This is a genomic window from Rothia terrae (genome assembly GCF_012396615.1).
Taxonomy (GTDB): domain Bacteria; phylum Actinomycetota; class Actinomycetes; order Actinomycetales; family Micrococcaceae; genus Rothia; species Rothia terrae.
In genome coordinates, this window is sequence record NZ_JAAXPV010000010.1 from 1 (window position 1) to 57,671 (window position 57,671).

General features: G+C 52.7%; 57 protein-coding genes and 1 pseudogene (1 of these 58 running past the window's edge). 48 read left to right on the forward strand and 10 right to left on the reverse strand.

Translation table 11 applies throughout. The features are described 5' to 3' along the window. Positions 1–176: 176 nt before the first annotated feature. From HF984_RS06605 to HF984_RS11350, 30 genes and pseudogenes are all read left to right on the forward strand, one after another. The gene (locus HF984_RS06605; RefSeq protein ID WP_168614895.1) at positions 177–431 is read left to right on the forward strand and encodes a hypothetical protein; all 255 of its coding nucleotides are present in this window, start codon (positions 177–179) and stop codon (positions 429–431) included. A gap of 9 nt (positions 432–440) precedes the next feature. After that, the gene (locus HF984_RS06610) at positions 441–1,250 is read left to right on the forward strand and encodes an AMP-binding protein (RefSeq protein WP_343947429.1); all 810 of its coding nucleotides are present in this window, start codon (positions 441–443) and stop codon (positions 1,248–1,250) included. Continuing rightward, a complete protein-coding gene (locus HF984_RS06615; protein ID WP_247596505.1) occupies positions 1,247–1,930 on the forward strand; it encodes an alpha/beta fold hydrolase in 684 nt (227 codons plus the stop codon). The genes HF984_RS06610 and HF984_RS06615 overlap by 4 nt, the downstream gene beginning before the upstream one ends. Continuing rightward, the gene (locus HF984_RS06620) at positions 1,927–3,375 is read left to right on the forward strand and encodes an MFS transporter (RefSeq protein ID WP_168614897.1); all 1,449 of its coding nucleotides are present in this window, start codon (positions 1,927–1,929) and stop codon (positions 3,373–3,375) included. Before HF984_RS06615 ends, HF984_RS06620 begins: the two co-directional genes overlap by 4 nt. Positions 3,376–3,705: 330 nt before the next feature. Beyond that, the gene (gene rplN, locus HF984_RS06625; RefSeq protein ID WP_168614898.1) at positions 3,706–4,077 is read left to right on the forward strand and encodes a 50S ribosomal protein L14; all 372 of its coding nucleotides are present in this window, start codon (positions 3,706–3,708) and stop codon (positions 4,075–4,077) included. A gap of 3 nt (positions 4,078–4,080) precedes the next feature. Next, positions 4,081–4,416 (forward strand): 50S ribosomal protein L24, encoded by a 336-nt coding sequence (gene rplX, locus HF984_RS06630; RefSeq protein WP_168614899.1) that lies wholly within the window; start codon positions 4,081–4,083, stop codon positions 4,414–4,416. Continuing rightward, entirely contained in the window at positions 4,416–4,976 is a 561-nt protein-coding gene (gene rplE / locus HF984_RS06635) for a 50S ribosomal protein L5 (protein WP_168614900.1), read from the forward strand. The genes rplX and rplE overlap by 1 nt, the downstream gene beginning before the upstream one ends. 74 nt (positions 4,977–5,050) lie before the next feature. Further along, a complete protein-coding gene (gene rpsH / locus HF984_RS06640) occupies positions 5,051–5,449 on the forward strand; it encodes a 30S ribosomal protein S8 (protein ID WP_168614901.1) in 399 nt (132 codons plus the stop codon). A gap of 26 nt (positions 5,450–5,475) precedes the next feature. Further along, the gene (rplF, locus tag HF984_RS06645; RefSeq protein ID WP_168614902.1) at positions 5,476–6,012 is read left to right on the forward strand and encodes a 50S ribosomal protein L6; all 537 of its coding nucleotides are present in this window, start codon (positions 5,476–5,478) and stop codon (positions 6,010–6,012) included. Between the two features lie 2 nt (positions 6,013–6,014). Then, on the forward strand, positions 6,015–6,377 hold the full coding sequence (gene rplR / locus HF984_RS06650; protein ID WP_168614903.1) for a 50S ribosomal protein L18: 363 nt from the start codon (positions 6,015–6,017) through the stop codon (positions 6,375–6,377). A 35-nt stretch (positions 6,378–6,412) separates the two neighbouring features. After that, positions 6,413–7,072: a 30S ribosomal protein S5 gene (gene rpsE / locus HF984_RS06655; RefSeq protein WP_375546063.1), complete on the forward strand. Its 660-nt coding sequence runs from the start codon at positions 6,413–6,415 to the stop codon at positions 7,070–7,072. Beyond that, positions 7,072–7,281, forward strand: coding sequence for a 50S ribosomal protein L30 (rpmD, locus tag HF984_RS06660; RefSeq protein ID WP_168614905.1), 210 nt, complete (start codon positions 7,072–7,074; stop codon positions 7,279–7,281). Before rpsE ends, rpmD begins: the two co-directional genes overlap by 1 nt. A gap of 2 nt (positions 7,282–7,283) precedes the next feature. Then, on the forward strand, positions 7,284–7,739 hold the full coding sequence (gene rplO / locus HF984_RS06665; protein ID WP_168614906.1) for a 50S ribosomal protein L15: 456 nt from the start codon (positions 7,284–7,286) through the stop codon (positions 7,737–7,739). 244 nt (positions 7,740–7,983) lie between these two features. Continuing rightward, on the forward strand, positions 7,984–9,294 hold the full coding sequence (gene secY / locus HF984_RS06670) for a preprotein translocase subunit SecY (RefSeq protein WP_168614907.1): 1,311 nt from the start codon (positions 7,984–7,986) through the stop codon (positions 9,292–9,294). Further along, positions 9,291–9,854 (forward strand): adenylate kinase, encoded by a 564-nt coding sequence (locus HF984_RS06675; protein WP_168614908.1) that lies wholly within the window; start codon positions 9,291–9,293, stop codon positions 9,852–9,854. Before secY ends, HF984_RS06675 begins: the two co-directional genes overlap by 4 nt. A gap of 114 nt (positions 9,855–9,968) precedes the next feature. Further along, positions 9,969–10,802 (forward strand): type I methionyl aminopeptidase, encoded by an 834-nt coding sequence (gene map, locus HF984_RS06680; RefSeq protein ID WP_168614909.1) that lies wholly within the window; start codon positions 9,969–9,971, stop codon positions 10,800–10,802. A gap of 24 nt (positions 10,803–10,826) precedes the next feature. After that, complete coding sequence (gene rlmN / locus HF984_RS06685) at positions 10,827–12,011, forward strand: dual-specificity RNA methyltransferase RlmN (RefSeq protein ID WP_168614910.1); 1,185 nt, start codon at positions 10,827–10,829, stop codon at positions 12,009–12,011. Between the two features lie 263 nt (positions 12,012–12,274). Further along, positions 12,275–12,496 (forward strand): translation initiation factor IF-1, encoded by a 222-nt coding sequence (gene infA / locus HF984_RS06690; protein ID WP_005505018.1) that lies wholly within the window; start codon positions 12,275–12,277, stop codon positions 12,494–12,496. A 131-nt stretch (positions 12,497–12,627) separates the two neighbouring features. Continuing rightward, on the forward strand, positions 12,628–12,741 hold the full coding sequence (gene rpmJ, locus HF984_RS06695) for a 50S ribosomal protein L36 (protein ID WP_168614911.1): 114 nt from the start codon (positions 12,628–12,630) through the stop codon (positions 12,739–12,741). A 186-nt stretch (positions 12,742–12,927) separates the two neighbouring features. After that, the gene (gene rpsM, locus HF984_RS06700; protein ID WP_168614912.1) at positions 12,928–13,296 is read left to right on the forward strand and encodes a 30S ribosomal protein S13; all 369 of its coding nucleotides are present in this window, start codon (positions 12,928–12,930) and stop codon (positions 13,294–13,296) included. Between the two features lie 71 nt (positions 13,297–13,367). After that, positions 13,368–13,772, forward strand: coding sequence for a 30S ribosomal protein S11 (gene rpsK / locus HF984_RS06705; protein ID WP_168614913.1), 405 nt, complete (start codon positions 13,368–13,370; stop codon positions 13,770–13,772). A gap of 142 nt (positions 13,773–13,914) precedes the next feature. Then, entirely contained in the window at positions 13,915–14,910 is a 996-nt protein-coding gene (locus HF984_RS06710) for a DNA-directed RNA polymerase subunit alpha (RefSeq protein ID WP_168614914.1), read from the forward strand. Between the two features lie 112 nt (positions 14,911–15,022). Continuing rightward, positions 15,023–15,703 (forward strand): 50S ribosomal protein L17, sunset domain variant, encoded by a 681-nt coding sequence (gene rplQ / locus HF984_RS06715; RefSeq protein WP_168614915.1) that lies wholly within the window; start codon positions 15,023–15,025, stop codon positions 15,701–15,703. Positions 15,704–15,793: 90 nt separating this feature from the next. Then, positions 15,794–16,720 carry a tRNA pseudouridine(38-40) synthase TruA gene (gene truA, locus HF984_RS06720; RefSeq protein WP_311242174.1) on the forward strand — a complete coding sequence of 309 codons (927 nt, stop codon included), beginning with the start codon at positions 15,794–15,796 and terminating at the stop codon, positions 16,718–16,720. A 278-nt stretch (positions 16,721–16,998) separates the two neighbouring features. Next, positions 16,999–17,442, forward strand: coding sequence for a 50S ribosomal protein L13 (gene rplM / locus HF984_RS06725; protein ID WP_168614917.1), 444 nt, complete (start codon positions 16,999–17,001; stop codon positions 17,440–17,442). 34 nt (positions 17,443–17,476) lie between these two features. Continuing rightward, the gene (gene rpsI / locus HF984_RS06730; protein ID WP_168614918.1) at positions 17,477–17,974 is read left to right on the forward strand and encodes a 30S ribosomal protein S9; all 498 of its coding nucleotides are present in this window, start codon (positions 17,477–17,479) and stop codon (positions 17,972–17,974) included. 178 nt (positions 17,975–18,152) lie between these two features. Beyond that, a complete protein-coding gene (ppk2, locus tag HF984_RS06735; protein ID WP_168614919.1) occupies positions 18,153–19,232 on the forward strand; it encodes a polyphosphate kinase 2 in 1,080 nt (359 codons plus the stop codon). 22 nt (positions 19,233–19,254) lie between these two features. After that, positions 19,255–20,613 carry a phosphoglucosamine mutase gene (gene glmM, locus HF984_RS06740; RefSeq protein WP_168614920.1) on the forward strand — a complete coding sequence of 453 codons (1,359 nt, stop codon included), beginning with the start codon at positions 19,255–19,257 and terminating at the stop codon, positions 20,611–20,613. Positions 20,614–21,082: 469 nt separating this feature from the next. Continuing rightward, positions 21,083–22,822: pseudogene (locus HF984_RS11520) on the forward strand (PTS mannitol transporter subunit IICBA); the annotation flags it as partial. Then, a complete protein-coding gene (locus HF984_RS11350; RefSeq protein ID WP_247596513.1) occupies positions 22,817–23,959 on the forward strand; it encodes a mannitol-1-phosphate 5-dehydrogenase in 1,143 nt (380 codons plus the stop codon). The pseudogene HF984_RS11520 and the gene HF984_RS11350, both read left to right, overlap by 6 nt. 318 nt (positions 23,960–24,277) lie before the next feature. On the opposite strand, the gene mscL is transcribed toward HF984_RS11350, so the two are convergent. Next, positions 24,278–24,658, reverse strand: coding sequence for a large conductance mechanosensitive channel protein MscL (mscL, locus tag HF984_RS06750; protein ID WP_168614922.1), 381 nt, complete (start codon positions 24,656–24,658; stop codon positions 24,278–24,280). 218 nt (positions 24,659–24,876) lie between these two features. Then, a complete protein-coding gene (gene coaA / locus HF984_RS06755) occupies positions 24,877–25,818 on the reverse strand; it encodes a type I pantothenate kinase (protein ID WP_168614923.1) in 942 nt (313 codons plus the stop codon). A 295-nt stretch (positions 25,819–26,113) separates the two neighbouring features. Here coaA and glmS point away from each other — a divergent pair, with 295 nt between their 5' ends. The 3 genes from glmS to HF984_RS06770 all read left to right on the forward strand — a co-directional run bounded on the left by glmS (position 26,114) and on the right by HF984_RS06770 (position 30,144). After that, positions 26,114–27,997: a glutamine--fructose-6-phosphate transaminase (isomerizing) gene (gene glmS, locus HF984_RS06760; RefSeq protein WP_168614924.1), complete on the forward strand. Its 1,884-nt coding sequence runs from the start codon at positions 26,114–26,116 to the stop codon at positions 27,995–27,997. A 190-nt stretch (positions 27,998–28,187) separates the two neighbouring features. After that, a complete protein-coding gene (locus tag HF984_RS06765; protein ID WP_168614925.1) occupies positions 28,188–28,622 on the forward strand; it encodes a holo-ACP synthase in 435 nt (144 codons plus the stop codon). Continuing rightward, positions 28,615–30,144: an NAD(P)H-hydrate epimerase gene (locus tag HF984_RS06770; RefSeq protein ID WP_168614926.1), complete on the forward strand. Its 1,530-nt coding sequence runs from the start codon at positions 28,615–28,617 to the stop codon at positions 30,142–30,144. The genes HF984_RS06765 and HF984_RS06770 overlap by 8 nt, the downstream gene beginning before the upstream one ends. 304 nt (positions 30,145–30,448) lie before the next feature. Here HF984_RS06770 and HF984_RS06775 read toward each other — a convergent pair whose 3' ends face one another. The 3 genes from HF984_RS06775 to HF984_RS06785 form a co-directional block, all read right to left on the reverse strand. Then, a complete protein-coding gene (locus HF984_RS06775; RefSeq protein WP_311242787.1) occupies positions 30,449–31,927 on the reverse strand; it encodes a sugar transferase in 1,479 nt (492 codons plus the stop codon). Positions 31,928–32,125: 198 nt separating this feature from the next. Then, positions 32,126–32,929, reverse strand: a complete 804-nt coding sequence (locus tag HF984_RS06780) for a phosphatase (RefSeq protein WP_228008172.1) — start codon at positions 32,927–32,929, stop codon at positions 32,126–32,128. A gap of 6 nt (positions 32,930–32,935) precedes the next feature. Beyond that, entirely contained in the window at positions 32,936–34,129 is a 1,194-nt protein-coding gene (locus HF984_RS06785) for a glycosyltransferase (RefSeq protein WP_168614927.1), read from the reverse strand. A 156-nt stretch (positions 34,130–34,285) separates the two neighbouring features. Between HF984_RS06785 and alr the strand changes: the two genes are divergently transcribed. The 5 genes from alr to tsaD all read left to right on the forward strand — a co-directional run bounded on the left by alr (position 34,286) and on the right by tsaD (position 38,388). Next, positions 34,286–35,470 carry an alanine racemase gene (gene alr, locus HF984_RS06790; RefSeq protein ID WP_247596516.1) on the forward strand — a complete coding sequence of 395 codons (1,185 nt, stop codon included), beginning with the start codon at positions 34,286–34,288 and terminating at the stop codon, positions 35,468–35,470. A gap of 5 nt (positions 35,471–35,475) precedes the next feature. Further along, complete coding sequence (gene tsaE, locus HF984_RS06795) at positions 35,476–36,036, forward strand: tRNA (adenosine(37)-N6)-threonylcarbamoyltransferase complex ATPase subunit type 1 TsaE (protein ID WP_168614929.1); 561 nt, start codon at positions 35,476–35,478, stop codon at positions 36,034–36,036. Positions 36,037–36,100: 64 nt separating this feature from the next. Beyond that, entirely contained in the window at positions 36,101–36,799 is a 699-nt protein-coding gene (tsaB, locus tag HF984_RS06800; RefSeq protein WP_168614930.1) for a tRNA (adenosine(37)-N6)-threonylcarbamoyltransferase complex dimerization subunit type 1 TsaB, read from the forward strand. Then, complete coding sequence (gene rimI, locus HF984_RS06805; RefSeq protein ID WP_168614931.1) at positions 36,786–37,283, forward strand: ribosomal protein S18-alanine N-acetyltransferase; 498 nt, start codon at positions 36,786–36,788, stop codon at positions 37,281–37,283. The genes tsaB and rimI overlap by 14 nt, the downstream gene beginning before the upstream one ends. A 4-nt stretch (positions 37,284–37,287) precedes the next feature. Beyond that, complete coding sequence (gene tsaD, locus HF984_RS06810) at positions 37,288–38,388, forward strand: tRNA (adenosine(37)-N6)-threonylcarbamoyltransferase complex transferase subunit TsaD (protein WP_168614932.1); 1,101 nt, start codon at positions 37,288–37,290, stop codon at positions 38,386–38,388. 525 nt (positions 38,389–38,913) lie between these two features. Here the strand turns inward: tsaD and HF984_RS06815 are convergent. Together HF984_RS06815 and HF984_RS06820 are read right to left on the reverse strand one after the other, a co-directional pair. Then, positions 38,914–40,050: a glutamate--cysteine ligase gene (locus HF984_RS06815; RefSeq protein WP_168614933.1), complete on the reverse strand. Its 1,137-nt coding sequence runs from the start codon at positions 40,048–40,050 to the stop codon at positions 38,914–38,916. Between the two features lie 97 nt (positions 40,051–40,147). After that, positions 40,148–41,413: a THUMP-like domain-containing protein gene (locus HF984_RS06820; RefSeq protein ID WP_168614934.1), complete on the reverse strand. Its 1,266-nt coding sequence runs from the start codon at positions 41,411–41,413 to the stop codon at positions 40,148–40,150. A gap of 278 nt (positions 41,414–41,691) precedes the next feature. Between HF984_RS06820 and groES the strand changes: the two genes are divergently transcribed. The 9 genes from groES to HF984_RS06865 all read left to right on the forward strand — a co-directional run bounded on the left by groES (position 41,692) and on the right by HF984_RS06865 (position 52,552). Then, positions 41,692–41,988, forward strand: a complete 297-nt coding sequence (groES, locus tag HF984_RS06825; protein ID WP_343947430.1) for a co-chaperone GroES — start codon at positions 41,692–41,694, stop codon at positions 41,986–41,988. A 43-nt stretch (positions 41,989–42,031) separates the two neighbouring features. Then, a complete protein-coding gene (gene groL, locus HF984_RS06830; RefSeq protein WP_168614936.1) occupies positions 42,032–43,615 on the forward strand; it encodes a chaperonin GroEL in 1,584 nt (527 codons plus the stop codon). Between the two features lie 178 nt (positions 43,616–43,793). Continuing rightward, positions 43,794–45,836, forward strand: a complete 2,043-nt coding sequence (locus tag HF984_RS06835; RefSeq protein ID WP_168614937.1) for an acyltransferase family protein — start codon at positions 43,794–43,796, stop codon at positions 45,834–45,836. Positions 45,837–46,014: 178 nt separating this feature from the next. After that, a complete protein-coding gene (gene guaB, locus HF984_RS06840; protein ID WP_168614938.1) occupies positions 46,015–47,532 on the forward strand; it encodes an IMP dehydrogenase in 1,518 nt (505 codons plus the stop codon). A gap of 85 nt (positions 47,533–47,617) precedes the next feature. After that, positions 47,618–48,724 carry a GuaB3 family IMP dehydrogenase-related protein gene (locus tag HF984_RS06845; RefSeq protein ID WP_210729626.1) on the forward strand — a complete coding sequence of 369 codons (1,107 nt, stop codon included), beginning with the start codon at positions 47,618–47,620 and terminating at the stop codon, positions 48,722–48,724. Positions 48,725–48,821: 97 nt separating this feature from the next. Further along, positions 48,822–49,793 (forward strand): SURF1 family cytochrome oxidase biogenesis protein, encoded by a 972-nt coding sequence (locus HF984_RS06850; RefSeq protein WP_343947428.1) that lies wholly within the window; start codon positions 48,822–48,824, stop codon positions 49,791–49,793. A 19-nt stretch (positions 49,794–49,812) separates the two neighbouring features. Continuing rightward, positions 49,813–50,370 carry a DUF3817 domain-containing protein gene (locus tag HF984_RS06855; protein ID WP_168614940.1) on the forward strand — a complete coding sequence of 186 codons (558 nt, stop codon included), beginning with the start codon at positions 49,813–49,815 and terminating at the stop codon, positions 50,368–50,370. Positions 50,371–50,485: 115 nt separating this feature from the next. Next, the gene (gene guaA, locus HF984_RS06860) at positions 50,486–52,081 is read left to right on the forward strand and encodes a glutamine-hydrolyzing GMP synthase (RefSeq protein ID WP_168614941.1); all 1,596 of its coding nucleotides are present in this window, start codon (positions 50,486–50,488) and stop codon (positions 52,079–52,081) included. A 333-nt stretch (positions 52,082–52,414) separates the two neighbouring features. Further along, positions 52,415–52,552 (forward strand): hypothetical protein, encoded by a 138-nt coding sequence (locus HF984_RS06865; protein WP_168614942.1) that lies wholly within the window; start codon positions 52,415–52,417, stop codon positions 52,550–52,552. A gap of 413 nt (positions 52,553–52,965) precedes the next feature. On the opposite strand, the gene HF984_RS06870 is transcribed toward HF984_RS06865, so the two are convergent. Genes HF984_RS06870 through HF984_RS06880 form a run of 3 tightly spaced genes read right to left on the reverse strand, consistent with a single transcriptional unit; the run spans position 52,966 to position 57,336 of the window. Next, positions 52,966–54,684, reverse strand: coding sequence for a glycoside hydrolase family 13 protein (locus HF984_RS06870; protein WP_168614943.1), 1,719 nt, complete (start codon positions 54,682–54,684; stop codon positions 52,966–52,968). A gap of 40 nt (positions 54,685–54,724) precedes the next feature. Then, positions 54,725–56,437 (reverse strand): glycoside hydrolase family 13 protein, encoded by a 1,713-nt coding sequence (locus tag HF984_RS06875; protein WP_168614944.1) that lies wholly within the window; start codon positions 56,435–56,437, stop codon positions 54,725–54,727. 23 nt (positions 56,438–56,460) lie between these two features. After that, positions 56,461–57,336, reverse strand: coding sequence for an endonuclease/exonuclease/phosphatase family protein (locus HF984_RS06880; RefSeq protein WP_168614945.1), 876 nt, complete (start codon positions 57,334–57,336; stop codon positions 56,461–56,463). A 253-nt stretch (positions 57,337–57,589) separates the two neighbouring features. Between HF984_RS06880 and HF984_RS06885 the strand changes: the two genes are divergently transcribed. Then, a protein-coding gene (locus HF984_RS06885) for a PTS sugar transporter subunit IIBC (protein WP_168614946.1) crosses the window boundary here: on the forward strand, positions 57,590–57,671 show its start. The gene runs 1,856 nt beyond the window's last position; only the first 82 of its 1,938 coding nucleotides appear in the window; it begins with the start codon at positions 57,590–57,592; its stop codon lies beyond the right edge, outside the window.

Below are 57,671 nucleotides of genomic sequence, written 5' to 3' on the forward strand. Positions count from 1 at the left end.
GTTGCAACGGTTCTTCCGGTATGGCTTGAGGTTATTTGTAGAGATTTAACGCTCATATTTTTGCCGCTGGTGGGGCCGTTGTCTAGTTGGTGGGTGTGGGATTTGCTCTTACTTTTGAATAAGCCTCTTCATAGATTTTGCCCTCTTTGCACTTATCTAGCGAAAGAACCATTACTGTGTGTGAAACTCCGTCGCTTCTACCGGTTGCTCCTTACTCCGATGAATTTGCTGAACGCTATCGAAAAGCAGGGATGTGGGTTGATGAGACCATTCCCGAATTTCTTGAAAACTCTTGCACGGACTTTGCAGAAAATCTAGCTGTCGTTGCGGTCTCGCATCAAAAGATGTCACAAGGTGAGTCCGATCTGGTGGCGAGGCTGACGTATGCAGAGCTGCGGGAACAGGCGCTGCTGGCTGCGGCTCGTGTGTGAGACACCGGTGTGCGGCCGGGGGATCGCGTCCTGCTTCAATTACCTAATATCGCCGAATACCTCGTGTATTTATTAGGTATTTTTTGGGCTGGGGGAATTCCCGTCTTTTGTCTTCCTGCTCATCGGGCATCGGATCTAATTCACTTTGCTATAAAATCTGATGCTTCAGCGCATGTATTTTCTTCGCGCACTACCGGTGCAGATTTTCAGCAGCTACACCGGTCAGTCGCCTCGGCTGTGCAGGACCAGCAATGCCGTAGGTTAGCCGGTATCGACGCATCCTTGCCCTATGATACGGAGAAGTCTGAATCTTTCACCCCTGCACAGCCCGTCATCAATACTGATAGGACGCGAAAGAGCGAGCAGGTTGCCTTCTTGCAGCTTTCAGGTGGCACCACGGGGCTTTCCAAGCTCATCCCTAGAACTCACGCTGATTATTTGTATTCGGTGCGTCAGTCGGCGAAGATCTGTCAGCTGAATCAGGAAAGTACCCTGCTAGTTGTTTTGCCTGCATCTCACAAATTCGCCATGAGTTCCGCGGGCATTTTAGGGGCAATATACACCGGTAGCACCATTGTCTTTGCGGCCGATCCTAGCCCGAAAACTGCATTTACTTTAATCGAGCAAGAAAAAGTGAGGGTGGTGCAACTTGTGCCGCCTCTCGCTCAGGCGTGGTTGGCTTCCGCTCCTAAGCGTCAACCCAACCTAGAAACCTTAGAACTGATTCAATACCTCTTCAACGCTCGGATTCATACGAGCACGGCGCGCTGTACTGCATTCATCCGGCGGGTGGATTGTCGTGGTGCTACTCATCGATGACCAAATATCTACCGTGGGATTTCCCGGTGTGGGGTATACAGGCTAGGGGAGTGCTGTCGCCCGATCAACAGCCCGCGTCCTTAGAAGTGATGGCTCGCGATTACTTGGCAGAAATTCGAAAGGTACACCGAGGCGGTCCCCTTCATATTGTGGGTTGGTCTCTGGGCGGTATGGTGGCGCAAGTATTAGCTGCTATTGCCTATGAGGAAGACTTGCCGATCGGCACTGTAGCCTTACTCGATGCTTATCCCTCTGAAGCTGAAAGCAATATTGAGCATCCGCCGTATGAGGACGCGATTTCGTCGGTGCTGGCGATGGCCGGACTCGAAGACGATGTGCTCAACGGGCAATTTACTCCTGCTGCCTTAGCGGAGGCACTGACGGAGCACGCATCGCCGATGGCAGGTTTATCTTCTGACGCGATTGATGCTTTGCTAGTGACTTACCTGAACACTGCAAAGATTTTGAGGGAATATGCGCATCCGGTGCTTGAAACAGATGTGCTGTTCTTTAGCGCGCTGAAAGCTGGTGTGGGTAAAGACCATAATCCTAACGAATGGTTGCCGTACATCGGCGGAGAGCTGAAAGAAATCGGTATTGATTGCACTCACCGTGAGATGACGCAGGCTGGGCCTATGTCACTGATTGGTCCGGCTATTGCGCGGGAGGTTTTGCGATGAGCAAAGCAGTAACTTCTGCTACCGCACCAACGGAGCGCCGACAAATACCGGTAGCTGTTATTGTGATTTATCTGTGCGCGATGGCAATCAATGGTTTTGACGGAACCGTGGTGGTGCCCGTTCTACCAGCAATTGCTCACGATTTTTCGGTGTCCCCGGAGTCGCTTGGATCAATTGAGTGGTCTTTCTTGTTCACATCTGCGGTGGTGTTACCCGCAGCCGCGTGGCTAACGCATTGGCAGGGTACTTCCCGGATTTTTTACTGGTGCTTGGCGGGACTTAGCATCGGTCTTGTCTTATCAGCCTGCGCACCGAACCCAGCGCTACTAGTGGCTGCCCGATTGGTGCAGGGAGCAAGCTCAGGCATTTTGGTGCCGGTTGGTTTAGCGCTGATGTACAAGGACGCAACGGGCGAAGACCGTCTGCGAATTGCCCGGTGGACGCTGGTGCCGCTCACCATTGCACCGATGCTTGGTCCGGTGGTCGGTGGCGTAGTAGCTGAGCATTGGGGATGGCGCTGGATCTTTGGTGCCCTAGCGCTTCTTTCGATGTGTACATGGGCGGCGGCTTATACCCTGCTACCGCGAAAACGCACCATCGATAGTGGTGTGAGAGGTCACCTTGATATTGTGGGGTTGTTCCTGCTGGCTGCGGGCACCGGTGCCCTCACCCTTGTTGCGCCGCTCATGGGCGAATCTATTCAGACTCACGGCATTGTATTCTGGCGCTTTGCGGTGCTAATTGCTGTTGCCGGAGCGGGAGTTATAGCTTTGATCGCGTGTGTCAGGCGAAGTCTGACATCAGAATTCCCGGTATTAGCTCTTGAGGTCTTCCGTTCGCCCCTGTACAGGTTCAGCGTCTTATCTATCAGTACCGCATCACTTGCACTATCGGGCTTCTTGTTTTTCTTGCCGCTCATGCTCAGCGCGCAGGGTCACAGTCTTCAGTCCATTGGGGTAACGATGTTCCCCGAAACTCTGGGGCTTTTATTGGGCAGTCAGATGATGATGCATCTGAATAAGAAGTTCGGTTCTCGATGCACAATGCTCGGTGGCTTGATGGTTGCGCTCGGGGCTTTGATTCCGATACTTCTGATGCAATTGCCACTTGTGGCCGTAGGACTACTTCTTTTGGTCTTTGGTGTCGGTTTGAGCCAGCACGTTTTGCTGGGGCAAGCTGCTGCATTCAATGACATTGCACCGGAGCAAACTGAGGATGCCACTACTTTATTTATCGTGATTCGCACAGTACTGAGTGCGTGGGGAGTGGTGTTGGTGATGTCATTAATCCATGCTGAGCCGAATAGATGGGGGAGTGAACCGTCATATTCCGTTGCTTGTGCGCTGGGGCTTCTGATAGTTGGTGCAGGGGTGTGTCTTCTTGCGCTTCCGGCACATCGATGGCAAGAAGCAACCTCCACAGAGCCGCCTCAAGAACAAGAGTGAACCATGCAGTACACATCACTTTTAATCCTTGAAAACACCCCTGTTACCTGAAAATATGCTGTGCTAAGATTGTAAATCTGTGTGGATTACTCTATCTATACAAACCACGGATTTTTCCGTGCCAAAGCATAATGCCGCTACATCAGTGGGCACTCGCCCGCAACCGATGCGGGTCAAATGTTCCTGGCATGGCCAAATCCCAGGCGTAACCGCTAACCCACTTTTCATCACGAAAAAAGGGACCGGTGCGTCACAATCCCGTAAAAATGTTCCGCAAGGCTGGCCCACAAAATACCGTGCGGTCGGAACCGGTGAGACGACAGGAGAAATATGATTCAGCAGGAGTCACGACTGAAGGTCGCTGACAACACTGGTGCTAAGGAAATCCTTACCATCCGTGTTCTCGGTGGTTCTGCACGTCGTTACGCAGGCATTGGCGACATCATCGTCGCTACCGTCAAGGATGCAATCCCTGGCGGCACCGTAAAGAAGGGCGACGTCGTTAAGGCAGTTGTCGTTCGCACCAAGAAGGAAACCCGTCGCCCGGACGGTTCCTACATCAAGTTTGATGAGAACTCAGCAGTTATCATCAAGAACACTGATGGTGATCCCCGCGGTACCCGTATTTTCGGACCCGTCGGTCGCGAGTTGCGCGATAAGAAGTTCATGAAGATTATCTCGCTCGCTCCGGAGGTGCTCTAACCCATGGCTAAGATTAAGTCAGGCGACCTCGTTCAGGTTATCGCAGGTGCAGACCGCGGTAAGCAGGGCAAGGTACTCAAGGTATTCCCTAAGACCGAACGTGTACTCGTTGAAGGCGTAAAGGTCGTCACCAAGCACACCAAGGCTAACCCGATGACCGGTGCAGCCGGCGGCATTGAAAAGGTTGAGGCTCCGATTCACGTATCAAACGTCGCAATCGTTGATCCCGAGACCAAGAAGCCGACCCGCGTTGGCTACCGCCTCGAGACTGAAGAGCGCAATGGCAAGACCCGCACCAACCGCGTGCGCGTTGCCAAGAGCTCGGGTAAGGACATCTAATGACCGAAACCAAGATCACCCCTCGCCTCAAGACCAAGTTCAACGACGAGGTAACCAAGGCACTGCAGGAAGAATTCTCATACGAGAACGTTATGCAGGCTCCCAAGGTTGTCAAGGTAGTTGTAAACATGGGTGTTGGTGAAGCTGCTAAGGACGCGAAGCTCATGGATGGTGCTGTTCGCGACCTTGCCGCAATCACCGGTCAGAAGCCGATGGTTACCCGTGCAAAGAAGTCAATTGCACAGTTCAAGCTCCGTGAAGGTCAGCCCATCGGTGCGCACGTTACTCTTCGTGGCGATCGCATGTGGGAATTCCTGGATCGTTTGATCTCATTGGCTCTGCCCCGTATCCGCGACTTCCGTGGTCTCTCAGACCGCCAGTTCGACGGCAACGGTAACTACACCTTCGGTTTGACCGAACAGTCAATGTTCCACGAAATCGATCAGGATTCAATCGATCGCGTTCGCGGTATGGATATCACCATTGTGACCTCCGCAAAGACTGACGAAGAAGGCCGCGCACTTATCAAGGCGCTTGGCTTCCCGTTCAAGACCCAGTAACAACTACGTTGTAGGTCCCTCCCAATAATTTTCAAGGGTGAGGAAACCACAGCGAGGAAGGGCTAAAGCCCACTATGACTATGACAGATCCTGTCGCAGATATGCTGACTCGTTTGCGCAACGCAAACTCTGCATACCACGACTCAGTATCTATGCCCAACTCAAAGCTGAAGTCTCACATTGCTGAGATCCTGAAGGCTGAGGGCTACATCGCTGACTTCAAGGTAGAGGACGCTAAGGTTGGCAAGACCTTGACCCTCGAACTGAAGTTCGGCCCCTCACGTGAGCGCTCCATCGTAGGCGTTCGTCGTATCTCCAAGCCGGGTCTGCGTGTATACGCAAAGTCAACCAACCTGCCTCAGGTTCACGGTGGCCTCGGTATCGCAATCCTGTCAACCTCTTCAGGTCTGCTCACTAACAAGCAGGCTGCGAAGAAGGGTGTTGGCGGCGAAGTCGTCGCTTACATCTGGTAGTCGGTAAGAAGAGAAAGGAAGAGCAAATGTCACGTATTGGACGTCTCCCCATCTCGGTTCCTGCCGGCGTTGAGGTTAAGATTGATGGCAACGTAGTTGCTGTAAAGGGTCCCAAGGGCGAACTGTCCCGCGAGATCTCAGCACCTATCACCGTTGCTCAGAATGACGGCGAAATCGTAGTTTCCCGTCCGAACGACGAGCGTGAATCACGCTCACTGCACGGTCTTTCACGCACCCTGATCAACAACATGATCATCGGTGTCACCGAAGGCTACACTAAGAAGCTCGAAATCGTTGGTACCGGTTACCGCGTGATGGCAAAGGGTTCCGACCTGGAATTCGCACTGGGCTACTCACACCCCATCAGCATCAAGGCACCCGAGGGTATCACCTTTGCTGTAGAGGGCGCTAACAAGCTGTCAATCTCAGGTATTGATAAGCAGCTCGTTGGTCACGTAGCAGCTAACATCCGTGGTCTGCGTAAGCCTGATCCCTACAAGGGCAAGGGCGTTCGCTACGAAGGCGAGCAGATCCGCCGCAAGGTCGGAAAGGCTGGTAAGTAATAATGGCTATCAAGACAAAGTCAGCTGCACGCGCACGTCGTCACGCACGCGTTCGCAAGTACATTTCAGGTACTTCAGCACGTCCGCGTCTGAGCGTTACCCGCTCATCACGCCACATGTTCGTTCAGGTTATCGACGATACCAAGGGTCACACCTTGGCATACGCTTCAACCATGGAAGCAGACCTGCGCAACGCATCAGATCTCGATAAGACTGCTAAGGCTAAGCGCGTTGGCGAGCTCGTTGCAGAGCGCGCTAAGGCAGCTGGCGTTGAGTCAGTTGTATTCGACCGCGGTGGTAACAAGTACCACGGTCGTGTAGCAGCAGTAGCTGAAGGCGCACGCGAAGGAGGCCTGGCACTCTAATGAGCGAGCAGACTGTAAACGAAAAGGAAACTCAGGTGACTGAAGCAACTGCAGAAGCAGCTGAAACCACCGAGAACTCCAAGCGCGAAGATCGCCGCAACAACCGCGGCGAGCGTGGCGGCCGTGGCCGTGGCGAGCGCGGTGGCCGCAACAACCGCGGTCGCGAAGAGGAGAAAGACAAGTTCATTGAGCGCGTTGTAACCATTAACCGCGTTTCCAAGGTCGTCAAGGGTGGTCGTCGCTTTAGCTTCACCGCACTCGTCGTTGTTGGTGACGGTAACGGCATGGTTGGCGTTGGCTACGGCAAGGCTAAGGAAGTTCCCGCAGCTATTGCTAAGGGTGTTGAGGAAGCAAAGAAGAACTTCTTCCGCGTTCCCCGCATCGAAGGCCGCACCATTCCTCACCGCGTTCAGGGTGAGCGCGCAGCAGGCGTAGTTATGCTCCGTCCTGCTACCGCAGGTACCGGTGTTATCGCTGGTGGTCCTGTTCGCGCGGTACTTGAAGCAGCAGGTATTCACGACGTGCTCTCCAAGTCACTCGGTTCTTCAAACCAGATCAACATCGTTCACGCAACTATTGAAGCATTGCGTCAGCTCGAGGAACCCGTTGCTGTTGCAGCCCGCCGTGGCCTGCCCAACGACGAGGTTATCCCTGTGTACTTGCTCAACGCTCAGAACGAAAAGGCAGGTGCGTAATGACCGGTAAGCGTATTAAGCCCAGCGACGCAAAACTGGAAATCACCCAGGTCAAGTCCTACGTTGGTGAAAAGCAGAACATGCGCGACACCCTTCGTTCACTCGGTCTCAAGCGTCCGGGTAACACTGTTGTCCGTACTGCTGATGCTGTGACCGTTGGCATGATCAACACTGTCGCTCACCTCGTGAAGGTTGAGGAGGTCAAGTAAAGATGGCAGAACAGAACGACGCTATCAAGATTCACGATCTGCGCCCGGCTCCGGGTGCCCACAAAGCAAAGACCCGCGTTGGCCGTGGCGAAGGCTCAAAGGGTAAGACTGCAGGTCGCGGTACCAAGGGTCAGAAGGCACGTTACCAGGTAAAGGCTGGTTTCGAAGGTGGTCAGCTGCCGCTGCATATGCGCCTTCCGAAGCTCCGTGGCTTCAAGAACCCCTTCCGTACCGAGTACCAGGTTGTTAACTTGGATCGCATCTCAGAACTGTTCCCCGAGGGTGGCGACGTCACCGTTGAGGCACTGGTTGCAAAGGGTGCTGTTCGCAAGAACGAGCTGGTTAAGGTTCTCGGCAACGGCGACCTCACCGTCAAGGTGAACGTTACCGTTGACAAGGCTTCAGCAAGCGCAATCGAGAAGATCGAGGCTGCTGGCGGTTCAGTAACCGTTAAGTAAGTAGCTTTGTAAAAGTGGCTATGTCTTCCCCTTCAAGGGAAGTGCATAGCCACTTTTTGTTTTAAATTTGTTCAGTTTTTCTAAGTTACTTTTCAGCTGTGCGATGTAACCGGTGTTAGCTGGCTTATCTTTTGGTGCGCGAGACTGAAAGTTTGTAGCATTCGCGCTAGACTGTTCAGAAGTATGTATTCAGGTAGGGCAATACTCTGTGTCCTTCCTGAGCGAAAAAATTTCAGGAGGACATGTGCTGAGCGCTTTAGGTCGGGCTTTTAAAACCCCCGATCTGCGAAACAAGCTGTTGTTTACCCTGGGCATTATCGTGATTTACCGTATTGGCGTGTTTATTCCTGCGCCAGGTGTCTCTTTTGGAAACGTGCAGCAGTGTATGGCTACTGCTAGTGCTTCTGGTGGAGTCTTTGACATGGTGAATCTCTTCAGCGGTGGCGCTTTGTTGCAGCTGTCGATTTTTGCTCTGGGTGTGATGCCGTATATTACGGCGAGCATTATTGTGCAGCTTCTACGCGTGGTTATTCCACGATTCCAAGAACTTCATGAAGAGGGCGCGCAGGGTCAGACTAAGCTGACTCAGTACACCCGTTACCTGACTATCGGTCTGGCATTTTTGAACGCGACCACCATCGTGTCATTGGCACGCTCTGGTTCTTTGCTTCCTGGCTGTACTTTGCCTGTTATTCCTGACGATAGCTTGATTCACATTTTGTTGATTATCATTACGCTGGTTGCAGGTACTGGCGTCATTATGTGGCTCGGTGAGCAGATTACTGAAAAGGGCGTTGGCAACGGTATGTCACTGCTTATTTTCACTTCAATCGCATCAAGCTTCCCGACCGCACTGGGCGACATTCAGCGCACCCTGGGCTGGGGAATTTTTGCGGGCATCGTTGCGATTGGTCTGCTGACCATTATTGCTGTGGTCTTCGTTGAGCAGTCTCAGCGTCGCATCCCTGTTCAGTACGCTAAGCGCATGGTTGGACGCCGCACTATCGGTGGTACGACCACTTACATCCCGCTCAAGGTCAACATGGCTGGAGTTATCCCCGTCATTTTTGCATCGTCATTGCTGATGCTCCCGGGTATGCTTGCGCAGTTCAACACCCCGCAGGATGGCTCTGAACCCGCTCCTTGGGTGACTTGGATTAGCACCTACCTGGTGCGCGGCGACCACCCGCTGTATATGCTCTTGTACTTTTTGCTGATTATCGGTTTTGCATACTTCTATGTATCCATTACCTTCAATCCAGAAGAAGTCGCTGGCAACATGAAGAAGTATGGCGGTTTCATTCCGGGCTACCGTGCAGGGCGCCCCACTGAGCGTTACCTCAGCTACGTGTTGAACCGTATTACTTTGCCCGGTGCATTGTACTTGGGCATCGTTGCATTGATTCCGCTGGTTGCGTTGGTTCTGTTCAATGCAAACCAGAACTTCCCGTTCGGTGGTACATCTTTGCTTATTATTGTCGGTGTCGGTCTTGATACTGTGAAGCAGATCGACGCTCAACTCCAACAACGTCATTACGAAGGATTGCTACGATGAATCGTTTGCTCATTATTGGTCCTCCCGGTGCAGGCAAAGGCACCCAGGCTGTTCGCATCGCTGAAAAGCTGAATATCCCTGCCATCTCTACCGGCGATATCTTCCGTAAGAACATTAAGGAAGAAACCGAACTCGGTAAAGAAGCTAAGAGCTACATCGATTCAGGCAACCTGGTTCCTGACTCAGTGACCAACAATATGGTACGTGCTCGTTTGGCTGAAGAAGACGCTTCAAACGGCTTCTTGCTCGACGGTTACCCCCGTAACGTAGCTCAGGTTCAGGAGCTCGACAGCATCCTTGAAGACATGGGTGTTGAGATTGGTCGTGTGCTCTTGCTCGTAGCTGATAACGATGAGCTCGTTCAGCGTCTGCTGAACCGCGCAGCTGAGCAGGGTCGTTCAGATGATAATGAAGAAGTCATTCGTCACCGACTGAAGGTGTATGAGGAAGAAACCGCTCCTTTGGTTGCTCTTTACACCGAGCGCGGTATCGTCAAGGAAATTAACGGCCTTGGTGATATCGATGAGGTTACAGAACGCATCTTGGATGCTCTCAAGTAAATCTTGAGAACGTTGTGCCCCCGGTCATTGCGGGGGCACACTTTTTTAAGCAGTATTAGTTAGTTACGCGCGATGAACCTTACCCCGCGTCCTTGGAAGATAGAAAGAAAATAGATGCGACGTATTGAATATAAAAGTGATGCCCAACTTGCCATGATGGCCAAAGCAGGCGTCGTTACCTCGCGAGCCTTGGACGCGGCAGTTGCAGCTACCCGCCCCGGTGTTACTACCGGTGATCTTGACTTGGCGTTCCGTGAGGTCTTGGCTGAGAATAATGCAACCTCAAACTTCTTGGGGTATTACGATTACCCCGCAACTATTTGCGCGTCTGTAAACGATGAAGTGGTGCACGGTATTCCCGGTTCTAGGGTTCTTGAGGATGGCGATATGATTTCCATCGATGGCGGCGCAATTATCACTGAACCTAGCGGAAAGAAGTGGAACGGCGATTCTGCTCGCACTGTATTGGTCGGAAATATTTCTGATGAGCGTCGTGAGCTTTCAGAAATTACGAGGGCCGCATTGTGGCACGGTATTGCTGCTGCAGCATCAGCCCGCAAGGTCGGTGAAATTGGTGTAGCTATTGAGGACTTTGTGCGTTCAGAAACCGGCGATAAGTACGGCATTATTGAAGATTTTGTGGGCCACGGCATCGGTTCGCAGATGCACATGGCGCCCGATGTGTTGAACTATGCTGCTCGTGATCTCGGTCCGCGCCTCAAAAAAGGTATGGCTCTAGCGATTGAACCGATGCTGGTAACCGGTTCAATTGAGACGACGACTTTAGAGGACGAGTGGACTGTTGTCACCCACGACGGCGGGGACGCGTGTCAGTGGGAACATTCGGTAGCTTTCCATTCTGAAGGTATTTGGGTTCTTACTGCTGAGGACGGCGGTGCATCGGAGCTTTCCAAGCTTGGCGTTACCGTGAAACCGATTCCTGCCTAAGACAGATTTTTACTAAGGATTTTTATGACTGAAACAACCACTAAGACTCCGGTTGAGATCTCACCGATTCGTCCTGAAGCGGGCAAGATCGCGCTGAAGGCTCCTCGCCGTGAACAGCCTCCAAAGCATATTGCTGATTTCGATATGGCTGGTCGTCGTGAGTTCCTTCAGGAGCTGGGGTACAAGCCTTTTCGTGCGTCGCAGCTGTCTAAGCACTATTTTGAGCGCTTGGTGACTGATCCTGAGCAAATGACAGATTTGCCGGCTGCTGAGCGTGAGGAGATGGTTGCTAAGGCTATGCCTCAGCTGCTGACCACAGTGCGTACTCTAGAAGCTGATGGGGGAGACACCCTCAAGGTTGTTCACCGTCTTTTTGATGGGGCTCTCGTTGAGTCTGTGATTATGCGTTATGACAACCGCGTTACGATGTGTATTTCTTCTCAGGCCGGTTGCGGAATGAACTGCCCTTTCTGTGCGACGGGACAGCAGGGGCTTACCCGAAATCTTTCAACCGCTGAAATTGTTGAGCAGGTTGTTGCAGGTGCGCGTTACCTCAAGCAGATGAAGGGCTTAGAAGAAGCAGAAGGCGGTAGTGAAGATACCCGTCCCCTGCGCGTCTCAAACATTGTTTTTATGGGTATGGGCGAGGCTCTTGCTAACTATAAGCGTACTATGGGTGCGGTTCACCGACTCATTGATTCTTCGCCCGAAGGTCTCGGTATTTCTGCTCGCGGTATCACCATGTCGACTGTTGGTTTGGTTCCGGGTATCCGTAAATTTGAGATGGAAGAGTTGCCTGTTACTTTGGCGCTATCTCTTCACGCACCGGATGATGAGCTTCGTGATGAACTGATTCCCATCAACACTCACTGGAAAGTTGATGAAACCTTGGACACGGCATACAGCTATTACCGCACGACCGGTCGCCGTGTGTCTATCGAATACGCGCTTATTCGCGATATCAACGATCAAGGATGGCGCGCTGATCTGCTGGGTAAGAAACTTGCGCAGCGTGGACGCGGCTGGGTACATGTCAACCCGATTCCGCTGAATCCGACCCCCGGTTCTAAATGGACGGCATCACGCAAGGGCGTTGAGCAGAACTTCGTTGAGCGTCTGCGTTCACACGGAATTCCAGTAACTGTCCGCGATACTCGTGGTAGCGATATTGATGGTGCTTGCGGTCAGCTGGCAGCGCAAGACGACTAACCCCTACGAGAGCCCAGAGTAGCGAACCGATAACCAACTGATAAAAATGCATAGCGGGTTTGTTTGATATACAACTCACACAAATTAAGTGAATCAAAGCATTAACTTATTTGACTGAGTACCGTAAACTTATGAGTTGGTTGTCTGTGCCGTTCATAAAACAGGCATCTCTTGTCGCTTTCTGTAAGAAGGCACAGGAGAAACAGATATAACAATCAACTGCCCCTGCAGATGCAGTAGGGCACCGAACGTTAGCGGAGGATATGGCCAAGAAAGACGGCGTCATTGAGATTGAAGGCTCTGTGGTAGAAGCTCTGCCCAACGCAATGTTCCGCGTTGAGCTGGACAACGGTCACAAGGTTCTTGCACACATCTCAGGTAAGATGCGTCAGCACTACATTCGAATCCTACCTGAGGACCGAGTAGTAGTGGAGCTGAGCCCTTACGACCTTTCCCGTGGTCGTATCGTTTACCGCTACAAATAACCACGAACGCAAACGTCGCGCATAGGTGCGGCGTTTACGCCGTGTAAAAGGGGGTAATAGTTCAGTTCACGCTGAACCTCTTATCCCGCAAGTGTCAATGCAAATAATTGCAATCAACGCAAAGGAATGCGATGAAGGTCAAGCCGAGCGTTAAGCCGATCTGCGATAAGTGCAAAGTGATCCGCCGTAATAGCGTGGTCATGGTGATCTGCGAAAACCCGCGCCACAAGCAGCGTCAGGGCTAATTTTTATCCCTCACGCTCTTTAGAGTGAAAAACTGCTTCGATGATAAGAATCGAAGCAGTCACATGAAATAAGGCACCGCTTCTCGTTCAAACGAGAATACCTCCGGATTCAGAGGCCGGGGACCGAAAAGAACTTTCGGGCAGTGATGCCGAAGACCTCTGGTAATAACAAGGAGAACGCCCCATATGGCACGTCTCGCTGGAGTGGATATTCCTCGCGAAAAGCGCGTGGAAGTAGCTCTTACTTACATCTACGGCGTGGGCAAGACCCGTGCAAAGGAAGCTCTTGCTGCAACCGGTGTCTCACCCGACATCCGCGTCAAGGATCTTGACGATCAGCAGCTCGTAGCACTTCGTGACTTCATCGAAGGTAACTACAAGGTTGAAGGTGACCTTCGCCGCGAGGTTGCTGCAGATATCCGCCGCAAGGTAGAAATCGGTAGCTACCAGGGTCTGCGTCACCGTCGTGGTCTGCCGGTACACGGTCAGCGCACCAAGACCAACGCACGTACCCGTAAGGGCCCGAAGCGTACCGTTGCAGGTAAGAAGAAGTAATAAGCGTTGAATCAGTTGAACATTTCTTGCTCAACCAACGCTAATCAACCAACTTTGTAGGAGAATCAATAATGCCTCCCAAGACTCGCGCAGCGGCTGCTCGTAAGCCCCGCCGCAAGGTTAATAAGAATATTGTTGCAGGTCAGGCTCACATCAAGTCAACCTTCAACAACACCATCGTTTCAATCACTGACCCCTCAGGTGCAGTTATCTCCTGGTCATCAGCAGGTGAAATTGGCTTCAAGGGTTCACGTAAGTCAACTCCTTACGCAGCGCAGATGGCTGCTGAGACCGCTGCAAAGCGCGCTCAGGAACACGGCGTTCGCAAGGTAGACGTATTCGTGAAGGGCCCGGGTTCAGGTCGCGAAACCGCAATTCGCTCACTTCAGGCTACCGGCCTCGAAGTTGGCTCAATCCAGGACGTAACCCCCGTTGCTCACAACGGTTGCCGTCCTCCGAAGCGCCGCCGCGTCTAATGTCGGTTCGTCCCGAAGCACGTTAGTTTCGGGCAATCACGTATTCTCGTGATTACAGACGGATCGTTACGTCTGCTTCCTTATCCCTTGTTTTCCCAAACTTGTGAGCTCATATAGCGGATGCTCACTGAAAGGAAACACAGTGCTAATTGCACAGCGTCCTACTTTGAGTGAAGAAGTAGTAGCGGATAACCGCTCACGCTTCACCATTGAGCCCTTGGAACCCGGCTTCGGCTACACCTTGGGCAATTCGCTTCGTCGTACTCTGCTTTCTTCAATCCCCGGTGCTGCTGTAACCAGCGTTCGCATCGACGGTGTGCTGCACGAATTCAGCACGGTTGAGGGCGTTTCTGAAGACGTTACCGAGATTATCCTGAACATCAAGAAGCTCTCAGTATCTTCAGAAAACGACGAGCCTGTAACTGCTTACCTGCGCAAGCAGGGCCCCGGTGAACTCACCGCAGCAGACATTGAGGTACCTGCAGGTGTTGAAATCCATAACCCGGAACTTCACATCGCAACCCTCAACGCTAAGGCTAACTTTGACGCTGAACTGACCATCGAACGTGGCCGTGGCTACGTTTCGGCAGCTCAGAACAAGACCGGTGACTCAGAAATCGGCCGTATTCCGGTTGACTCCATCTACTCACCTGTTCTCAAGGTAACCTTCCGCGTGAGCGCAACCCGCGTTGAGCAGCGCACTGACTTTGATCGTCTTACTTTGGACGTTGAAACCAAGGAAGCTATTGCTCCTCGCGACGCAGTTGCATCAGCAGGTAGCACCCTGGTAGAGCTCTTCGGTCTTGCACGCGAACTCAACACCGCTGCAGAAGGTATCGAAGTTGGTCCGTCACCCGCTGACGAATCAATGGCAGCTGACCTGGCTCTTCCAATCGAAGATCTTGAAATGTCCGTACGTTCGTACAACTGCCTCAAGCGTGAAGGCATCCACACTGTGGGTGAACTTGTAACTCGCTCAGAGGCAGATCTCATGGACATCCGTAACTTCGGTGCAAAGTCAATTGACGAAGTCAAGGCTAAGCTCACTGAGCTCGGCTTGGCTCTCAAAGACTCACCTCCCGGTTTTGACCTAGCTTCACGTGCATACGATGAAGACGGTTACGGTAACGAGTTCTAAGACTAAAACGGTCCGCACCTCATTGCTAGGTGCCTCAACGTCATAAACTTGGTTTCTTGTCGCTTCCACAGGTGGAATCACACAGGAAACAAAAACCATGGAGAAATAAGATATGCCTACTCCCACTAAGGGTCCCCGCCTCGGCGGTAGCCCGACTCACGAGCGTCTGATGCTCAACAACCTGTCACAGCAGCTGTTCGAGCACAAGCGCATTACCACCACTGTTACCAAGGCAAAGCGTCTGCGCCCCGTTGCAGAGCGCCTCATCACCTTCGCTAAGAAGGGTGACTTGGCAGCACGTCGTCGCGTTCTGCGTTCACTGACCGACAAGTCAGTTGTTCACGAACTCTTCACCGTTATCGCTCCCGCAATGGCAGAGCGTCCTGGTGGGTACACCCGCATCACCAAGATCGGTAACCGCAAGGGCGACAACGCTCCCATGGCAGTTATCGAACTGGTTATGGAGCCCGTAGCATCAAAGGGCGCAGTAGCTGAGGCAACCAAGGTTGCTGAAACCGCTGCTCCTGCTGAAGAAGCTCCCGCGGTAGCAGCACCCGCTGCTGAAGCAACTTCAACCGAACTTCCTGCTGGTGCACACGCACCCATCGAGTCCGGCGAAGCGCCCGAGGGTTTCGAGATCAAGGGCAACTCAGGCTCAATGAAGTACCACGTACCCGGCTCACGCTGGTACGCAAACACTCAGGCTGAGATCTGGTTCGATACCAAGGAATCAGCTGAGGCAGCAGGCTACGCACCCGCAGGTGGCGCAGCCGCTCAGACCATCTCAGAGTAATCTGATTTAGGTTTTATACTTCATGAAAATCCGTTGCTCACTGGTACAGTGAGCAACGGATTTTTCTTTTAAACGGTGAACGGTGTGTACGTGGAATCTAATTTTCAGCGGGTTCGGATTGATCTTGCCTATGACGGCGGAGCTTTTGCAGGCTGGGCAAAACAACCCGGTTTGGTGACTGTTCAAGGATGCTTGGAACAGGCGCTTGCGCTCATAACCAGAGTTGACCTACAGGTAACGGTTGCGGGACGAACGGATGCCGGTGTTCACGCATCGGCGCAGACTGTTCATGTTGATATTCCTCGTGAAAATTGGGCTAGAATTCCTGGTAGAAGCAAGAGGGCACCAAAAATTGCGCTGGAAACTCGTTTGCGTGGGGCGATGACGCGGGTGCTTGCCGATGCTGAAGCTCAGCTGGGGTTGCCTAGCACTATGCGAGGTTTCATGCAGGGGGCTATCTCAATTCATCATGTCTCAGCGGTTTCAGCTGATTTTGATGCTCGGTTTTCGGCGTTATCGCGTAGATACGAGTACCTTATTGCCGATAACTCCCTACACCAAGCTCTTCCTGTTCAGCGTCTGAGCTGCTGGCAAGTTGAAAGTTCATTGGACATTGATTCTATGAACAACGCGGCTCGAGAGCTTCTTGGGCTCCATGACTTTTTATCGTTTTGTAAACCACGTGTTGGTGCGACGACTATCAGGGAGCTACGAGAGCTTGAATTTGAGCGTCGTGACGATGCAGTCATTGCCGCTCGCATTGTTGCGGATGCATTTTGCCATAATATGGTGCGATCACTGGTGGGCTCTTTGGTGATGCTGGGAGCAGGGGAGCGTTCGTATGAGTGGCTGCTAGACCGCATTGAAAATCCTCAACGGGACGCCACCGTAAAGTTAGCACCGGCTAATGGGCTTAGCCTGGCGGAGATTTCTTATCCCGAAGCGGCTCACTATAAAACCCAAGCTGAACGTACCCGTAATACTCGGAAATTACCGGTAGAAAAGCGTCCTAAATAACAACGATGGCATTTACTGCGGTTTAAGTGTCCTTAATCCCTTATTAAATATGGATTAAGGGCTGTATCTACTGTATAGTTTCATACGTTGTGCGTGTTCCACCCTGATTCACGCGTACCATCTGACGGTCCAGTTGCAGGATGACACGCAGATAGGTGCCCAGGGGATGTGAACGAGCAGTTAGCTTCTGGTCCTCACCCAGATCCTGCTATCGCACGTGGTAATAGGCGCGATACCCAACTAGCGCCGACATGAACAAACGAGACAAAGGCGAAATTTTGCGCACTTACACTCCGAAACCCGGCGAAGTAGAGCGCCAGTGGCACGTTATTGACGCTACTGACGTTGTTCTGGGTCGTCTTGCAAGCCAGACCGCTATTCTTCTTCGCGGTAAGCACAAGCCCACTTTTGCACCCCACGTTGACACCGGTGACTCAGTTATCATCATCAACGCTGAAAAGGTTGCACTGACCGGCGCTAAGCTCGAGCAGAAGCGTGCATACCGTCACTCAGGCTACCCCGGTGGTCTGCAGTCAGTTAACTACGCAGAACTGTTGGAAACCAACCCCGTTCGCGCAGTTGAGAAGGCTGTTAAGGGTATGCTCCCCAAGAATAAGCTTGCAGCTCAGCAGCTTAAGAACCTCAAGGTCTACGCAGGTGCAGAGCACCCGCACGCTGCACAGCAGCCCAAGACCTACGAATTCAACCAGGTCGCCCAGTAATTCGGGCCTACGAAGACAACTTTAAGGAGAAATCGTGGCTCAGAACGAAGAGCAGATTGTAAACGAGGAAGAGCTCACCAGCTACACCTCAGAATCCTCAGCTCCTGTAGCAGAGGCAGCTAAGGCAAACCGTCCTGCACTGACCGTTTCAGGTCAGGCAGTTGGTCGCCGTAAGGAAGCTATTGCACGCGTACGCGTTGTGCCTGGCTCAGGTCAGTGGACCGTTAACGGTCGAACCCTGGATAACTACTTCCCCAACAAGTTGCACCAGCAGGAAGTAAACGATCCGTTCAAGCTTCTTGAACTCGAAGGCGCATACGACGTTATCGCTCGTATCTCCGGCGGTGGCCCCTCAGGTCAGGCTGGTGCACTTCGCCTCGGTGTTTCACGCGCGCTGAACGAAATCGATACCGAGAACAACCGTCCTGCACTGAAGAAGGCAGGCTTCCTTACCCGTGACGCACGCGTTATCGAACGTAAGAAGGCTGGTCTTAAGAAGGCACGCAAGGCTTCACAGTTCTCAAAGCGTTAATCAACGTTTCGACTTCGTGTCGTATCTTGTACAAAGGGCTTCTTCCCTCAAGGGAAGGAGCCCTTTGGGTTTTAAAAAAACCAAGACAAAATAGCTGTATGACTTTAACGCAATACTTCGGGGAATACGTGAGGGAACATACAATTAAGGCATCTATGTGAGACAAAGGAGACCTAGAATGCCATCACAGCAGCCCTCACGTCGCCCTTCAGCAAAGGGCGCTTCGCGTACATCGGAAACTACGAAGTCTGAAACCCAGGCGGATAAGACTACACCTGCTACCTCGGAGAGCGATGAGCGTAAAGACGCCGTCAAAGCTGCCCTGAAGCGCGAGGCGAGGCGTCCTTCAGTGGTGAGTGACTACGCCGCTGAACTTGATGAAATTGCGTCATTAACTCACCGCCTCAACGGGAACAACGATAGCTCCGATGCCTGGAAAAAGGGCTACCCCTACGATGAAAAGATGAGCCGCAAAGAGTACGAAAAGACAAAGCGTGCCCTGCAGATTGAACTGCTGAAATTGCAGCTCTGGTTTAAAGAGACCGGTCAGAAGGCACTCATTATTTTTGAAGGACGCGACGCGGCAGGTAAAGGTGGGGCCATTAAGCGTTTTACCGAGCACCTGAATCCTCGAGGATCACGCGTCGTCGCACTTGAAAAGCCTACCGAAGTTGAGCAGACCCAGTGGTATTTTCAGCGTTATATCGCGCACCTGCCTTCAGGCGGTGAAATCGTGATGATGGACCGCTCGTGGTACAACCGTGCCGGTGTCGAGAGGGTGATGGGCTACTGCACCTCGCAACAGTACTATGAGTTCATGCGAGAGGTGCCAGAGCTTGAGCGTATGCTGGTGAATTCGGGAACTAAACTCATTAAATTCTGGTTCTCTGTAACGCGAGCGGAGCAGCTGGCTAGGTTCAACTCGCGGCGTACCGATCCTGTACGCCAGTGGAAGCTTTCGCCCACAGATTTGGCCTCACTTGATAAGTGGGATGACTATACGGCGGCTAAAGAGGCAATGTTCTTCTATACTGATACAGGAGACGCGCCTTGGACTGTTATTAAATCCAATGACAAAAAACGCGCGCGTCTAGAAGCAATGCGTCATGTACTCGCTCAATTCGAATACCCCAACAAGGACTATTCAGTGGTTGGTACCACCGATCCTTTGGTTGTCGGACCAGCGTCCGCGGTATTTGAGGAGGACGAACTTGAGAATCCTTCGGGTTTTCCAGTTCTAAAAGATGACACAAAGTAAACACGGCGTAGAATGAAGCGTGATGTCACAAAGATTATTTGGTACCGACGGTGTACGCGGTCTAGCTAACGAAAAGATTACCGCTGAGCTTGCTTTGAAGCTGGCTCAGGCGGCTTCAGTAGTTCTTGGTCATAGAGCAAAGGCGGAGGGGCAACGTCCCCGCGCGGTAATTGCCCATGACTCTCGCATTAGCGGTGAGTTCATTGGTGCAGCGATGATGGCGGGTTTTGCAAGCTCAGGTGTTGATGTATTCGACGCCGGTCTTGTGCCGACTCCTGCATGCGCTTACCTCGTTGCTTCAACCGAAGCGGACTTTGGCGTAATGATTTCAGCATCGCATAACCCCGCTGAAGATAACGGCATTAAGTTCTTGGCACGCGGTGGTAAGAAGCTTGATGACGCTATTGAAGACGAGATTGAGGCTCTGTACCGTTCAGAGAAATTTGATTTTCCGACCCACGGCGATGTGGGACGAATCAAGGTTCTTGCCGATGGCGAAGATCGCTACGTGACCCACTTGATTTCAACGATGCCTGACCACCGAGGCCTGTCTGGTCTCACGGTTGTTTTGGACTGCGCAAACGGTGCTTCATCTGGCGTCTCGCCAGACGCTTTCCGTGCCTTGGGCGCAAAAGTGCACGTTATTGGTGCTGAGCCTAATGGCACCAACATCAATGACGGCTTTGGTTCAACCCACCCTGAAATTTTGCAGGAAGCTGTGAAGTTTATTCAGGCTGATTTCGGTATTGCTCATGATGGTGATGCTGACCGTTGCATGGCTGTTGACGAACAGGGAAACCTGGTCGACGGCGATCAGATTATGTCGATCTTGGCAGTTGCTATGAAAGAAGCGGGCAAGCTCAAGGACAACACTCTGGTTGCAACCGTTATGTCTTCGCTGGGGCTTGAGCTGTATCTCAAGGAACAGGGCATTAAGTTGGAGCGTACCGCTGTGGGTGACCGCTACGTCCTCGAAGCTATGCGCGACACCGGGTACAACTTAGGTGGTGAACAGTCTGGCCACGTCATTATGAGTGACCACGCAACCACTGGTGACGGTGTGCTGACCGGTCTGCACCTTGCGGCTGAAATTGTGCGCACCGGTTTGCCGCTTTCTGAGCTTGCTAACCGTATGCAGGCAACTCCTCAGAAGCTAATCAACGTCAAGAACGTTGATCGTTACGGTATTGATAACAGCGATGCGCTACAGTCTGAAATTTCAGCTGTGGAAACCGAGCTGGGGGAGACCGGGCGTGTTCTTTTGCGAGCGTCCGGCACTGAGCCTTTGGTACGCGTGATGGTCGAGGCTGCTACTCAGGAAGAAGCAGACTCGTACGCTCAGCGTCTTGCCGATGTTGTAGCTAAGGAACTTGCGCTTTAGACACGATTGTCTTTGATGACGGGGGTTCACCTTTCGATAATGAAAGGTGAACCCTCATTTTTCGTATGGAAAGCTAGCTGCGAGAAAACAAGACTACTTGGTATAAAAATCAGGCAAAAGTTTCTGTGTCGGGTAACCCAGAAAACCGCGTTCAATCTGGTAATGGGGTGTAGTTTTGACCCTAAGGGCTAAGCTGTCTAGACAGGTTGTCTAATGCCTTGCCCATTTCACTGCAAAAATACTCAATGTTCTTTGAAAGAACTATGTCTACGACAACTACTGAAAAGGCCAGCGTACGCGTTCGCGTGTAGCGCTTTGGTACTTTCCTCTCCTCAATGATTATGCCCAATATCGGTGCATTCATTGCATGGGGTCTTATTACTGCTCTGTTTATTCCAAAGGGCATTATTCCCGCACTTTCCCCTCAGCAACTGACTTCAGCGCCAAGGTTGCATTCATGGTTGACCCCATGGTGTTTTACCTCTTGCCGATTCTGATTGCTTACACCGGCGGTAAGCTGATTTACGAACACCGCGGTGGCGTTGTTGGCGCAACTGCAACTATGGGCGTTATCCTCGGTACCTCATCAGAACTCTTCGTTGGTCCTGAAGGTGCTAAGCCACCGATGTTCCTCGGCGCAATGATCATGGGCCCTCTGGCCGCATGGTGCATGAAGAAACTTGACGGCCTGTGGGACGGTAAAATCAAGCCCGGCTTTGAGATGCTCGTTAACAACTTCTCAGCCGGTATTTTCGCTGCAATCGCCGCGATGCTGTCGATGTTCTTCCTCAGCCCCATTATGCATTTTGTTCAGTCAGTTCCCGGTGCAATCGTTGACTGGTTGATTTCTCACAACCTCTTGCTGCTCACCTCATTGCTGATTGAGCCCGCAAAGGTTCTGTTCCTGAATAACGCCATTAACCACGGCTTGCTAACCCCGCTAGCGGTACAGCAGTCACTCGAACAGGGCAAGTCACTGCTCTACCTGCTTGAAGCTAACCCCGGCCCCGGTTTCAGTATTCTTCTTGCGTACATGTTCTTTGGCCGCGGTTCAGCTAAGGCAACTGCGCCCGGTGCGGCAGTCATCCACTTCTTGGGTGGTATTCACGAGATTTACTTCCCCTACGTCTTGATGAAGCCTCAGCTCATGATCGCTGCCATCGCAGGTGGTATGAGCGGTATCACTGTTGAGAGCATCTTCAAGGTTGGCTTGGTTGGCCCCGCAGCTCCCGGTTCAATCTTTGCTGTTGCCGCTATGACCTCACGCGATAGCTACTTGGGTATGGCGCTTGGCGTACTTGCCGCAACCGCTGTGTCATTCATTATCTCTGCACTGATCCTCAAGTTCTCTAGGCAGGAACAGGGCGATCTCGCCGCTGCTGCAGAGAAGATGCAGGACATGAAGGGTAAGAAGTCATCTGTTGCTGGCGCTTTTGCAACTTCAGATAACAACAGCAACAAGAAGATTGAAAAGATTGTATTTGCTTGCGACGCTGGCATGGGTTCATCTGCAATGGGCACACCTGTTCTGCGTAACAAGATTAAGGACGCGGGCCTTGGCGACAAGGTAACTGTTATCAACTCAGCGATTAACAACCTGAAAGACGAGTACGATCTGCTCGTTTCTCACCAGGATCTCGGTGACCGCGCAGCAGCGCCGACTCCTTCAGCTATCCACGTTGCCGTTGATAACTTCATAGGATCACCGCGTTACGACGAAATTGTTGAAAAGCTTCAGGAACAGTACTCCGATGCCCCTGCAACTCAGCAGACCGCTCCTGCGGCTGAGACTGTAGCACCCGCATCCGCAGGTACTGCTGCAGCTACCAACTCTCACATTGCATCTACCAAGGGCGGCGCAGTTCGCGCGGTAGATAACTCAAACTATGTGCTGACTAAGAAGTCCATCGTCATGGATGGCGTAGCATCATCCCGTGCAGAAGCTATCGACCAGGCTGGTCACCTACTGGTTAACACCGGTTCAGTGGATCAGTCATATGTTGCAGCGATGCACGAGCGTGAAGCATCCGTATCAACCTTCATGGGTAATGGACTCGCAATTCCTCACGGCACTAACGAAGCCAAGAGCGCAATCTACGACTCCGCGATGTCCTTTACTTGCTACAACGAGCCCGTAGACTGGAACGGTAAGCCCGTAAAGTTCGTCATCGGTATTGCTGGTGCCGATGGTGAACACCTCGAACTGCTTCAGAAGATTGCAAAGATTTTCTCATCAAAGGCGTCGGTAACTCAGCTTGAAGAAGCAGGCTACGAACTCGTTTTCTCCGATGTAGCAGCACCTGTTATCGACAAGCTCAATTCCCTGAAATCATACACCGTCCACGAAGTTGGACACGACCCCAAAGACATTGAGATTAAAAAATTCCGCGGTATTAACTCCGCTGAGAAACCCGAGGCCTTGGCTGAAGAAATCGCAACTTCAGATGTTGTGACTACTGCAGTTGGTCCCACCATTCTTAAGTTTGTTGCTAAGAATATTGCTGAAGGCCTCGAAAAGCGTGCTGCTGCTGGAGCTTCAGGCAAGGTTGCTGTCATGGCGTGTGAAAACGCTATTAACGCAACTGATATTCTTGCTGCCGCTGTTCGTGAGCATTACCCGACAGCGGATAACGTAGCTGTCTTTGCGAACACCGCAGTTGACCGCATCGTCCCTGCACAGGATCCCGGTGAAGGCCTGGATGTTACCGTAGAGAACTACTACGAATGGGCCATTGAAACTGGCCCCTTCGGTGATAGCCACCCGGATATCCCCGGTGCAACGTGGGTCGATGACCTCGCCCCGTACATCACCCGTAAGCTCTTTACCGTGAATACCGGTCACGCAACCACCGCTTACTTTGGTCGTGCGGCTGGAATCTCAAAGATTTCTGAGGTTCTTGAAAGCGATGATATCCGCGCCAAGGTTGAAGCTACGCTGGCAGAAACCAAGGACCTTATCGTCCGTAAGTTCGGTTTTGAGCCCGAGGTTCAGCAGGTATACATCGAGAAGATTATCTCTCGCTTTGAGAACCCGCACCTGCCTGACACCGTAGAACGTGTAGGTCGCGGTCCTCTGCGTAAGATTTCACGCCACGAGCGTTTTATCGGTCCGGTAGCGGAGCTTGCTGAGATGGGCCGCCCCACCGATGCACTTCTAGCAACGGTCGAGGTGCTGCTGGCCTTTGATGTTGCTGAGGATGAAGAGTCACAGCAGCTTCAAGCTAAGTTGGCATCGCTCAAGGCAGGGGAGACAACTCCTGCGGTGCTGGCAACCGAACTCACCGGTATTGAATCAGGTCACCCGCTCTTCGGCGGCCTTGAGAAGGTGTTCGCTAAGTTTGCATAAGCAATAAAGCACAGAATAAAGCCGGATGCTTTGTCCCCGTGAGGGGCGGAGCATCCGGCTTTTTCGTTGGGTGATACCTTACTGTGAAATATATTTATAGGTGCTAAAAGCCCTCTTCAATGGCAGCGACGACCGACGATCCTTTCTCATTCTCTGCTTTATTTTCCAGTGAATCCGTGCAAGACTCAGCTAGCTTAGCGGTCGTTGGATATACTGGCGAGCCATCAGCTAGTGAACGCTATCTGAGCTTTAAGAGAAGAATTAGGATAAGAAAAAAGGGGCTGATCAAAAGATCAGCCCCTAAGTTATACGACTTAATTATTTACCGGCAACCAAAGCGTCACGGATTTCCTTGAGCAGTGCAACGTCAGCTGCTTCTTCTTCAACTTCTTCTTCAACAGCGAGCTTTGCGTTACGACGCTCGTTCATCTTGTTGATGGGCATAACGATGCAGAAGTACAGAGCAGCTGCGATAAGTAAGAAGTTGATAACTGCGGTGATGAAAACACCAATTTTGATGTCGCCAAATGCCAGCCAGTTATCGAAGTTGGGTGAGCCAAATACTCGCGCAATGGCGGGCATGAGGATGGAGTTAACGAGGGCGTTAACAACACCGGTGAAAGCGGTACCTACAATGAGACCTACTGCGAGATCGATAACGTTACCGCGGGTGATAAATTCTTTGAATCCACTAAGCATGAGATAACAATAGACTGATATATATGCAGGTGGAAAGTGTTTACAGCGATAAAAGTTTACATCCAAACGTATGTTTAATCACAACTCCGCAACATTATAGTCGTCCGTCACTTTTTGGGCTGTTTGAGGGACAAAATCACCCGTTAGCCAGGCGTAAGGCCCCACAAGAGGGGCGCTAAGTGATAACAGGGTAACTTGTCAGTTTTGTCTATAAACTCTTAGTTCTTTCGCAATAAAACGCGATGTGCCGAGTGGTCGGAGGCTTTAGACAAAATCAAGTGAGCTCGGCTACGAGTAGGCCGCACATTTTCGAGCAAATTGGGCTCGTTGATACTCTTCCAGATTGACGTTGCACGAGCTACGGTTTCATCGTGTGAGAGATTTGCGTACTTTTTAAAATACGATTCTGGATTCTGAAAAGCAGATTGCTGAAGTGATAGAAAGCGGTTGATGTACCACCGTTCAATATCGGAGGTACGCGCATCCACATAGATAGAGAAATCAAAGAAATCGCTGATCGAAAGAGCCCCGGATTTATCGGGAGCAAGTACATTGAGCCCCTCAATAATGAGCACGTCGGGTGAAGTGACCTGAATTTTTTCATCGGGAATGATGTCGTAATACAGGTGAGAATATTTTGGTGCTTCAACGAGTGGGGCGCCGGATTTAATCTCTGATACAAAGCGAAGGAGCGCGCGTCGATCGTATGACTCAGGAAACCCCTTGCGGTGCATGATGCCGCGTCGTTCTAACTCCGCATTAGGGTAGAGAAAGCCGTCTGTGGTCACGAGCTGAACGTTAGGGGTTGACGGCCAGCGGCTGAGCATCGCTTGCAACATACGAGCCGTCGTTGACTTGCCCACTGCAACGGAGCCTGCAACGCCAATAATAAAAGGGACGCGACGCTGGGAAGCTCCCAGGAAATCGTTAGTCATGTGGTTTAGTGAACTCGCCGCGTTGACATACAGGTTAAGGAGTCGTGAAAGCGGAACATACACCTGCTGAACCTCATCGACATCCAATATTTCGCCGAACCCGCGCAGATTTGCAATTTCTGATGCCGAAAGAGGTACAGAAATGGTCTCCGCAAGACGTGACCAGGTGTTCCTGTCGAGTTCAATAAAGGGCGAATGCTTAGCAATCGAAAGTTGAGGGCTCATTCAATACAGTCTAAATAAACACCGAGGTGCGCGCACATTGCGACTTGCTCATTACGCCGGTACATGATTCTTAGCGCATGAGAAAGCAAAAATGAGCGCTGATGCAGGGCACAAAAGCGAATTGTTGAAGAAATGCGTGCAACGTTCGTAAAAATACTTATAAATTAGTGATAATAAGCCGTATTTGTTCTTGGGGTTCTTAGAGTTTTAAAGACGCTTTTCCTATGAAGAGCATCATCAATGTGTGTACATTCAACACGCATTATTCCTAAAGTCAGTGGGGTAAACTAAAACCATGTGTGGAATCGTAGGATACGTAGCTCTGGGAACTACCCCGGACAATAAGAAATTTGACCATACCGCGTACGACGTAGTGCTTGAAGGCTTGCGCCGTCAGGAATACCGCGGTTACGACTCAGCAGGCGTTGCTGTTATCGGCGATAACGGAATTGAATTCCGTAAGAAGGCCGGTAAGCTCGTCAACTTGGCAGAAGCTGTAGAAGCATCACCCCTGTCAGAGTCATCAATCGGCATTGGCCACACCCGTTGGGCAACCCACGGTGGCCCCACCGACGCTAATGCTCACCCCCACGTTGTAGACGGCGGCAAGCTCGCTGTAGTTCACAACGGCATCATCGAGAACTTCGCAGAACTGCGCTCAGAACTTCTGGACGAAGGCGTACAGTTCCTGTCAGAAACCGATACCGAAGTTGCAGCAAACCTGATTGCAGGCATCTACAACAAGCTCGAGAATAAGGACCTGACCGAGGCTATCCGCCTGGCGTCAAACCGTCTCGAAGGTGCATTCACCATTCTTGCAATCCACGAGGACCACCCTGATCGCGTCGTTGCAACTCGCCGTAACTCACCGCTGGTTATCGGTCTTGGTGAAAACGAAAACTTCCTGGGCTCAGACGTTTCAGGCTTCATTGATTACACCAAGGAAGCTGTTGAAATGGGCCAGGACCAGATTGTTACTATCACCGGCGAAGGCTACGAAATCATCGACTTCGACGGTAACTCAGCAGAGGGCAAGCCCTTCCACATTGAGTGGGACGCAACCGCAGCTGAAAAGGGCGGCTACGACTCCTTCATGGAGAAGGAAATCCACGAGCAGCCCGCAGCTGTTCGCGACACCCTCATGGGCCGTCTGGATGAAAACGGTAACCTCACTCTTGACGACATGAAGATTGACGACGCTATCTTGCGTTCAATCGACAAGATCATTGTTGTTGCATGTGGTACCGCAGCATACGCAGGGCAGGTAGCGCGCTACGCTATCGAGCACTGGTGCCGTATTCCCACCGAAGTTGAGCTCGCACACGAGTTCCGTTACCGCGATCCCATCGTGAACGAGAAGACTTTGGTTGTTTCACTCTCACAGTCCGGTGAAACCATGGACACCCTGATGGCAGTACGCCACGCTCAGGAACAGGGCGCAAAGGTTGTTTCAATCTGTAACACCAACGGCTCAACCCTGCCCCGTGAATCAGACGCAGTTCTGTACACCCACGCAGGCCCTGAGATCGCTGTCGCATCCACCAAGGCATTCCTGTCACAGATTACCGCTGCTTACCTGCTGGGTCTCTACCTCGCACAGCTGCGCGGCAACATGTTCAAGGACGAAATCAAGACCATCCTTGCTGAACTTCAGGAAATGCCCGAGAAGATTCAGAAGCTGATCGACAACGAGCAGCAGGTAAAGGACCTCGGCACCTCCATGAAGGACGCTGATTCCGTACTCTTCCTCGGCCGTCACGTAGGCTTCCCTGTAGCACTCGAAGGCGCACTGAAGCTCAAGGAAATTGCGTACATCCACGCTGAAGGCTTCGCAGCAGGCGAGCTCAAGCACGGTCCTATCGCTTTGATCGAAGAGGGCCAGCCCGTCTTCATCGTTGTACCTTCACCCAACGGTCGCGATTCACTGCACTCCAAGGTTGTCTCAAACATCCAGGAAGTCCGCGCACGCGGTGCAGTAACCATCGTTATCGCTGAAGAAGGCGACGAAGCTGTAAAGGCATACTCGGATCACCTGATTACCGTTCCGGCTTCACCGAGCCTGCTTCAGCCCTTGCTGTCAACCGTTCCTTTGCAGGTCTTCGCATGCGCGCTGGCAGCTGCTAAGGGCTACGACGTTGACCAGCCCCGTAACCTGGCTAAGTCAGTAACCGTTGAGTAATCCTCGGTTGGTGATTTCACGATAGTCAGTAAATGATGAGCGACTAGAGTGAACAGCTAAAGATGCCGCCCGACCTGGCACCTTCCATAGAGTAGGTAAGCTAGAAGGGCGGCATTTTTGTATTAAAAGACCAGCGAATTAACGAGTTCAACGCACAGATGCTGGAGAACAAGCGGGGAGAAAACAAAACATGATTATCGGTACAGGCATTGACGTGGTGAACATTGAACGCTTTGAGAAAATTATTGAGCGTAACCCGGCCCTGCTCAACAGAGTTTTTGTAGAGCACGAACGTCAACTCAACCTGCGTTCACTGGCCGCCCGTTTTGCCGCTAAGGAGGCTATCGCAAAAGCACTGCGCGCCCCTGCCGGCATGGTCTGGCAACACTGCTGGATTGAGAACACACAAGACGGCGCGCCCTACATCGTGACGGAAGGGACAGTAGCCGCCACGGCCGCGTCCTTAGGTATTAATCGCTGGCACCTGAGTATTACCCACGACGATCCCGTTGCCATCGCATCTGTGGTCGCCGAGCACCTCACCGATCAAGATCTCTTACTGCTGGCACAACTAGACCCCGAAGGCAGAGGACTTTCACCTGTCAGGAGTGAAAACAATGATTAACGCATACACCGCCGAAGATATTCGCCGACTCGAAGAGCCATATGTTACCGCTGAAACATACGACGGCTCTTTGATGCGCAAAGCCGCTTACGGACTCTACAAACACGCCGCGAAACTTCATGAGCAGCAGGCGGACTCTCGCATCCTAGTGCTCGTTGGTAGCGGAAACAACGGCGGCGATGGGCTCTATGCCGCTACCCACTTACTTGCCGACGGGTTTGCAGTGGATGCGGTCTTGCTGGGGTCGCGGGCCCATACTGAGGGACTGGAGGCATATAAAGATGCCGGGGGAAACCTTATAGACCCTGATTCGCTCGACCCATCAGCTTACGGTCTGATAATTGACGCGATTTTAGGGACCGGCGCTCGCGGAGGCCTGAGAGATGAGGCTGCCACCGTTGTTAACCGGCTGCGTACTGAAACCGACCGCGATATTCTTGTTATCGCCTGCGATGTTCCCTCCGGCGTCGACGGAAATACCGGTGCCGTTCATCAGCCCGTTCTGCCGGCGGACGTAACCGTCACTTTCATAGCTCGGAAGGTACCGCACCTGAGTACAGCAGAACATTTGTGCGGACGCGTGGAGGTAGTGAAACTCGGTATCGAGGAGGATCTGGCGAAATATGAACCTGCGGTATCCCGGCTGGAAATTCATGAACTCCGCCAAGAAATGGTTGTTCCTGGGCCTTACGATCATAAATACACGCGGGGCGTCTGCGGAATCCTCACAGGAAGTGAGGAGTACCCCGGTGCCGCGCTCCTGAGTACCCAGGCCTGTGTCAATACCGGTGTTGGAATGGTGCGATTTGGGGTAGTGGGCCAACTAGCCAGTATGATAAATCTGCGAACCCCGGAAGTCGTTTGCTTTACATCCAGCCCTGAAGAACAACACGTGCAAGCCTGGCTAGCAGGCTCTGGTGCTACCGGAGAGGCCCGTGAACGAGATATTGACGTAGCTTTGGCCGCCTCTGAGCCAGCAATTCTTGACGCGGCAGCGGTCGCTAGAACCGCTCAATGGGTCAGCGATAACAGAGTCCTTGAGGCGAATAATATTCTGACCCCGCACGCTGGCGAACTTGAAGAATTTCTGGTCTGGATGAGTGCCTTAAGCTATTCAACATGGCACCGAGTTGTGGGGGATGAAAAAGCTCCCACCCGCGCCGAGATTGAAAACGCCCCTCTTCGTTGGGCAAAAGTTGCCAGCTCTCTCAGCGGAGCAACCGTTCTTCTCAAAGGCGCGGTCACCCACATCGCCAGCCCCGATGGTAAGGTACTCAGCGTCCGCTCCGACGCCCACTATCTCGCAACAGCAGGAAGCGGGGACGTCCTTTCCGGTATTCTAGGCGGGCTTATCGCACAGAACGAGGCGCAGACAAAGCCCGCACCCACCGCTCATGTCGCTGCCCTGGCTAGCGTCATCCACAGTAACAGTGCACTTTTAAACAACGGCGGCAAAGGCCCGACACCGGCATCGGCAATAGTGGACAATATTCCAACCGCTATAGCGCATTTGCTGGGGTAGCTGGGGTAAAGAAAGCACGTTGGGGCGCCACCCAGCTAACGATCGCTGCCGCCATATACCGCGGGCAATTACTCATAAAAATCAAATAAACAATAAGCTCGGGATCAGATAACTCATCTGATCCCGAGCTTTTGCATCTTGAGTATTTTCTGTAGAGCTCTATTCGTCAAGCTATTGGCTCCGTGTACATCTACAGCGACGAAGCAATCCTTCTCACCGGCTCGGTTCGTTCACAAGGCGATTCATGCCAGACCCAGCCCAGTTTGCCGCCCGCTGTATATGTCTTTTCGGCTACATACGTCTTTTAGTACGCGCCGTCTTTCGCGAACACTGCGCGGACAGTACGGAAAAGAATCACGAAGTCGCCAATAACAGACCAGTTATCAACGTAGTAGAGGTCCAGACGGATTGATTCTTCCCACGAAAGGTTAGAACGTCCTGAAACCTGCCACAGACCGGTAATACCGGGCTTTACGAGCAAGCGGCGGTAGGCGTCCTCTTCGTACTGCGCAACTTCAGAAGGAAGCGGCGGACGAGGGCCAACCAATGACATATCACCCACAAAAACATTCCATAGCTGAGGAAGCTCATCAATGGAGTACTTGCGAATGAACTTACCAATCTTGGTGATGCGAGGATCGTCGGCCATCTTGAAGAGAATGCCGTTACCCTCGTTCTGACTCATCAGTTCCTTCTTCAGTTCCTCGGCATTAGTCACCATAGAACGGAACTTAATCATGTGGAACGGGCGGCCGCGGTAGCCCACACGCTCCTGGAAGAAGAAAATCGGTCCGCCATCTTTTTTCACCATCAAAGCAACGACCACAAGAAGCGGCGAAAGCACGATGAGACCCAAACCCGATGCCACGATGTCCAAGGTGCGCTTCAAGAAAGCAGGGAAGCCCTCAAGGCGAGGAGTGGATACGTGAATCAAGGGCACACCGTTGAGCGGCTGCGTCTTGATACGTGGACCGGCGATATCGGTGGTAGCAGGCGCCAGAATAAGCGAAATATGCCATGCTGCCAATTCCCAGCCCAGACGACGAAGCTCCTGCGGAGTCAGACCGTGACCGGAACCCAAAGCAACCGCATGAATGTTGTTCTGACGAACAGCCGCCAGAATATCTTCAGCATCGTGCGAATAACCCAAAATGGGAAGGTCATGATCCTCAGAAATCGTGGTTCCCTGTGCCTCACCGCTCAGATAGAAAGCAGCTGGGCTCAAACCTGACTGCTGACCTGCCTTGAGCGTGGTGTACAGGTGCTCACCGGAGCTAGCGTCCGAGAGAATCATGACGCGGGTAAGCGCGCGACCGCGGTCGCGGAAAGCGACAAGGAAGCGACGCAGACACCAGCGTCCGATCAGCAAAAGCAAAATGCCGATGGGGTAGGCAACAATGATGTAGCTACGCGCAAAATCAACCGTGGTCAAATATGAAAAAATGACGATAAGGCAGAAGAAATATGTGGTCGCCTTAGTAACCAAACGGTATTCATCGTTACCCTGACCAAGGTGGCGCACATTTCGCGAATCTGAAATATGCAGTGCAATAAACCACAAAATGCCAATGACTGGTCCGACCATAAAATAGTTCCAGTCGGTTTCACTGCGGCCGAGCACCGGTGCGTCGCGCAAACCAAAGCTGACAAAGTGGGCAACCACCAAGGTGATGAGAATTGCTAAGGTATCTACTGCGTAGAGAGCCGCAACAATTTTAGGATGCCAGGATTTTCTAATGCGCGTACCTGACCAGCGCTCTTCTAAATCAATGCCATCTAGCACGTGATTCTTACCCCCAAAAATGCAAAAATCTGCCGACCTTAATTTATTTTCCCCATTTATTGGTCGCAGAATTGTTCTAAAAGTATATCGTGAACAATTTATTTATAGCAGTGTAAATGGGAGGTAAGTTCCGCTGTACATTAGGGGACAAAATGGACGAATTTGGCTCTATCTAGGGTAAATGTGAGCCTCGACAATCTATTTTAGGTTGGCGTGAGTCACAATAAAATTGGTTACTGGCTTGTAAAGATGCGGGGTTACATTGTCGTCCATGGGCACAGCGACTTTGATTTGGTTCTGCTCTGCGGAAACAAATAGACCGGGATCATTGCAGTCAGCAATTCCAATAGTCGAAATGCCTCGAGAGGCCGCAACACCGGCAAGACCGTGGTCCGCAACAATAAGATCCGGAGTGATGCCGCGCTCCGTCAGCTGAGTCAGCGCCAATTCCATGGGGCCGGGAAAATGAGTGTGCTGCAAATTGCCGTACTGCTCAAACATCACAACATCAAGAATCTGGCGAATATCACCGTCTAAAAACTTATCGCCCTCATCAATAGTGAGAACCTCAGCACCGAACGCCCTAGCAACACGAGCCAGTTCTACATAAATTGGAAACAGTCCCGCCGGATGGCCGGTAGCAAAAAGAATCTTTCCGCGATTTCTCACTGCCTCACCAAAGATTTCTGTATAACGGTAAAGCTGCGTGATGCATTCTTCGGCGCTAATAGTGTCTTGGCCAAACAGGTGGTGAGGATCAGCGCTGGTGCCTACTCGGCGCGCCATCAACTCAAAAATGTCCTCGTACGTCCACTCACGGGTGAGCTTCACGCCGAACTCAAGGTGTTCGTTACCCTCAACAAAACCGTGCATATGGGCGATGTTGACCTCGCGTGAGGTAGCTACTTCACCGCAAATTTTAGAGTCGTTGAGATACTGCGCGAATTCGCTGTCAGACATTGAAAATGCATAGCTATCGAGAAGAGAAGAAAGATTGGTCATGAGGATTTACTTTTCTTTCGTGAGAGAGGAATAAAGCTCTAGCGTAGTGGATGCTGCTGACGCCCAGTCCATCGTTTGGGCGCGCTGTGCTCCAGCGCGTCCTAACTTTTGGCGGATATCAGGGTTGCGGATGAGATATTCGAGTGCAGCTGCCCAGGCGGAGGGTTCGCGGGAATCAACCAGCAATCCGCTCTCGGCGTCGGCCACCGCGTCCTGTAACCCGTCGACGCGGGTTGCAATCACCGCAGTGCCGGTGGCCTGAGCCTCTAAGGCAACCAACCCGAAGGTTTCTGATGACGAGGGACAGGCTACGATATCGGCTTGTTGCATGGCGCGGGCAAGCTCGGGTGCAGGGAGAGCTGGAACAATGCGCACTTTATTGCCGAGCCCGAGAGCCTTGGCGCGAGCCACCAACCGATGCTCGTAATCATTAGCTGAAGTACCGACCATGGTGAGCGAAACGTTGAGTTCGCGAGGCAGAAGGGCTAAGGCCTCGACCAAGATATGCGGTCCCTTAAGCGGTTGTGGTCGCCCCGCAAAGAGAATCTCACCTGACGCGTCACTGAAATTAGTTTTTACTGCAGGATAGAAAATCTCAGTATCGACACCGGGGCGGATGATATGCAGCTTCGATGCTTCGGCGGAATAAAACCGAACCATCTGTTCTAGTTCGTGCATCGTGTTCACGACTAGAGCATCGCACGCGTCAACGATGCGTCGTTCCCCATCGATACGCTGCTGCGGTTCAAGCGGTTCACCGGCGCCGGCTTTGTCGTTTTTGACTGCGCCCGTGGTGTGCATGGTGTGAACAATCGGAACACCTTCCGGCGCATACTGCAATGCCGCTAAGCCGGAAAGCCAGTAGTGCGAATGCACGATATCTGGAGTGTTTACCGCATACCGGCGCATATGCTCCACAAACTCGGGGATAAGTTGCGGTAGATCCTCTTTCACAGCGCCTTCAGCCCGTTCAAAAGCCAGCGTGTGAACACTACAGCGTTTCGAAAGGTCTGTGCGTTCATAGAGTGCACCGAACTCAGTTGAGAGAGTAAAGACTTCAATATGCAGATTCTTATCTGCTGCGAGCATAGCTTTCACCAGGCTGGCGATATAGACGTTCATACCGCCGGCATCCCCGTTACCAGGCTGGGACAGGGGAGAGGTATGCATTGAAATCAGATGAAGGGTGCGAGTTTTCACGTTTCTAACTCTAACAACTCTCACCTGCGGTTACATTTTGGGTGTATATCTAGTGAGTGAAACAATAAGTACATGACGCACCGCCCCTACACAGATGAGGTTTAGTTCATGAGTTCTCAGCAACCGGCAGTAACTTTCGACTCGAACGTTTTGAATATGCTCACGAGTGGCCCTGAACGTGTTGCGGAGGTCAACTTAGACGCTATCGCGCACAACGTGCGCACCATTAGATCGTTGATTGGTGAGCGAACGCTGATCGCTGTGATTAAGGCAGATGCGTATGGTCATGGCGCTGCGGGGATTGCTCAGACCGTGCTAGATGCCGGTGCGGATGCGCTCGGGTTGGTGCATGTGCGTGAGGCATTGGCATTGCGCGCTGTTGGTATTGACGCGACGCTGATGGCGTGGTTGCATACGCCTTCCACTGACTTTGTGCTAGCAGTGCAAGAGGGCATTATTCTTGGCGCGTCAGGCTGGGATTTAGAAGCGATTGCCTACGCCGCCCAGCAGGTCGGAGCTGTTGCACGCGTCCACCTCAAAATTGATACAGGCTTGGGACGCAACGGCTGCACCCCGGCTGACTGGCCGAGCTTCACCGCACGAGCCAAGGAACTTCAGGACGCGGGACTGATTGCCGTTGAAGGAATCTTCACCCACCTTGCAGTAGCCGATGAGCCAGACCGTAAAGAAACAGATCAGCAACTGGACGTATTTGAAAATATGGTGTCGCAAGCTCGGGCGGCAGGGCTTAATCCTGAACTGATTCATGCAGCTAATACGCCGGGAACCTTCACCGCTGCAGATAAAGAAACCGGTGAGATCCTTTTGGGTAACGGAGTGCGCGTAGGTCTAGGACTGTACGGGCTATCGCCCTTGGCTGGGGTAACCTCTGGTGACCTGAACCTGCGTCCGGCCATGACTGTATCTACGCGGGTCAACTCCGTCAAAGAAGTGCCTGCGGGTCAGGGAGTCTCGTACGGTCTCAATTACTCGACCCCGCATGCCACCACACTGGCGCTTATTCCCGTGGGATACGCAGACGGTGTGCCGCGTGTTGCTACAGGTGCACCGGTTAGGCTCTATCCCAACGGAAAAGCTGAACCTCGTACGTACCCGGTTGTTGGGCGCATCGCCATGGACCAGATGGTTATTGACTTGGGAGAACCCGGTCTTTCAGCACACGAGCACGGTTACTTGGGTGCACGCGCAGTTCTTTTTGGTGAAGGCGAAAACCCTCCCGTCGAAGAATGGGCGGACGCGGCCGGCACCATCAACTACGAAATCGTCACCCGCATCTCACCCCGCGTAGCTCGCGTGCACACAACCGACAAGGACGCCTAAACCGCATGGAACACCTCGACATTACCGTTAGCGACCCGGACCATACTCGCAGGCTAGCGCATGCGCTCGCCGATTACTTGAGTGCCGGCGACCTGCTTATTTTGACAGGCGAACTGGGAGCGGGTAAAACCACTTTCACCCGCAGCCTTGGTCACGGCCTAGGCGTACGCGAGGGCGTCATTTCACCCACTTTTGTGTTATCCCGCGTGCACCCGAACCTACCCGACGGCAAACGTCCCGGTGGCCCAGACCTAGTGCACGTTGATGCATACCGACTCACCAGCCCCGACGAAATCGATGACCTAGACCTTGAATATTCGCTAGACCGGTCAGTGACCGTAGTGGAATGGGGAAAAGACAAAGTAGAGCACCTCAGCGAATCTCGCCTAGAAATTGAACTGACGCGGGTTACCGGGGACTTACTGGATCTGAGCGATCCCCACGCTTTTGATGATTTGGACGATGAAGATGTGCCAGAATCTCGCGAGATGCGCGTGATTGCCGTCGGCCCTCGTTGGCGAGGCTCCGCCTGGGCGTCTTTGCAGCAAGCGCTACAACAGGCTTAAGGCTATGCGCGGGTGTGAGCGGCAAAACTGAGCGGTTATTTCGCACAGAAGCTAAGATAGATGAGTGCTTATATTAGCTATCGACTCATCAGCAACCGCATCCGTTACCCTGGGCAAAATCGGCTCCACCGCAGCAGGCTCAGAAGTAGAAGTCATTGCGCACCGTGAAACTCAAGACACCCGTTCACATGCAGAGGTGATGTCTGTCTTCGTCCGAGATGTGTTGGCAGAGACCCAGGTCTCTTCTCAGGACATTGACACGATTATCACCGGTACCGGACCGGGGCCTTTTACCGGCCTTCGCGCGGGCATTGTCACCGCCCGCACCTTGAGCTTTGCATGGGGTGTGCCGCTGTACGGACTGATGAGCCTGTACAGCATTGCCGAAAACGCCTGGCAGGACGCCAACGAGCGCAACTACACGGAATTTTTGGTAGCTGCCGACGCGCGTCGTCGAGAGATTTACAGTGCAACTTTTGCGCAGCATGAGGCCGGTTACCAGCTTGTAGACGGCCCAAACGTAGGCGCAGCAGCAGATGCTCCTGCTCTACCCGCCTATGGCTTTGGCGCTGGGCTTTACCGTGAACAAGTGGATGCTGTCGAAGAGTTCGATAGCCTTCACGCAAACTCTCGTGGGCTCCTCAAGGCTGCCGCGCGCATCGGACTTACCAACCTCAGCACCGACACCCAGGCGCTGTATCTTCGGGAATCAGACGCTAAGGTTCCGCAAGCCCGCAAGAAGGCGACCCATGCTCAACGCTAAACTGCCTGCGGATATCGGCACCATTACCTTCACCGAAATGATACTGCATCATCTAGAAGCAGCGCACATTCTTGAAACCGATCTCTTTACCGCCGATGCCTGGTCTCTTGAGATGTTTCTTGCCGAGCTCCAGCATCCTACCCGCGGATACATTGCCGCCTTTGACCGGGATCTTTTAGTGGGGTACGCAGGCGTTATGAGCATCGCCGAAACAGCTGATGTGCAAACTATCGCTGTACGTCCAACTTACGAAGGACGGGGGATAGGACGCGCCATGCTCGACTTCCTGCATCGTGAGGCAGCCGCACGCGGCGCTAAGACCATACTGCTTGAAGTGCGCGCCGACAATCCGCGCGCCCAAGATCTGTACACCAAAAACGGTTACGCCCACATTCACACCCGCCCCGGCTACTATAACGACGGTGTCGATGCGCTGATCATGCAAGCACCGCTGACCGCCCACCCCACAACCGAAAGCGAATAACACCGTGACGCACGAACCCCTGATTCTCGGCATCGAATCATCATGCGACGAAACCGGCATCGGTATTGTTCGCGGGAGCACCCTGCTCACCAACACCGTCTCATCTTCCATGGACGAACACGTAAGGTTTGGCGGGGTAATTCCCGAAATTGCCTCCCGTGCTCACCTCGACGCTATGATCCCCGCCCTTCACGCCGCGCTTGAGGAAGCCAACGTCACCCTGGATGAAATGGACGCCATTGCGGTCACCGCTGGGCCCGGTTTGGCAGGCGCACTCATGGTAGGCGTCTCAGCGGCAAAAGCGCTCGCTGTAGCTGCCAACAAACCACTCTACGGCATCAACCACCTGGTAGCTCACGTAGGCGTTGGACTGCTTGATGACAGCGGCATTGAAGGTTTCAACGCTGACTTCATGGACTCCCTACCGAAAGAAGGACTGGGTGCTCTGCTCGTCTCAGGTGGACACACCGAAATCCTTGCGGTACGAGATATCACCTCTGACGTAGAACTCTTAGGCGCAACCCTCGACGACGCTGCAGGCGAAGCCTACGACAAAGTAGCGCGTCTACTCGGACTCAACTACCCGGGTGGCCCAGCTATCGATAAGGCAGCTCGTAACGGCAACCCCAAAGCCTTCGCTTTTCCTCGCGGACTGACCGCCCGTAAATACATGGGAACCGACGAAGCACACGGCCCGCACCGCTACGACTTCTCATTCTCCGGGCTTAAAACAGCCGTCGCGCGAGTTGTGGAAGGCTTCGAAGCGCGAGGCGAAGAAGTGCCGGTTGCAGATGTCGCCGCGTCCTTCCAAGAAGCAGTGGTAGATGTCATCACCCGCAAAGCGATGCTCGCCTGCACCGAACAGGGCATCAAAACTCTGCTACTTGGTGGAGGCGTTGCCGCAAATTCTCGCCTGCGCGAGCTCACAGCGCAACGTTGTCAGGAGCACGGTATCAAACTCATCATTCCCAAGTTGAGCCTGTGTACCGATAACGGCGCGATGGTTGCGGCACTCGGTGCCCGATTGATGAGTGAGGGGCGTGCTCCCTCGGCCATTGACTTTGTGGCGGATTCGTCGTTGCCGGTGACGACGGTGCAAATTTAGGTTTTTTGAGTACGCAGGCGGAAGTTTTTTGAGTACGCAGGCGTGGGTGTGCTTAGCGTAGGTGCCGCGGGCGTGGGTGTGCCCCTGTCTGCGATGAAGCGGTCGCTGGGCGACCTGTCATCGGCAGACAGACGGAGCTCACGCCCCGCAACACCCGAGGGAAAATCGTAGCGGCTTCTTATGTTGCCTTAAGTATTAGCTGGTACTTAGGAATTAAGTTCAAGTAGTAGATACGTCAATAAGCTCCACTGCCTGCAGCACCGAAGAGAAAAATTCGGAGAAACTTCTCGAATTACTTACAGTAGGCAGAGCGCCAAGCGCTAGCTACGGCAGTAAAATCACCTGCTCTACCGGGGTAGGCGCGCTGCCTCTAGAACTCGCTCCGGCTATACCTTCCGAGTGATGCAAGGCGTGGGCTTCGTCCTGCAACAATGTGCAGGACGCCCAGCGTCCTCTCACATTTTGCAGGGGCACACCCACGCCTGCATTACTCAAAAAACACCCACGACCGCAATACCTAAATAGCTATGCGCGTCCTTGTTTTACGAGGTCGAAGACGACTGCGGTGAAGTCGCCGTTGTTTTGTTCGGCGATGCGTCGTTGGCGTTTGTAGCCGGGGCCGTCGTTGATGATGCGTTCGATCTGTGCGAGGTCATCTGAGCAGCCGAGGTCTGCCGCGATGGGTTCGAGGATGTTGAGGGTCTCGAGGGTGTGTTCGGTGACGAGTTGTTCGGTGTTTTGGTTATCTAAAATGACGATGGCGTCGGTGCCGTAGCGTGCTGCTCGCCATTTGTTTTCTTGGACGTGCCAGGGTTTGAGGGGTTCGATGTGTTTGCCGGCGTCTACTTGGCGTGAGAAGTGTTCCGCGAGGCATTGGGTGAAGGCTGAGATGCCTGCGATGTCGTTGAGGGATGCGAGTCCGTCGCAGACGCGCATTTCGACGGTGCCGTAGTGGGCGACGGGGCGGATGTCCCAGCGGTTTTCGCCGGGTTCGTCGATGACACCGGTGGTTTTGATGTCGTTGAAGTATGACTCGTATTCTTCCCATGTTTCGAAGTTGAAGGGTAGCCCCGCAGTGGGAAGTTGTTGGAACAACTGGGAGCGGTGGGAGGCGAATCCGGTGTCGGTGCCTTCCCAGTAGGGGGAGGATGCGGAGAGCGCGAGTAGGTGCGGGTAGAAGTTGGTGAGTCCGTTGAGGACGGGGAACGCTTTGTCGCGGGCGTTGACGCCGACGTGGACGTGTACTCCGTAGATAATCATTTGACGGCCCCAGTATTGGGTGCGGTCGATGACTTTTTGGTAGCGCTCTTTGTCTGCGACGGGCTGTTCGCGCCATTGTGAGAAGGGGTGGGTGCCTGCTGAGAAGAAGCCCAGGTTGAGCGGTTCGAGCACTGCGTTGAGTGCGTCTGTAGCTTCTTTGAGCTGTGCTGTTGCTTCTGCCGGGGTTTTGCAGACGCCGGTGACCAGTTCGACGGTGTTGTCGAGGAATTCGCCGGTGATGTGCGGACCGTTGTTTTCTTTGAGGATTTCTGGTGATTGTGCTTCGAGCGCGGCAAATACTTCTTGCGCGCGTGAGGCGAGTTCCCCTGTGGAGAGGTCGACAAGTGCGAGTTCCCATTCCACGCCGAGGGTGGATTGTGGGGAGGATGCAAAAGAAATCATGGGGTCTCTTCCGTGCAAGTACTGGTCATATCATCCTAGAGCAATAAGGTGAGGTTACTAGGACGGTGTTCAGTAGGTGGGCGAACTTGACTCTGTATTACGCGACCGGTTTGACGTGAAGGGCGAATCGCTCTGACAATGCCCCCGAACCTATGCGGGTTGCTATGAGGGTAGCAGTAACAGCGGGCTGTCCTTTTTTCTTTTTTGAGCCTGCAAGTAGTTTTGAGCGCAGGGTTTCGGGCACGACGTCCACACCGCGTTTTTTGATGGTGAGTGCGGTGATTCTCTGTTCTTTAACCCATTTTTTGAGGTGTTTTTCGTGCAGGGGAAGTTTGTCGATGATTTCGTATGCGCTCGCTAGGGGAGTGGGAACGTATTTATCGCCGGTGAGGTAGGCAATGTTTTCATCGATGAGGTGGAGGCCTGTTTCTTCGGCAAGTTCAGTGACGAGGTGGGCTCGGATGACGGCGCCATCGGGTTCGTAGATGAACTGCTGTAGTTCGCGGATTTCGGGCTCTGGGGAGTTCTTATCCCACACATCACTGGTGATTTCGCCCAGAACTTCCGGTTCTAGCGCGTTGTTGCTCATGACGATGGCGGATCTTTTTACCCCGGGACGGGCTAAAGCGTTGAACCAGAGCACTACTTCTACCACGCTGCCGCCATGTGAAATCCACTGGGCTTCGCAGTTATCCGGAATTTCATCGTGGGGAATTCCCGGCCCCATTTTGACGCCCATGGGTATGCCCGTTGATGCGAGCTTCTTGACGAAGAAGAAGGGCGGCGAGAAACTTTCAGCGTCCCACACACGTCTGGACGCTGAGCCCTCCACCTCGCGGCGGGCAGGATCAAGCCATAACGCTCCAATGGGCTGACCGGTAGCGTCCGTCAGTTGGCTGAAGGGCAGCTCCATCATGTTGGCGCAGATAACCTGGCAGTTTTCATAGGCAGACATATTGTGTTGCGTAAAAGCGGCGGTTTGTTCATCTAGCTCGACCGAAACTACCTTGAGCCCCGCATCGGCAAATGCCATTGAGTCTGCCCCGATGCCGCATCCTAGATCTGCCACAGAAAAGAGATTGGCATCGATAAACCGCTGTGCGTGTAAACGAGCGACAGCCAAGCGCGTGGACTGCTCATACCCGGCTTCTGTGAAGAGCATAGTCAAAGCGCGCTGACCGAACTTAGCCTGAGCCTGAGTGCGAAGCTTCGCCTGCGTCAACATGGCCGATGCGTCGGCAGAGTCGATACCGGCCTTGCGTAACCGCGTGGCTGCAGTGAGCGCAGAATCGGCGGTGTAGGGGACGCAGGAGTCAATGAGTTCGAGCTGAAGCGGCGAGAAAATCGCGGTAGAAGAAGTCACGCCCCTATTTTAGAACAGAACCTTACCCTCTAAAGATCGGCGGTTCTTAGATTCTTGAACGATCACAGACAATACATTCGTTATGCCCACAGCCATAAACAAAACCGCTCACCTTGACCCTCTCCACACACCGGTTCTAAAGTTTTAGTTAGCACTTGGCTACAGACAGTGCTAACGTCTTTTTGAGTACTGGCACCGCGACGACAGTGCTCACCGGACGCTAGCGCCCCGTTGACAGCCACCCATGAATACAAGAATTCATTCTTTAACAAGGAGCTATCATGGCAAACATCAAGCCTTTGGAAGACCGCATCGTTGTTCAGATTGTAGAAGCTGAGCAGACCACCGCATCAGGTCTGGTTATTCCTGACACCGCAAAAGAAAAGCCCCAGGAAGCAAAGGTCGTTGCAGTTGGTCCCGGTCGTGTAGACGACAAGGGCAACCGCATCCCCGTAGATGTTGCTGAGGGCGACATCGTCATCTTCTCAAAGTACGGCGGAACCGAAGTTAAGTACGACGGCGTAGAATACCTCGTACTCTCAGCACGCGATGTACTTGCTGTAGTAACTAAGTAATTTATTCCTTCACCTGATTTTTAGAAGGAGATGAGACGGATTCATGGCAAAACAGCTTGAATTCAATGATGACGCACGTAAGCACCTGCAGGCCGGCGTCGATAAGCTTGCCGATGCAGTCAAGGTAACCCTGGGTCCTCGCGGCCGCAATGTAGTTCTTGATAAGCAGTGGGGCGCCCCCATTATCACCAACGACGGCGTATCCATCGCTCGCGAAATTGAGCTGGAAAACCCGTACGAAAACTTGGGCGCACAGTTGGCTAAAGAAGTAGCAACCCGCACAAACGATGTTGCTGGTGACGGCACCACCACCGCTACCGTGCTCGCACAGGCTCTCGTAGCTGAAGGTCTGCGCAACGTAGCATCCGGCGCGGCACCCGGTGAAATCAAGCGGGGCATCGAAACCGCTGTGCAGGCAGTTTCAGCTCGTTTGCTGGAAAACGCACGCGAGGTTCAGGGCGAAGAAGTTACTCACGTAGCTGCTATTTCAGCTCAGTCACCTGAAATTGGTGAACTGCTGGCTGAGGCATTCGATAAGGTCGGCAAGGACGGCGTTATCACCATCGAAGATGGCTCTTCAACCGATATCGAACTCGATATCACCGAAGGTATGCAGTTCGATAAGGGCTACCTGTCACCCTCATTCGTGACTGATCCCGAGCGCGCTGAAGCAGTTCTTGAAGACTCTTTGATCCTGATCTATCAGGGCAAGATTTCTTCAATCGCAGACATCATGCCTTTGCTTGAGAAGGTTGTTCAGGCTAAGAAGCCTCTGACCATCATCGCTGAAGACGTCGAGGGCGAGGCTCTATCAACCCTCGTTGTTAACAAGATGCGCGGCAACCTCGACGTTGTAGCGCTGAAGGCACCCGGTTTTGGTGATCGCCGCAAGGCCATCATGCAGGATCTTGCGATCTTGACCGGTGGCACCGTTATCACCGGTGAACTCGGTATCTCACTGGATTCAGTGACTATCGAGCAGCTCGGTTCTGCCCGCCGCATCACCGTTACCAAGAACAACACCACCATCGTTGAAGGTGCTGGCACCGCAGAAGCTGTTGCAGAACGCGTTGACCAGCTCCGCGCCGAAATCGACCGTGTTGATTCTGAATGGGATCGCGAAAAGCTCAAAGAACGCTTGGCTAAGCTCGCCGGTGGCGTAGGCGTCATCAAGGTGGGTGCAGCAACGGAGGTCGAGGCTAAGGAACGCAAGCACCGCATCGAGGACGCTGTTTCCTCCACCCGTGCAGCTCTTGAAGAAGGCATTGTGGCTGGCGGCGGTACCGCACTAGTACACGCGCTTAAGGCACTGGACGGTCTTGAACTGGAAAGCGCTGATGCGCAGACCGGCGTTGATATCGTTCGCCGAGCCCTGGTTCAGCCCTTGCGCTGGATTGCTGAAAACGCTGGCGAAGATGGCTACGTCGTGACCTCAAAGGTCGCTGAGCTTCCTCTTGGCTCCGGTTTCAACGCTAAGACCGGCGAATACGGCGACCTCATCGGTGCCGGCGTTATCGACCCGGTCAAGGTCACCCGCTCAGCTTTGGAAAACGCATCATCCATTGCAGCGCTGGTTCTGACCACCGAAACCCTCGTGGTAGAAAAGCCCGCTGAGGAAGAAGAGTAAACTTCTCACCGGCCGATAGTAAGCCCCGTTCATTGTGTTAGTCACAGTGAGCGGGGTTTTCTCGTTTTAAGCCAAACTTTACAAAAAATCTAGGTAGTGTTTTGACGGTGCACAGATTGAGTATCGACGGTGCACTTTTTACTCCCCTAAGAGACAGTGCAGCGGCTAGAGACCCTTCATGAGAATTTTTGCTGACCCCAACGCATCGGAGACCGCACCTAAGCTGGCGTTTCGTCCGGAAATTCAGGGACTGCGCGCTCTCGCGTTGTTCTTGGTGGCTGCTTATCATTTTTGGTTTGGCAAGGTCTCCGGTGGCGTCGACGTCTTTTTGCTGATTTCAGCGTTCTTGATGACTCTTTCGTTCACTCGCAAAATCGAGACGGGACAAAGGGTTTTTCTGGGGACGGTCACAAAATACTGGGTGCATACTTTCAAGCGCATTGTTCCGCTGGCAACGGTCACGGTGTTACTGGTTCTGCTAGGAACCTGGCGTTTTCTGCCTGAGCCTCGCTGGGCAGGGATTATGAATGAGGCTCGCGCTGTTATCTTCTACCGCGATAACTGGTGGAGCATCAAGAATCTGGTGGATTACTACGCCGCTGATTCTTCAGAATCTTCACCGCTGAGACATTTTTGGTCGTTGTCAGTTCAAGGGCAGATTTTTATCATCTGGCCCCTGCTCTTTGCCCTGTGCTGGTTGCTGTACCGAATCACTAAAATCAAGGCGAGACTGATTCTTGCTGTTGTTTTTGGCTCCGTATTTATCTGGTCTTTAAACTATTCTGTTCACGTCACTGCCGCCGATCAACAAAGTGCTTACTTCAATACCTGGGCTCGATTGTGGGAGTTCGCTCTAGGTACCTTGGTGGCATTAGTCCTGCCGTATCTCAAGCTTCCTGCGGTGCTTCGTGCGCTCATGGGGTGGGTTGGAATTTTTGGTATCGTCACCTGCGGTCTGTTGTTGGATGTCGAGGGAAACTTCCCGGGCTTTTATGCCCTGTGGCCTACGCTTTCTGCATCCTTCATCATTCTTGCCGGTTCAACCGGTACTTCCTGGGGCGCTGACCGTATTCTCTCGCATCCTTCTCTTCTCTGGCTGGCTAAGTACTCATACGGGCTATACCTTTTGCACTGGCCCATGTTGGTGTTCTACCTGTACATGGTCAATCGCGAAAAAGCTGGATTTTTGGCAGGGCTGGTGCTTTTCGCCGCGTCCTTAGCCCTATCGTATGTACTGACTCGTTTAGTTGAGAATCCTCTGCGTTCGTGGGCGTGGCTGGATGCTGCTCGCTACCGTGGCGTGGCATTAGTGGCGCTGTGCATGATTGCCGTAGTCGGAGCCACCAATGCATGGACTGCGTACAACCAACACGAAACCGAACGTTTATTGGCGCGCGCATCCGTGGATAATCCCGGCGCGAAAATTCTTGATCCGAACTTTACCTATCAGGGGAGCGCAGATGCCGGATACCTGCCGCTGTCGGTAGAACGCTACAGTGACCGCCCTATTTTCAACGATCTGTGCGATGTCGCAAAAACTGACAGTTTTGGCATGCCCACCTACACCTGCCACCATATTGTGAAAAACGAAAATCCCTCTAAAACGGTGATCGCTTTTGGTAACTCTCACGTTGAGCAGTGGATGGCAAACCTAGAGCAGACCGGTGAAGAAAACAACTGGGACGTTAAATTCTTGCAGTATAACGATTGCCAGGTTTTTGATGCCAGCGTGAACAAGCAGCCCTGCAACGAGTGGACCCAGCAGGCCTTTGAATACATCAAGGACGCTCGTCCCGACTTCGTCTTTACAATCGGCACGGTCTCGGTATGGGAGAACGCGGGGGAATACGTACCGAGCGGTCTTGAACCCTATATCCAACGCCTGCAATCTGAAGGGACTCAACTGATAGCTCTGCGTGATAATCCGCGTTTTCAGGTGCCGCATTCTGACTGCGAGACTCGAACCAACGCCGACTGCACACTGCAATCAGAGATAGCGCAGAACCCTGACCCGCTGGTGGATCTTGAGAAAAAGTACCCCAACTTTTCGGCGATGGACATGACCGATATCATCTGCCCCAATGGTGCCTGCCCGTCAGCTGTTGGAAACGTGTACACCTACCGTGACCACTCGCATCTGACCAAAACCTTCACCGATTCAGCGCAGGGATTCTTCGACGACAGACTGCAACGCGCGCTCGCGAGCTCACACGGGGAATGAAAACTGCCGGAGACTGGTTACAGTCTTATATTCCAAACCGGTAGCTTGAGCTGTGGTACTCAACACGCTTGAGGTGCAATGGGTCGAACGAATCAACCTGCCGGTTTACTATTGAAAAAACACATGTGCAATGCGTTAGTGTCCAACGCAGCTTAGTCCCGAAAGATACAAAGGTTCTATGACCACTCCTACCGCTCTATCCGATGATCCCTTTGGCTTTACCGGCCTCACCTACGATGATGTGCTGCTTCTGCCGGGCAACACCGACGTAAATCCTGCAGATGCAGATACTTCAACCAAGCTGTCTAAGCGTATCCATCTGAACACCCCCATTATCTCCGCCGCAATGGATACCGTGACCGAGTCTGAGCTGGCTATCGCCATGGCTCGACTGGGCGGCATGGGCGTCCTGCACCGTAATCTTTCCATCGAAGATCAGGCTTCTCACGTAGACCGCGTCAAGCGTAGCGAATCAGGTATGATTACCAACCCGGTGACCATTACCCCCGACGCGACCATTGAAGAGCTGGACCAGGTTTGCGGTCATTTCAAGGTCTCTGGTCTGCCTGTTGTAGATGAGAACGAGGTTCTGGTTGGTATCATCACCAACCGCGACATCCGTTACCTGCCCGAGGCTGACTACGCAGAGCGTACCGTCCGCGAAATCATGACCCCCATGCCTCTGATTACCGGTCGCGAAGGCATGGACAAGGACGAGGCTTTCAAGCTGCTTTCCGATAACAAGATTGAGAAGCTGCCTTTGGTGGATGATGCTGGTAAGTTGACCGGTCTGATTACCATCAAGGACTTCATCAAGACTGAGCAGTACCCCAACGCTACTAAGGACGACGAAGGTCGCCTGCGCGTTGGTGCAGCTGTTGGCTTCTTTGGCGATGGCTACGAGCGCGCAATGTCTCTCATTGAAGCTGGCGTTGATGCTCTATTCATCGACACTGCTAACGGCCATTCCCAGGGCGTGCTCGACATGATCGCTCGCCTGAAGAAGGATTCTGCCGCAAACCACGTTGATATTATCGGTGGACAGGCTGCTACCCGCGAAGGCGCCCAGGCAATCATCGATGCCGGTGCGGACGGCGTGAAGGTGGGCGTTGGCCCCGGTTCTATCTGCACCACCCGTATCATCGCGGGCGTTGGTGTACCTCAGATTACCGCAATCAACGAGGCAGCTAAGGCCGCAATTCCTGCGGGCGTTCCGCTCATTGCGGACGGCGGTATGCAGCACTCCGGCGAAATCGGCAAGGCACTGGTTGCTGGCGCTGACTCCGTGATGATGGGCTCCATGCTGGCAGGTACTGCCGAGGCTCCCGGCGACCTCATCTTTGTCAACGGTAAGCAGTTTAAGGCCTACCGTGGTATGGGATCACTGGGTGCGATGGTTACCCGTGGCCGCCACAAGTCATACTCTAAAGACCGCTACTTCCAGGCAGATGTTAAGGGCGAAGACAAGCTCATCCCCGAGGGCATTGAGGGCCAGGTGCCTTTCCGCGGCCCGCTATCATCCGTTTTGCATCAGCTTGAAGGCGGCTTGCGTCAGACCATGTTCTACACCGGTGCTCGCACTGTTGAAGACCTCAAGAACAACGGCAAGTTCGTTCGTATCACTCCTGCAGGTTTGAAAGAATCGCATCCTCACGACATCATGATGACCGTTGAGGCACCGAACTACCGCCGCTAACCCTCAAAGTCGGTACCACCGAGAATTATTCGGCGTTACCGCGCTTGTGAAAGGAAAACACCGCGTGAGCGATATTCAAATTGGCATGTCAAAACGTGCCCGACGCACATATTCCTTGGACGACATTGCGCTCGTTCCCACCCGCCGTACTCGCGATGCATCAGATGTTGATACATCGTGGCAGATTGACGCGTTCAAGTTTGATACTCCCTTGATTGGTGCACCGATGGATTCGGTCACCTCACCCGCTACAGCTATTGCCCTCGGTAAGCTGGGCGGTCTGGGCGTGCTCAACTTGGAAGGTCTGTGGACCCGCTACGAGGATCCCCAGCCCTACCTGAACGAAATCACCGCTATGCCGGTAGACAACCCCATTGCGGCTACCTGTCGTATGCAGGAAATCTACGCGGAACCCATCAAGCCCGAGCTTATTACTGCACGACTTTCGGAGATCCGCGAGTCAGGCGTCATCGTTGCAGGTTCATTGACCCCGCAGAACATTCAGGAGCACTACGAGACCGTCGTCAAAGCCGGCGTCGATATCTTTGTAATTCGCGGTACCACCGTCTCTGCGCAGCACGTTTCGCAGAACCGTGAGCCGCTGGACCTCAAAAAGTTCATTTATGAGCTCGATGTTCCTGTCATCGTTGGTGGCGTGGCTGGTTACACTCCGGCGCTGCACCTGATGCGTACCGGTGCAGCCGGTGTGCTCGTTGGCTTCGGCGGCGGCTCAGCAATGACCACCCGTCGCGGTCTGGGCATTCACGCGGCCATGGCAACCGCTATCTCTGATGTTGTTCAGGCTCGTAGCGACTACCTGGATGAATCAGGCGGACGCTACGTGCACGTGATTGCTGACGGTGGCCAGGGACGTTCCGGCGACATCGTAAAATCACTGGCACTTGGCGCAGACGCAGCTATGATCGGTGCTCCTTTGGCGCGTGCTGAAGAAGCCCCCGGACGCGGTCTCTACTGGGGCAACGAGGCACACAGCCCCGAGTATCCCCGCGGCGTCCGCACCCCGCTTGAAGTTGTAGGACCGCTAGAGGAAGTTCTCTACGGCCCCTCACACCACGTTGACGGTACCTCCAACATTGTCGGCGGCATCAAGCGCGCCATGGCAACCTGCGGTTACACCGATCTCAAATCCTTCCAGCGCTCAGAAGTAACGCTTATTCCGTACGGCGGCTAATAACCGGTGAACGCTTAAGCTGAAAATTCCCCGCACATCGGTAGATATCCCACGATGATGCGGGGAATTTTTACTTTAAAACAGATAGGGTAGAAGGGTGTTAAAACAGGCTCTTAAACCTCGGTGGATTGGTTTGCTACTGGTGGCGCTCGCGCTGGTCAGTGGCTTTGTCATGCTTTCGATGTGGCAACTTAATTCTTCGACGCTGGGGCGTGTGAACGCTGATCCTGCTAAAGATCGGGTGCGTCCTTACACAGAGGTTCTCAAGGCTAATGAGCCGCTGATACAAACTCAGGTTGATACTGTGGTTGAAGCTGAGGGCACATACGTTCAGGGGTCTTCGTATCTGATCGAGAACCGCCTGGAAAACGGTGCACACGGGTATTGGATTGTTAGTGAATTTGTGCCCAAAGACGCTCAAAAAGTGTCTATCGACGGCAAACAGACCCAGCGCGCTATAGCAGTTGCCCGTGCGTGGTCTCGCACCACTGAGATTCCTCAAGAGCCGCAAGGGACGGTCAAGATTGCAGGACGCGTGGTTTCTAACGAACCCGCCGTTGCCAGCCAATCTCGTCACGATGAGGATGCCGCAAACCCCCGCACACTCGCATCCACCAGCACTGCCCAGCTCACCAACCTGTGGGAACGTCCGCTCTATTCATCTATCCTGACGGTTGCCGCAGAAGTTCCCGCCTCGCAGAGCCTTCCGGTCACAGCGGAGAAAACTATCGATGAAAGCTCCACCATCATAGGGCAGAACCAGGATCTCACCCCCGTAAGAGTTGCCCAGGTTGAAGACCACGATATCAACTGGCTCAACATTTTCTACTCGCTGGAATGGCTGGTATTCGCAGGCTTTGCACTGTACCTGTGGTGGCGTATGCTCAAGGATTCTCTCGACAAAGAAAGTGATCCCGCTCAATACTTTGAATACACCGGTGAGTACTTTATCGATGAAGAAACCGGACGCGCCTACTACTTTGATCCCGCCGATCAGCAGTACTACTTCTTTGATACGGTCCCTGATATGCCGTCGTCCACAACTACTTCCCGACCTACTGCGCAATAGCTAGAAAAGAGATTAATGTATGGCTTCTGATAAGACCCCGCGTCCTGTTGAAAGAACCGACGGTAAGAAAGTGACCCTCGCATCATCATCAGCATCGCAGGATGCCAATGCGCGCGGTGGTTTTACCGTTCGCAAAAAATTTGGCGGTACTGAGTCGCAGATTCGCTCAGCTCTGACGCTCTACAAATGGTGCGCCTGGATTTCAGGTACGTTTTTGCTACTGCTAGTAGCCGAGATGATTTCTCGCTATATTTTTGGTTACGACCTCATGGCAGGAGCTACCAATGCGGCAACCGGTGAAAACGTTGCTCTAGGCTGGCTCAACCGAGAAACGGGCAACCTGACCGGCGGTATTAACATCTCAACTTGGATTTTGATTGTCCACGGTTGGTTCTATGTCATTTACCTGCTGTCATGCCTGCGCCTGTGGTTGCTGATGCGCTGGGGTATTGCTCAGTTGATTGTGATGGCTCTTGGCGGCGTCGTGCCTTTCCTCTCATTTATTGTTGAGAAGAAGATTCACCGTGAGACTCTGTCGCTGGTTGAGGCTAACCCGCAGGCTTTAAAGCGCTACTAAGCACATGTGGGCACAGGGCAGTGATGCATAAAGTCCGCTCTGTAGCTTAGAATGAACCATAGACCAGGTCTCAACACCTGTTGAGGCACAAAACCACCGACCTTTAAGGTAATAAGTGACCAACGCAGAAAATACCGTAGAGCAGCTCGAAGAGCGCCCGGTACTGGTTGTAGACTACGGTGCTCAGTACGCGCAGCTGATTGCTCGTCGCGTACGTGAGGCCGGTGTTTACTCAGAAATCGTTCCTCACAGCATGTCCACCGAGAAGATTTTGGCGAAAGATCCTGCCGCAATCATTCTTTCGGGCGGTCCTTCATCTGTTTATGCAGATGGTGCGCCTGCAGGTGATATCGCTTTGTTCGAAGCTGGCGTACCTGTTTTTGGTATTTGCTATGGCTTCCAGCTGATGGCTCATACTCTGGGCGGTACTGTTGCTCAGACAGGTTTGAGTGAGTTCGGCGCTACTACCGCGACCGTGTGTGCTGAAGACTCATCATTCTTAACCGGCACCCCCGACAGCCAGAATGTTTGGATGAGCCATGGTGATTCCGTGTCGCAGGCACCTGAGGGGTTCGATGTTTTGGCGAAGACCCCCGGCGCTGAGGTGGCTGCTTTCGTTGATACCAAGCGTAAATTCGGCGGCGTGCAGTGGCACCCCGAGGTTAAGCACTCTGATTACGGTCAGGTAGCTCTGGAGAACTTCTTGTTCAACGTTGCGGGCCTTGAGAAGACATGGTCAACGGGCAATATCATCGACGAGCAGGTTGCTAAGATTCGTGAGCAGGTTGGCGATGACCTCGTAATCTGTGCACTGTCCGGCGGCGTTGATTCTTCTGTTGCTGCGGCTTTGGTCCACAAGGCTGTTGGCGATCAGCTAACGTGTTTCTTTATCGATCACGGTTTGTTGCGTGAAGGTGAGCGCGAGCAGGTTGAGCAGGATTACGCGTCAACTATGGGCATCAAGGTTGTGACTATCGATGAGTCAGAGCGTTTCTTGGGCGCTCTGGAGGGCATTACTGAGCCTGAGGCTAAGCGTAAGGCTATTGGTCGTGAATTTATCCGTTCGTTTGAGGACGCTCAGCGTAAGTTGATTGCTGAGGCTGGCGTTGAGGGAGCGGATATTAAGTTCTTGGTACAGGGCACTTTATACCCGGACGTTGTTGAGTCCGGCGGCGGCGAGGGCGCGGCTAATATTAAGTCTCACCACAATGTGGGCGGTTTGCCTGAGGATTTGAAGTTTGAGCTTGTAGAGCCGTTGCGCGCTCTCTTTAAGGATGAGGTTCGCGCTATTGGTCGTGAGCTTGGCGTTCCTGAGAAGATTGTTGCTCGTCAGCCCTTCCCGGGTCCTGGCTTGGGCATTCGTGTAATTGGCGAGGTCAATAAGCACAATTTGGATGTTTTGCGTGCGGCTGATGCGATTGCTCGTGAGGAGCTGACTGCTGCTGGCATGGACGAAGAGATCTGGCAGTGCCCGGTAGTGTTGTTGGCTGGTGTTCGTTCTGTTGGTGTGCAGGGTGATGGTCGTACGTATGGTCATCCGATTGTGTTGCGTCCGGTTTCTTCTGAGGATGCGATGACTGCGGATTGGACTCGTATGCCGTACGATGTGTTGGCTAAGATTTCGAATCGTATTACGAATGAGGTGCGTGAGGTTAACCGAGTTGTGCTGGATGTGACTTCTAAGCCGCCGGGAACAATTGAATGGGAATAAAAGCAATTTTCGGCTTCGCCGAAATAAAAATTGCTTTTATTAAAACGCCGACGTAGGCGTTTCTCAAAGGGGACAGATTCTCAAGGGTCTGTCCCTTTTGTCTGGTTTCGCTCGCAGGCGGAAAAGAAATTCAGATTAATAAGGCGTTGATGTAAACGTCTGAGGAAGGGGACAGGTCTTCGCGGATCTGTCCCTTTTCTGTTGCTCTTTTTGTTGTTTGGGTGGGTTTTGCCTTCAACTAAGTGGTAACCATGCTTATTTCCTGTATGCTGTGGTGGTTATAGTAATTAGTGCGGGCGTGTGAGCGTCTGTGCCTGTTCCGGTGGAGGAAAGATGAATAACGTACTTCGTACTGTTGTGGCTAAGTTGACTGAGATCGCTCGTGATCCTAAGAATCAGCAGAAGATTCGGGAGTTTGCTGCGAAGGTTCAGCCTAAGGTGCAGGAGCTGTTGCGTAAGCGCAATAAGTAAGTATTTTTTGATGCCCTGTCTCCGGTGGAGGCGGGGTGTTTTTGTTAAAAGAAAAGCCTCGCCGTACACTACTCGGCGAGGCTTTTGCATCCTAAAAAATAAATGAGGTGCTCTCTATTCATTCACATGTGGATGCTTTGCTTTGCGGCGCTTTTTGGGGAATCTGCCGCAAAGAGGTTCGCATTCGAGTAGGGAAAACCTCGAGTGTGCGAACGTTTTTATTCTAGTATGCGGTGGATTTTTTAGGAGGCATGGCGCGTTGTGCGCGATAGAAGAGCGTACAAATTAATTTACTTTGTCGGTCAAACCGTTGTCCTAGATATAGATTTTCGTGGTGTAAGTAACCACCTTGAATAGGCCGAAAAGGGGCTTAGCTGCGTGTGCATGCTAAGCCCCTGTTTCGGTAGGACGTATTAGTCGGAAATTTTGTATACCTTGGCTTCGTACGGTCGCAAGGTGTCACCGGCGTCATCGGAGTAGTTAGAGATGACGAGCTGCTGGCGGCCGTCTGCTAGCTCGTAGCTACGTTCTACGTCGTGGTCGGTGAAGTTCGCGATGACAAGAAGTTTCTCGCCGTTCGATGCGTGACGTTCGTAGGCGTATACTTCTGAGTCTTCGGCGTCCAAGGGCTTGAAGGACGCGTACACCATGTGGTCTTGCAGTTCGCCGCGTCGTAGGGAGATGAGACGCTGGTAGTAGTAGAACAGTGAGTCTGGGTTATCCAGTGCTGCCTGGGCGTTGATTTCGGTGAAGTTGGGGTTAACGTCAATCCACGGAGTTCCGGTGGAGAACCCGCCGTGAGCGCTGCTGTCCCACTGAACGGGGGTGCGTGCGTTGTCGCGTCCTTTGGCGTAGATCAGTTCCATGCCCTCAACAGGAGTTAGAGAACCGCGATCGGTCACAAAATCGTCGTACATGTTGAGGGAATCGAGATCGCGATAGTCCGAAATGCTCGGGAACTTCACGTTGGTCATGCCGAACTCTTCGCCCTGGTAAATGTAGGGGGTTCCCTGCATAAAGTGAAGGACGGTGGCAAGCATTTTCGCGCTGACTTCGCGGTACTCAGCAGAGTCATTGCCAAAGCGCGATACCACGCGCGGCTGATCATGGTTGTTCCAGTAGAGTGAGCCCCACGCCTTGCCGTCCAACTCCGTCTGCCAGGCATTCAAAACCTTTTTGAGCTCGCGAAGATCGTATTTTTGTAAGGACCATTTGCCCATGCCAGCGCCCGGGTCTGAGTCCACACCCATGTGTTCAAAATGGAAGATCATATTGAGCTCATCGGTTTCAAAACCGGCGAACCCTAAAGCTTCGGACGGGGGAGTTGCAGACATCTCTCCAACCGTCATGCAGTCGTAGCGCGAGAATGCCTGCGCATTCATCTCGTGCATCCATTCATGAACCTTAGTGCCATTGTGAATGACGAAGGGAATGGACGAACTGTGTTTGTCAGGATCCACTGAAGGATCGTCAGGCAATCCCTCGGGTTTGGAGATGATGTTGATTGCGTCCAGGCGGAAGCCATCGATTCCTTTATCTAACCACCAGCGGGTCATCTCGTAGATAGCCTCACGCACCTTGGGGTTTTCCCAATTCAGGTCGGGTTGCTTCTTCGAGAAGATGTGCATGTACCACTGATCGGTGTTTTCGTCGTATTCCCACGCGCGTCCGCCAAATTCCGAGCCCCAGTTATTCGGCGGGAGTGGATTGCCCTGATCATCGACGCCGGAAGAATCTCGCCAGTAGTAGAAGTCGCGGTAGGGATTGTCTGTGGAGGCACGCGACTGCACAAACCATTCGTGCTCATCAGAGGTATGATTGGCGACCATATCCATCAGAATTTTGATGCCGTGGTTGTGAGCGGTTTCTAGAAGCTCATCAAAGTCAGCCATGGTGCCGAACTCGTCCATGATGCTGTAGTAATCGCTGATGTCATAGCCCATGTCGTCGTTGGGAGATCCAAAAACGGGGGAGAGCCAGATAACGTTGATGCCTAGCTGCGAGAGGTAGGGAATACGCGAGGTGATACCGGGGATATCGCCGATGCCATCGCCGTCAGAATCTTGGAATGAACGCGGCCATACCTGATATACAACGGCTTCTTTCCACCACTGTTTACCTGCGTTAGACATAAAATTTCTCCTTCAAAAACTAAAATATTGCCGTTGCCCGTTATGCGGTGAACCTGTACACAACTGACTCGTAGGGGCGCAAGACGTTGTCTGTGGGTGCATCCTCGTAGTTGCTGATCAGCAGCTCGGCGGATGCGGTGTCGTAGCCGTAATCACGTTCAACAAGCTGATCGGTGAAGTTACTAATGACTAGCAGGGTCTCGCCCTCAGACTCTCCGGTGCCTCTGCGCAGGTAGGCGTAAACCGCTGCATCATCGGAATCTAGCAGCTTGTAGATTCCGTTGATAATAATCGGGTGGTTCTGCCGTAATTCAATGAGCTTCTTATAGTGATAGAAGACGGAGTCTTTGTCACTCAGTGCCTGGTCAGCGTTGATTTCTGTGTAGCGCGGATTGAGCTTGAGCCAGGGAGTACCGTCGGTGAAGCCTGCGTGCTTGCTGTTGTCCCATTGCATGGGGGTGCGTGCGTTGTCGCGTCCTGACGCTGAAATATAGCGCATCATGTTCTCATGCGATACGGTGCCAGAATCCACGAGTTTGCGGTAGTTATCGTGAATTTCGATGTCGTTGTAATCGTTGATGTCCTCAAAGAAGACGTTGGTCATGCCCAGCTCTTCACCTTGATAAATGTAGGGGGTTCCCTGCATCATGTGCAGGGTTGTGCCCAGCATTTTGGCTGATCGGACGCGGTGCTCCGGGCTGTCATTGCCAAAGCGAGAAACAGCGCGCGGCTGGTCATGGTTGTTCCAATACAGAGCGTTCCAAGCCTTGCCTGAGAGATCATCCTGCCATTTAGTCAAAATGCGTTTGAGGTCCACGAGCTGGAACCGAGTATCGTTCCATTTACCGATCATCGGGTCTGGGTTAGAGTCCACTCCCATGTGCTCGAACTGGAAGAGAGTTTGTAGTTCTTCACGGTCAAAGCCGGTGTAGAGCAAGCCGTCTGCAGTTGTCACGCAAGGTGTTTCACCCACCGTCAATACGGGGTACTTGCTCAGGACCTCTGTGTACATCTCATGGAGGAACTCATGAACCCGAGGACCATTAGCGGCCATAATCAAAGAATTATCTTTTGAACCTGCGGTGACAGCTAAATCATCGGGGTATGACTGATCTTTAGAAATCAGGTTGATGACGTCCATACGGAAACCGGCAACACCTTTGTCGAGCCAGAACCGCATGACATCGTAGACTTCTTCGCGTACCTTGGGATTCTCCCAGTTCAAATCAGGTTGTTTGATGGAGAACATATGAAGGTAGAACTGCTGGGTAGTTTCATCCCACTCCCACGTAGACGGTGAGAACGCTGCAATCCAGTTGGTGGGCGGAATCGGGGTGCCGTCGTCCTCGAAGCCCTGTGCGTCCTTCCAAATGTAGTAATCGCGGTAGGGATTGTCTTTTGAGGACCGCGCTTGCTTAAACCACTCGTGTTCATCTGAGGTGTGGTTGACCACGAGGTCCATGATGATTTTGATGTTGTGCTTGGTCGCCTCGGCAAGGAGCTCATCGAAATCTGCCATGGTGCCGAACTCATCCATGATGGCTCGGTAATCAGAGATGTCGTAGCCGTTATCGTCGTTGGGGGACTGATAGACGGGGGAGAGCCAGATTGCTTGAATGCCTAGGTTAGCGAGGTAGGGGATGCGAGAGGTAATGCCCGGGATATCTCCGACACCATCGCCGTTAGAGTCTTGAAAACTGCGGGGGTAGATCTGGTAGATGACGGGTTCTTGCCACCACTGAGTTGTGCTCATGGTTCTTTCCTTAAATGTGGGGTTTAGGCGGTACGGGCGAAGAACGCTTGTGACGGGTGCGAGAGTTGAAGCGGGTCGAAGGATGCGAGCACGCCACTGTGATCTGAAATTGCTTGTGCGGTGTTGTCGGCAAATACGACCTTGTGAGTCTTGAATTCAATGGGTTCAGAGGTGAAGATGTGATCCAACGTCATGGCTGATAGGACTTCGTCCCAGCCGTGGATTGCTTTGTGAACGGTGGCTTCGCCTGAAACCTGGGTTGCCGATGCTCGGGCATCATGCCATCCGCGGGAGAGTACCAGATCGTACCCCTGTTCCCGCAGGGCACTGTCATTGTTGAAGTCGCCCATCATCACGGCAGGAGCATCCGCAATCTCACGTAATTGGCGGTCAAGAAGCGCAAACTCGTGTTCAAAGAGGGACTGCCCGTCGTTATTCCACCACGACAGGTGGCAGGTTGCAAACCATAGCGGCTGGCCTTGAACTTCAATTTTCGCAGCTAAAGCGAAGCGTTTTTGGATGTCATAGAAGCCATAGTTCGGCGCTAAATCGAGGGCTTGAGTGCGTTGAAGCGGAGCCTTAGAAAGTATCGCGAGTCCTTCTTCGTACATCTCAAAGCCAAGGTGGGTTGCAATCCAGCTCCAATGGTAGGTGTAGCCCATCTTTTTCAACAAACGGACCAGGAGTAACGCGTAGTTATCTTCGCGGATGGGATGTTCGACTGAGGTCGATACAAAACATGGGGTAGAGGTGGCCTCGAAGAACTGTTGGTGTTGGTTGACTTCTTGCAGGGTAATGACATCAATGTCTTCGTTGACGATGTAATGCGCTAAATCGGTGAGCTTATCAATCTGGTTAATCTCTAGCCAGCTATGGGTGTTGAGAGTCAAAATTTTCATGACCGGAAGGAACTTCTAACGCTAATAAAGGGGTGTGGTGATAGTAGAAAAATCAGTTTTATCCTATGGACGTTTGCACCGCGAATGCGAGGGAAAGGGCGACCGCGATGCCCAGAACTTTTACCAAGTCTTGAAACACTAATGCCACGTTGTGAAACTCTTGTTCAAGATAGAGATTTAGTGCGGTGAAATACGTTACTTCGGGGTATTCTTCTATTCGTTACTTGTACTTTTGAAAACGAGGTTTGATCCGATGATGGAGAAAATCCAGAGGTTCGGCTCGGCAATGCTTGCCCCCGTCCTCCTCTTTGCTTTTGCTGGTCTTGCAGTAGGTA

What these genes read in the sequence shown, in the direction of transcription:
- HF984_RS06615 (WP_247596505.1), top strand. Translation starts at nt 1,247, where the DNA reads ATGACCAAATATCTACCGTGGGATTTCCCGGTGTGGGGTATACAGGCT.
- HF984_RS06620 (WP_168614897.1), top strand. Translation starts at nt 1,927, where the DNA reads ATGAGCAAAGCAGTAACTTCTGCTACCGCACCAACGGAGCGCCGACAA.
- rplN (WP_168614898.1), top strand. Translation starts at nt 3,706, where the DNA reads ATGATTCAGCAGGAGTCACGACTGAAGGTCGCTGACAACACTGGTGCT.
- rplX (WP_168614899.1), top strand. Translation starts at nt 4,081, where the DNA reads ATGGCTAAGATTAAGTCAGGCGACCTCGTTCAGGTTATCGCAGGTGCA.
- rplE (WP_168614900.1), top strand. Translation starts at nt 4,416, where the DNA reads ATGACCGAAACCAAGATCACCCCTCGCCTCAAGACCAAGTTCAACGAC.
- rpsH (WP_168614901.1), top strand. Translation starts at nt 5,051, where the DNA reads ATGACTATGACAGATCCTGTCGCAGATATGCTGACTCGTTTGCGCAAC.
- rplF (WP_168614902.1), top strand. Translation starts at nt 5,476, where the DNA reads ATGTCACGTATTGGACGTCTCCCCATCTCGGTTCCTGCCGGCGTTGAG.
- rplR (WP_168614903.1), top strand. Translation starts at nt 6,015, where the DNA reads ATGGCTATCAAGACAAAGTCAGCTGCACGCGCACGTCGTCACGCACGC.
- rpmD (WP_168614905.1), top strand. Translation starts at nt 7,072, where the DNA reads ATGACCGGTAAGCGTATTAAGCCCAGCGACGCAAAACTGGAAATCACC.
- rplO (WP_168614906.1), top strand. Translation starts at nt 7,284, where the DNA reads ATGGCAGAACAGAACGACGCTATCAAGATTCACGATCTGCGCCCGGCT.
- HF984_RS06675 (WP_168614908.1), top strand. Translation starts at nt 9,291, where the DNA reads ATGAATCGTTTGCTCATTATTGGTCCTCCCGGTGCAGGCAAAGGCACC.
- map (WP_168614909.1), top strand. Translation starts at nt 9,969, where the DNA reads ATGCGACGTATTGAATATAAAAGTGATGCCCAACTTGCCATGATGGCC.
- rlmN (WP_168614910.1), top strand. Translation starts at nt 10,827, where the DNA reads ATGACTGAAACAACCACTAAGACTCCGGTTGAGATCTCACCGATTCGT.
- infA (WP_005505018.1), top strand. Translation starts at nt 12,275, where the DNA reads ATGGCCAAGAAAGACGGCGTCATTGAGATTGAAGGCTCTGTGGTAGAA.
- rpmJ (WP_168614911.1), top strand. Translation starts at nt 12,628, where the DNA reads ATGAAGGTCAAGCCGAGCGTTAAGCCGATCTGCGATAAGTGCAAAGTG.
- rpsM (WP_168614912.1), top strand. Translation starts at nt 12,928, where the DNA reads ATGGCACGTCTCGCTGGAGTGGATATTCCTCGCGAAAAGCGCGTGGAA.
- rpsK (WP_168614913.1), top strand. Translation starts at nt 13,368, where the DNA reads ATGCCTCCCAAGACTCGCGCAGCGGCTGCTCGTAAGCCCCGCCGCAAG.
- rplQ (WP_168614915.1), top strand. Translation starts at nt 15,023, where the DNA reads ATGCCTACTCCCACTAAGGGTCCCCGCCTCGGCGGTAGCCCGACTCAC.
- ppk2 (WP_168614919.1), top strand. Translation starts at nt 18,153, where the DNA reads ATGCCATCACAGCAGCCCTCACGTCGCCCTTCAGCAAAGGGCGCTTCG.
- glmM (WP_168614920.1), top strand. Translation starts at nt 19,255, where the DNA reads ATGTCACAAAGATTATTTGGTACCGACGGTGTACGCGGTCTAGCTAAC.
- mscL (WP_168614922.1), bottom strand. Translation starts at nt 24,658, where the DNA reads ATGCTTAGTGGATTCAAAGAATTTATCACCCGCGGTAACGTTATCGAT.
- coaA (WP_168614923.1), bottom strand. Translation starts at nt 25,818, where the DNA reads ATGAGCCCTCAACTTTCGATTGCTAAGCATTCGCCCTTTATTGAACTC.
- glmS (WP_168614924.1), top strand. Translation starts at nt 26,114, where the DNA reads ATGTGTGGAATCGTAGGATACGTAGCTCTGGGAACTACCCCGGACAAT.
- HF984_RS06765 (WP_168614925.1), top strand. Translation starts at nt 28,188, where the DNA reads ATGATTATCGGTACAGGCATTGACGTGGTGAACATTGAACGCTTTGAG.
- HF984_RS06770 (WP_168614926.1), top strand. Translation starts at nt 28,615, where the DNA reads ATGATTAACGCATACACCGCCGAAGATATTCGCCGACTCGAAGAGCCA.
- HF984_RS06780 (WP_228008172.1), bottom strand. Translation starts at nt 32,929, where the DNA reads ATGACCAATCTTTCTTCTCTTCTCGATAGCTATGCATTTTCAATGTCT.
- alr (WP_247596516.1), top strand. Translation starts at nt 34,286, where the DNA reads ATGCTCACGAGTGGCCCTGAACGTGTTGCGGAGGTCAACTTAGACGCT.
- tsaE (WP_168614929.1), top strand. Translation starts at nt 35,476, where the DNA reads ATGGAACACCTCGACATTACCGTTAGCGACCCGGACCATACTCGCAGG.
- rimI (WP_168614931.1), top strand. Translation starts at nt 36,786, where the DNA reads ATGCTCAACGCTAAACTGCCTGCGGATATCGGCACCATTACCTTCACC.
- HF984_RS06815 (WP_168614933.1), bottom strand. Translation starts at nt 40,050, where the DNA reads ATGATTTCTTTTGCATCCTCCCCACAATCCACCCTCGGCGTGGAATGG.
- groL (WP_168614936.1), top strand. Translation starts at nt 42,032, where the DNA reads ATGGCAAAACAGCTTGAATTCAATGATGACGCACGTAAGCACCTGCAG.
- HF984_RS06835 (WP_168614937.1), top strand. Translation starts at nt 43,794, where the DNA reads ATGAGAATTTTTGCTGACCCCAACGCATCGGAGACCGCACCTAAGCTG.
- guaB (WP_168614938.1), top strand. Translation starts at nt 46,015, where the DNA reads ATGACCACTCCTACCGCTCTATCCGATGATCCCTTTGGCTTTACCGGC.
- HF984_RS06845 (WP_210729626.1), top strand. Translation starts at nt 47,618, where the DNA reads ATGTCAAAACGTGCCCGACGCACATATTCCTTGGACGACATTGCGCTC.
- HF984_RS06855 (WP_168614940.1), top strand. Translation starts at nt 49,813, where the DNA reads ATGGCTTCTGATAAGACCCCGCGTCCTGTTGAAAGAACCGACGGTAAG.
- HF984_RS06865 (WP_168614942.1), top strand. Translation starts at nt 52,415, where the DNA reads ATGAATAACGTACTTCGTACTGTTGTGGCTAAGTTGACTGAGATCGCT.
- HF984_RS06870 (WP_168614943.1), bottom strand. Translation starts at nt 54,684, where the DNA reads ATGTCTAACGCAGGTAAACAGTGGTGGAAAGAAGCCGTTGTATATCAG.
- HF984_RS06875 (WP_168614944.1), bottom strand. Translation starts at nt 56,437, where the DNA reads ATGAGCACAACTCAGTGGTGGCAAGAACCCGTCATCTACCAGATCTAC.
- HF984_RS06880 (WP_168614945.1), bottom strand. Translation starts at nt 57,336, where the DNA reads ATGAAAATTTTGACTCTCAACACCCATAGCTGGCTAGAGATTAACCAG.